The organism is Nocardia pseudovaccinii NBRC 100343 (assembly GCF_001613225.1).
Lineage (GTDB): Bacteria > Actinomycetota > Actinomycetes > Mycobacteriales > Mycobacteriaceae > Nocardia > Nocardia pseudovaccinii.
The window spans coordinates 1-43,624 of record NZ_BDBY01000376.1; the positions used below are offsets into that span (position 1 = coordinate 1).

Annotated in this window: 40 protein-coding genes, 1 tRNA gene and 1 other RNA gene; 23 read left to right on the forward strand and 19 right to left on the reverse strand. The window is 65.3% G+C overall.

Going from position 1 to position 43,624, the window contains the following annotated elements; genetic code table 11:
• A partial coding sequence (locus NP3_RS40735; protein ID WP_218025034.1) for a hypothetical protein occupies positions 1-445 on the forward strand: 445 nt, incomplete at its 5' end.
• A gap of 26 nt (positions 446-471) precedes the next feature.
• A complete protein-coding gene (locus NP3_RS48620) occupies positions 472-1,662 on the forward strand; it encodes a hypothetical protein (RefSeq protein WP_218025035.1) in 1,191 nt (396 codons plus the stop codon).
• Between the two features lie 263 nt (positions 1,663-1,925).
• Here NP3_RS48620 and NP3_RS40750 read toward each other — a convergent pair whose 3' ends face one another.
• The 3 genes from NP3_RS40750 to NP3_RS40760 are packed head-to-tail and all read right to left on the reverse strand — an operon-like array spanning position 1,926 to position 2,673.
• Positions 1,926-2,099 carry a hypothetical protein gene (locus NP3_RS40750; protein WP_157124885.1) on the reverse strand — a complete coding sequence of 58 codons (174 nt, stop codon included), beginning with the start codon at positions 2,097-2,099 and terminating at the stop codon, positions 1,926-1,928.
• 44 nt (positions 2,100-2,143) lie between these two features.
• Complete coding sequence (locus tag NP3_RS40755) at positions 2,144-2,344, reverse strand: ribbon-helix-helix domain-containing protein (protein WP_063047045.1); 201 nt, start codon at positions 2,342-2,344, stop codon at positions 2,144-2,146.
• 41 nt (positions 2,345-2,385) lie between these two features.
• Positions 2,386-2,673 (reverse strand): DUF6191 domain-containing protein, encoded by a 288-nt coding sequence (locus tag NP3_RS40760; RefSeq protein ID WP_063047046.1) that lies wholly within the window; start codon positions 2,671-2,673, stop codon positions 2,386-2,388.
• A gap of 144 nt (positions 2,674-2,817) precedes the next feature.
• On the opposite strand from NP3_RS40760, the gene NP3_RS40765 reads away from it, so the two are divergent.
• Positions 2,818-3,033: a hypothetical protein gene (locus NP3_RS40765; RefSeq protein ID WP_063047047.1), complete on the forward strand. Its 216-nt coding sequence runs from the start codon at positions 2,818-2,820 to the stop codon at positions 3,031-3,033.
• 163 nt (positions 3,034-3,196) lie between these two features.
• The gene (locus NP3_RS40770; protein ID WP_063047073.1) at positions 3,197-3,397 is read left to right on the forward strand and encodes a hypothetical protein; all 201 of its coding nucleotides are present in this window, start codon (positions 3,197-3,199) and stop codon (positions 3,395-3,397) included.
• On the opposite strand, the gene NP3_RS40775 is transcribed toward NP3_RS40770, so the two are convergent.
• The gene (locus tag NP3_RS40775) at positions 3,394-4,284 is read right to left on the reverse strand and encodes an EamA family transporter (protein ID WP_245721315.1); all 891 of its coding nucleotides are present in this window, start codon (positions 4,282-4,284) and stop codon (positions 3,394-3,396) included. The two genes, NP3_RS40770 and NP3_RS40775, sit on opposite strands and share 4 nt — an antisense overlap.
• A gap of 178 nt (positions 4,285-4,462) precedes the next feature.
• Here NP3_RS40775 and NP3_RS40780 point away from each other — a divergent pair, with 178 nt between their 5' ends.
• Complete coding sequence (locus tag NP3_RS40780) at positions 4,463-4,714, forward strand: hypothetical protein (protein ID WP_245721321.1); 252 nt, start codon at positions 4,463-4,465, stop codon at positions 4,712-4,714.
• 179 nt (positions 4,715-4,893) lie between these two features.
• Here NP3_RS40780 and NP3_RS40785 read toward each other — a convergent pair whose 3' ends face one another.
• Positions 4,894-7,191 carry an MMPL family transporter gene (locus tag NP3_RS40785; RefSeq protein ID WP_063047049.1) on the reverse strand — a complete coding sequence of 766 codons (2,298 nt, stop codon included), beginning with the start codon at positions 7,189-7,191 and terminating at the stop codon, positions 4,894-4,896.
• Between the two features lie 243 nt (positions 7,192-7,434).
• On the opposite strand from NP3_RS40785, the gene NP3_RS40790 reads away from it, so the two are divergent.
• The 5 genes from NP3_RS40790 (at position 7,435) to tgt (ending at position 13,747) form a co-directional block, all read left to right on the forward strand.
• A complete protein-coding gene (locus tag NP3_RS40790) occupies positions 7,435-8,028 on the forward strand; it encodes a TetR/AcrR family transcriptional regulator (protein WP_063047050.1) in 594 nt (197 codons plus the stop codon).
• A 38-nt stretch (positions 8,029-8,066) separates the two neighbouring features.
• The gene (locus NP3_RS40795) at positions 8,067-8,561 is read left to right on the forward strand and encodes an RrF2 family transcriptional regulator (protein ID WP_063047051.1); all 495 of its coding nucleotides are present in this window, start codon (positions 8,067-8,069) and stop codon (positions 8,559-8,561) included.
• A gap of 104 nt (positions 8,562-8,665) precedes the next feature.
• Entirely contained in the window at positions 8,666-10,474 is a 1,809-nt protein-coding gene (locus NP3_RS40800) for an ABC transporter ATP-binding protein (protein WP_084509597.1), read from the forward strand.
• Positions 10,471-12,384: an ABC transporter ATP-binding protein gene (locus tag NP3_RS40805; protein WP_063047052.1), complete on the forward strand. Its 1,914-nt coding sequence runs from the start codon at positions 10,471-10,473 to the stop codon at positions 12,382-12,384. Before NP3_RS40800 ends, NP3_RS40805 begins: the two co-directional genes overlap by 4 nt.
• 109 nt (positions 12,385-12,493) lie before the next feature.
• Complete coding sequence (gene tgt / locus NP3_RS40810) at positions 12,494-13,747, forward strand: tRNA guanosine(34) transglycosylase Tgt (RefSeq protein WP_063047053.1); 1,254 nt, start codon at positions 12,494-12,496, stop codon at positions 13,745-13,747.
• A gap of 29 nt (positions 13,748-13,776) precedes the next feature.
• Here tgt and NP3_RS40815 read toward each other — a convergent pair whose 3' ends face one another.
• Positions 13,777-14,559: a queuosine precursor transporter gene (locus NP3_RS40815; protein WP_245721316.1), complete on the reverse strand. Its 783-nt coding sequence runs from the start codon at positions 14,557-14,559 to the stop codon at positions 13,777-13,779.
• 29 nt (positions 14,560-14,588) lie between these two features.
• Between NP3_RS40815 and NP3_RS40820 the strand changes: the two genes are divergently transcribed.
• A complete protein-coding gene (locus tag NP3_RS40820; RefSeq protein WP_063047054.1) occupies positions 14,589-15,101 on the forward strand; it encodes a DUF4190 domain-containing protein in 513 nt (170 codons plus the stop codon).
• Between the two features lie 65 nt (positions 15,102-15,166).
• On the opposite strand, the gene NP3_RS40825 is transcribed toward NP3_RS40820, so the two are convergent.
• The 3 genes from NP3_RS40825 to NP3_RS40835 are packed head-to-tail and all read right to left on the reverse strand — an operon-like array spanning position 15,167 to position 17,355.
• The gene (locus NP3_RS40825) at positions 15,167-15,868 is read right to left on the reverse strand and encodes an RDD family protein (RefSeq protein WP_063047055.1); all 702 of its coding nucleotides are present in this window, start codon (positions 15,866-15,868) and stop codon (positions 15,167-15,169) included.
• Between the two features lie 45 nt (positions 15,869-15,913).
• Positions 15,914-16,846 carry a tRNA glutamyl-Q(34) synthetase GluQRS gene (gene gluQRS, locus NP3_RS40830; RefSeq protein ID WP_157124886.1) on the reverse strand — a complete coding sequence of 311 codons (933 nt, stop codon included), beginning with the start codon at positions 16,844-16,846 and terminating at the stop codon, positions 15,914-15,916.
• A 20-nt stretch (positions 16,847-16,866) separates the two neighbouring features.
• Entirely contained in the window at positions 16,867-17,355 is a 489-nt protein-coding gene (locus tag NP3_RS40835; RefSeq protein ID WP_063047076.1) for a DUF309 domain-containing protein, read from the reverse strand.
• A gap of 420 nt (positions 17,356-17,775) precedes the next feature.
• Here NP3_RS40835 and NP3_RS40840 point away from each other — a divergent pair, with 420 nt between their 5' ends.
• Entirely contained in the window at positions 17,776-17,985 is a 210-nt protein-coding gene (locus NP3_RS40840; protein WP_063047056.1) for a DUF397 domain-containing protein, read from the forward strand.
• Positions 17,986-18,067: 82 nt separating this feature from the next.
• On the opposite strand, the gene qcrB is transcribed toward NP3_RS40840, so the two are convergent.
• Positions 18,068-19,693, reverse strand: coding sequence for a cytochrome bc1 complex cytochrome b subunit (gene qcrB, locus NP3_RS40845; RefSeq protein ID WP_063047057.1), 1,626 nt, complete (start codon positions 19,691-19,693; stop codon positions 18,068-18,070).
• Positions 19,694-19,860: 167 nt separating this feature from the next.
• On the opposite strand from qcrB, the gene NP3_RS40850 reads away from it, so the two are divergent.
• Together NP3_RS40850 and NP3_RS40855 are read left to right on the forward strand one after the other, a co-directional pair.
• Positions 19,861-21,543 carry a WS/DGAT domain-containing protein gene (locus tag NP3_RS40850; protein ID WP_157124887.1) on the forward strand — a complete coding sequence of 561 codons (1,683 nt, stop codon included), beginning with the start codon at positions 19,861-19,863 and terminating at the stop codon, positions 21,541-21,543.
• 121 nt (positions 21,544-21,664) lie between these two features.
• Entirely contained in the window at positions 21,665-22,396 is a 732-nt protein-coding gene (locus NP3_RS40855; RefSeq protein WP_063047059.1) for a hypothetical protein, read from the forward strand.
• A gap of 144 nt (positions 22,397-22,540) precedes the next feature.
• Here NP3_RS40855 and NP3_RS40860 read toward each other — a convergent pair whose 3' ends face one another.
• The 4 genes from NP3_RS40860 to NP3_RS40875 form a co-directional block, all read right to left on the reverse strand.
• Complete coding sequence (locus NP3_RS40860; RefSeq protein WP_063047060.1) at positions 22,541-23,545, reverse strand: RNA polymerase subunit sigma-70; 1,005 nt, start codon at positions 23,543-23,545, stop codon at positions 22,541-22,543.
• Between the two features lie 143 nt (positions 23,546-23,688).
• Positions 23,689-24,687, reverse strand: coding sequence for an NADPH:quinone oxidoreductase family protein (locus NP3_RS40865; RefSeq protein ID WP_245721317.1), 999 nt, complete (start codon positions 24,685-24,687; stop codon positions 23,689-23,691).
• 394 nt (positions 24,688-25,081) lie between these two features.
• Complete coding sequence (locus NP3_RS40870; protein WP_245721318.1) at positions 25,082-25,915, reverse strand: hypothetical protein; 834 nt, start codon at positions 25,913-25,915, stop codon at positions 25,082-25,084.
• Positions 25,916-26,316: 401 nt separating this feature from the next.
• Positions 26,317-26,404 (reverse strand) — tRNA-Ser (locus tag NP3_RS40875).
• Between the two features lie 141 nt (positions 26,405-26,545).
• Here NP3_RS40875 and ffs point away from each other — a divergent pair.
• Positions 26,546-26,640: signal recognition particle sRNA small type (gene ffs / locus NP3_RS40880), an RNA gene on the forward strand.
• A gap of 143 nt (positions 26,641-26,783) precedes the next feature.
• Complete coding sequence (locus NP3_RS40885; protein ID WP_063047062.1) at positions 26,784-28,073, forward strand: aspartate aminotransferase type Ic; 1,290 nt, start codon at positions 26,784-26,786, stop codon at positions 28,071-28,073.
• Positions 28,074-28,133: 60 nt separating this feature from the next.
• Here the strand turns inward: NP3_RS40885 and NP3_RS40890 are convergent, their stop codons facing one another.
• On the reverse strand, positions 28,134-28,940 hold the full coding sequence (locus NP3_RS40890; protein ID WP_063047063.1) for a methyltransferase domain-containing protein: 807 nt from the start codon (positions 28,938-28,940) through the stop codon (positions 28,134-28,136).
• A 196-nt stretch (positions 28,941-29,136) separates the two neighbouring features.
• On the opposite strand from NP3_RS40890, the gene NP3_RS40895 reads away from it, so the two are divergent.
• From NP3_RS40895 to NP3_RS40910, 4 genes are all read left to right on the forward strand, one after another.
• On the forward strand, positions 29,137-29,730 hold the full coding sequence (locus tag NP3_RS40895; RefSeq protein ID WP_063047079.1) for an HhH-GPD-type base excision DNA repair protein: 594 nt from the start codon (positions 29,137-29,139) through the stop codon (positions 29,728-29,730).
• A 113-nt stretch (positions 29,731-29,843) separates the two neighbouring features.
• Complete coding sequence (locus tag NP3_RS40900) at positions 29,844-30,557, forward strand: DUF8020 domain-containing protein (protein ID WP_063047064.1); 714 nt, start codon at positions 29,844-29,846, stop codon at positions 30,555-30,557.
• A gap of 166 nt (positions 30,558-30,723) precedes the next feature.
• Positions 30,724-32,157, forward strand: a complete 1,434-nt coding sequence (locus NP3_RS40905) for an MFS transporter (RefSeq protein ID WP_063047065.1) — start codon at positions 30,724-30,726, stop codon at positions 32,155-32,157.
• 403 nt (positions 32,158-32,560) lie between these two features.
• Positions 32,561-33,826 (forward strand): ROK family transcriptional regulator, encoded by a 1,266-nt coding sequence (locus NP3_RS40910; RefSeq protein WP_063047066.1) that lies wholly within the window; start codon positions 32,561-32,563, stop codon positions 33,824-33,826.
• A 24-nt stretch (positions 33,827-33,850) separates the two neighbouring features.
• Here the strand turns inward: NP3_RS40910 and NP3_RS40915 are convergent, their stop codons facing one another.
• Both NP3_RS40915 and NP3_RS40920 read right to left on the reverse strand, forming a co-directional pair.
• Positions 33,851-34,078 (reverse strand): hypothetical protein, encoded by a 228-nt coding sequence (locus NP3_RS40915; RefSeq protein WP_063047067.1) that lies wholly within the window; start codon positions 34,076-34,078, stop codon positions 33,851-33,853.
• A gap of 134 nt (positions 34,079-34,212) precedes the next feature.
• The gene (locus NP3_RS40920) at positions 34,213-35,823 is read right to left on the reverse strand and encodes a DUF2207 family protein (RefSeq protein WP_063047068.1); all 1,611 of its coding nucleotides are present in this window, start codon (positions 35,821-35,823) and stop codon (positions 34,213-34,215) included.
• A gap of 75 nt (positions 35,824-35,898) precedes the next feature.
• On the opposite strand from NP3_RS40920, the gene NP3_RS40925 reads away from it, so the two are divergent.
• Positions 35,899-37,044 (forward strand): neutral zinc metallopeptidase, encoded by a 1,146-nt coding sequence (locus NP3_RS40925; protein ID WP_245721319.1) that lies wholly within the window; start codon positions 35,899-35,901, stop codon positions 37,042-37,044.
• Between the two features lie 4 nt (positions 37,045-37,048).
• Complete coding sequence (locus NP3_RS40930) at positions 37,049-38,221, forward strand: neutral zinc metallopeptidase (protein ID WP_063047070.1); 1,173 nt, start codon at positions 37,049-37,051, stop codon at positions 38,219-38,221.
• 76 nt (positions 38,222-38,297) lie between these two features.
• Here the strand turns inward: NP3_RS40930 and NP3_RS40935 are convergent, their stop codons facing one another.
• Together NP3_RS40935 and NP3_RS40940 are read right to left on the reverse strand one after the other, a co-directional pair.
• Positions 38,298-39,593, reverse strand: a complete 1,296-nt coding sequence (locus tag NP3_RS40935; RefSeq protein WP_063047071.1) for an ammonium transporter — start codon at positions 39,591-39,593, stop codon at positions 38,298-38,300.
• Positions 39,594-39,675: 82 nt separating this feature from the next.
• On the reverse strand, positions 39,676-40,500 hold the full coding sequence (locus NP3_RS40940; RefSeq protein ID WP_063047072.1) for a hypothetical protein: 825 nt from the start codon (positions 40,498-40,500) through the stop codon (positions 39,676-39,678).
• A 473-nt stretch (positions 40,501-40,973) separates the two neighbouring features.
• Between NP3_RS40940 and NP3_RS50070 the strand changes: the two genes are divergently transcribed.
• Positions 40,974-43,624 (forward strand): DNA polymerase III subunit gamma and tau (locus NP3_RS50070; RefSeq protein ID WP_245721320.1); only part of this gene is annotated, 2,651 nt, incomplete at its 3' end.

The window sequence follows — 43,624 nt, forward strand, 5'->3', positions numbered from 1 at the left end:
ATTCTTGGACTGGGTTGCCCCGGAGCGGATGGAATCGGAGATACGAGCTTTCCTCGCCGAAACAATGCCAGGCATCGCCACTTATGCGGATACGTGGTGGAAGCCGCCGATGACGAAAGAGATCCTGGAAGCCGTTAAAGAATTCTTCCGCGACCGTGAAGGATTCTTAGCGCCCGAAAATTGGGAAGCCGCGGACCGATTTATTCGGTTCTACGGTGAGTGCTTTGTCCGGCGTGCAGGGATGACATGGACCAACCGCCCTGAGTGGAGCGGTGCTCCGCTGTATGCCGATTTCAGTCCAGCCGTAGACGACGGAAACGGCAGGGAAGTGCGAAGCATGGTATCAATGTCGGATTATCTATTCCTCGAGGATGACGGTCCGAGCATGGCGGACTACGTGATCGCATCGGCTGCCCGCGATATGCGGAAGGCCCGAAACGGCTAGAACTAGTATTCATTGCATGAATGGGGGTGGGTACAGCCGTGCCCGGCGAATACGACGACTACCGGCGACGAGAACGGTTGACCAACTATGAACGGGGTCTGTATTTCGAACTCGGTCGGGCGTATATACGCGGCGAAACCCCTGAGCGTGGATGGGTGCGGCAATTCAAGATAGAAACCGGTAAAGGTTCGCGTGTCCTGGATTCGGCGAAGACCGAAGGCCGAGGAGTCCGAAGTATGGAACGTAAATCGGGACGGGTCAATGAGAAGGATGCGCGCGAGCAGCTAGCCAGAGAGCGTGCCGGACTTGCTTCCGGTCAACTTGTATATAGCACGTGGGAAACGGTCGAAGGTGAAAAGCTTCCGGATAAGGTGCGCGAGGATATGCAAGCGCTGGCCCGTGATTTTCCGGGCCGGTTCGATCATCAGGTGATATCCAGGGCAGACGCGCTGCGAGCTATCCAGCTCGGCCAGTCCTTGGTGTCCAAACAACTCGAATTGGTCAGGGCGTACGAGCTGACTCGTGCTGACCGCGCGCGTAAACGCTTGGAGAAGATCCGAGAGATTGTCCGGGCGCGGGAGCCGAAAGAGCGCGAGGAACCGGCTCGCGAGAAAGACGGACCGCAGCGGGAGAAAGCGCCGCAGAGTAAAGCGCTTGAACGGGAACCCGTCGAGCCGCGCGTCCGTGAAAGCGACCAGGACACGACCAAGCCGTCCGCCGTCGCGAGAGAACACACCGACTCCACGCCGAAGGCGCGAGAAGTCCGCGAGCGGGAGGATGCGCAGGCGCGGGAGACGGTCGATAGCTTCGGTTCGTTCCTCAGTGATGGGCAGAAAGAGCAAGTGCTAGCCGCGTGGAGGCAAGCGCGAGACAACGAACGCGATGCCGTAGTCCCGGAGATGAAACCCGTACGCGGCCAAGAACCCCCGGCCCTGCCACCTGTACCGCGGCGGACGCCGGAACAGGAACGCGAAGAAGCCTTAGCGCGAGCTGGGCAAGAACGCGCGAACGCCCGAGCGGCAGCGAGAGAGGCGGGACTGTCACCGGAGATCATCGGCATTCTCGGACTCAACAGCGAGAACCCGCATCAGATGATCGACGCCGACGTAGCGCGGACACGCGCCGAAGCGGAACGGGACCGGTCGATCCACCAGCAACGCGAACGTGAGCGCGCGGAACGCGAACGTCAACGCGGGCTCGGCCGGGAACAGAACTGAGACGTACCGGAGCGGCATAAGGCCCCAAAGTCGTTGTGTGGACCACTCTCGGGCATACCGATCTATATCCGCACCGGATGTTGCTTCGCCGCGTCTGCCAGCCGATAGCGGGCCGATGCGGTACGAGGTCGAGCAGGTGCTCAACTCGACTCGGTGGACAAGGCGCGAATCGTCGCTACCGCTACCTGATTCAGCGCCGTGCGCACGAATCCTCACGCGGGCCCAGCGCACCTTTCCGGCCGGGTCCCGGGAACCGATCGTCTCTAGTTCGCGTCCGGGAAAGCCTGGCGCACACCGATGGTGATCGCTTCGGCATCGGCCGACCTGCGGCGTTGGACGCGCTTCAGCGCCTCCACGACGCTCGCGGTCCGATTGTCGCTGTGCGCATCGATGAACGTGACCACCTCTGGACGTCGGACGGCAATTTGGATCCTCATACCACCCATACCTCGATGGTAATCCGCATGGCTCCTGAAGTTGCTCACCGGAGTTCGTTCAATAGCGAGTGATGCTCACTGATCGCGCAACCGATTTCGGTCCGCACCATTTCACGATGCCGCCGGTACGCCAGGTATTCGGCGACTGCGTCGTTGATGACGGCGTTCATGCTCCGCCCTTCGCGCTCGGCCTGTGCGCGAACCATGGCTTCGATTTCATCGGTCAGCCGAAAGTGCATGGTCACAACTACGAGGGTGACATGTTGGCGGCGAGGAGTCGCCCGGGTTACCGCTGCGAATCCTGGCGCCGCAAGACAACGGTTTGCCGGTCCAGGTCGACCCCGACCGGAGGCGGCGCACCTTGCGCTTGCTCGTCGCGCAGCATCGACACCGAGTCCCGGTGGTCCAGTTCCATCCGCTTCGTCCCGTAGAACATGGCGGTGAACTCGTCGGTGAAGGTGCCGGATACGGGGTTACGGCGTTTGCGGCGTTTTCGCGTCAGGGCTTCGTAGAGGGCGACGGCCATCAGCAGTAGGACCCAGCCAGGGATGGACCAGCCCAGGAAATCCGCCATGTGGCAGCAACGTATCCGCCGACTGTGGAGTTCCTGGGTAAGTCGGCGGCGGGCGGGTATACGGCGATTAGGTAAGCGCGGGGAGGGTGCGCAGCGATGATGCGGTGCAGTACGAGCCGCGCGGGATTGATTCGCGAGAGTTAGATGAGAGAGCCCTATTTTCGATTCGGCAGTCTGCTGGTGCTGATCTGGCTGGTGATCGGCGTCGTTGCCGCCGGGCAGCGGCACTATTTCGACAGCGGTCCGGTCAATTGCGCCGGCTTCGGCACGATCGCGGTGACGGTGATCGCCGGTCCGCTCAACTATATGGGCGTGAACCCGAAGATCTCCGACTGCAATGTGCCCCAACCAAGCCAGTAACGCGTGAGGGCTGAGTTCCGAGGGTTCGGCCACCCTCAGGGCTCAGGGCGTGCTCTGCCGGGCGGCGACATGCCGTGCGGTCGGGCGCGCCCGCCCGCGCCCGGCAAGATGCGACAATTCGCTGAAACCCGTGCGCGCGGTTTGCGGGAGAGATATGGGCGAGATGAAACTTGGCAGCGTGCTGATCGTGCTCTGGTTGGTCGTCGGCGTTGTCGCCTCGGGGCAACGGCACTATTTCGACAGCGGTCCGATCAACTGTGCGGGCTTCGGCACGATCGCCCTGACCGTCCTCGCGGGCCCGCTCAACTACATGGGCGTGAACCCGAAGATCGCCGATTGCAATGTCCCGCAACCGAGTCCCTAGATCGGCACCGGCTCCAGATTCCGTTGTGGCTCAGGAGCTTTCGTCGAACCACTGCCGGAAGCACCCGCCGAGGCGATGATGACGAGGCCGATACCGGCGCACTGAACGAGCGCGAGATCTTCGCCGAGCAAAAGCAGTCCCGCCGCGGCCGCGACCGCTGGTTCCAGACTCATCAGCACACCGAAGGTGGCGGCCGAAATCCGTCGCAGCGCTTCGAGTTCGATGGCGTGCGGCACCAGCGACGACAGCACCGCGACAACGGCGAGCGCCGCGAGCACCAGGGGATCGAACAGCGCCGGGCTCGCGTTGGCGAAGGCGACGGGTAGCACAAGTAGACCGCCGAACGCCATCGCGAGCGCCAAACCGTCGTGTCCTGAGGTATGCCTCCCGACCACCTCACTGCACGCGATGTAGGCGCCCCACCCCGCACCCGCGGCAATCGCGAACAGCACGCCGGTCCACGACACCGAACCACCGGTTTTCATCATCAGCAGCACACCCAGCCCGGCCACCAGCGTCCACATCAGATCGCGCGGGCGCCGCGAGGCGATGACCGCGACGGTGAGCGGTCCGAGGAAATCCAGGGTGACCGCCATACCGAGGGGTATGCGTTCGATGGCGGCATAGAAACACAGATTCATCCCGGCGACGGCGACACCGAGGCCGATGATGCCGGGTAGTGCCGCGCGGTCGACGCGCAGCGAGGGCCGCCACAGCAGCAGTGCGATGGCGCCCGCGAAGACCAGACGCACGCTTGCCGCCGTGCTGGCGCCGATGATCTCGAACAGATACTTGGCCAAGCCCGCACCCAGCTGGATACTGACCATAGCGGCGAGGATGAGGATGGGCGCGGGCACCGCGCGAGCCGCACGTGGCTGAACCTTCACGGCCAGAAAGCTAGGTGTCCTAAGTAAATGACAATGGACTGGTCGGTTTCTCGAAAACGGTGCTTACCTTGCCGATCGATGCCCGATCTGTGGTGATCGGCACAAGCGCTCATCCGGCCGGAGAGTGATCGTCTCGCGTGCGGGTATCCGAGTTGGTACGCGAGTGCGAAAGGAAGCGATGACCATGCGCGAGCGTGTGACCCATTCGAGACCAGCGCCTTCCGCTGGTGCGCGACTGTTTGCGATGCTTCTGATGATCTGGCTGGCCGTCGGCGTTGTCGCCGCAGTTCAGCGCCACAACTTCGACAGCGCCCCGATCAACTGTGCTGGTTTCGGCACCATTGCCGTGACGGCGCTGGCCGGTCCGCTCAACTACATGGGTGTGAACCCGAGGGTCGAGGAGTGTGACCTCCCGCAGCCCAGTCAGTAAGGCCTGGTCTCCCAACGGAATTCGAGTTGTCATCGGAGAATTCCAGTGGGAGCGTTCCCAATTCGAAACTCAGCCGCCTCAGACCGGCTGTCGTACCTCGTCGGGCGCGCTCAGCTCGGTGGTGAACGCACTCGGCCCCGCACCCGAAGTCGGGTGCGGGGCCGAGCCGGGGGTTCCGATCAGCTCACGCCGACGGGCACCCGCACTGTTTCCGCGGACCGCTGCTGCAGCTCACGCAGCTTCGCGCCTTCCACGTCGATATTCGGCAGGATCCGATCCAGCCACTTCGGAATCCACCAGGACCATTTGCCCATCAGCACCAGCAGCGATGGGATCACGACCATCCGGACGATGAACGCGTCGATCAACACGCCCGCCGCCAAGGCGAAGCCCATCGACTTCGCCGTGATGTCGGTTTCCAGCAGGAAGGAGCCGAACACCGAGATCATGATGATCGCGGCCGCGGTGACGACTCGGGCACCGTGGTGATAACCGGCGATCATCGCTTCCTTCGGCGACTTTCCGTCGACGAATTCCTCGCGCATCCGAGTCACCAGGAACACCTGGTAGTCCATGGCCAGGCCGAACACCAGACCGATCAGCATGATCGGCAGGAAGCTGACCAGCGGATGCGGATCCTCGATCAGCCCGAGCTTGCCCTGCTGGAAGATCAGCACGGTCGCACCGAAGGTGGCCCCCATGGAGAGCAGGAAGCCGAGCGCCGCGGTCAGCGGCACCAGGATCGAGCGGAATACCAGGATCAGCAGCAGGAATGCGGCACCGGCCACGATCGCCAGATACGGCACGATCTTGCTCAGCAGCACATGGTCGACATCGGCGAAGATCGCCGTGGTGCCGGTGATGCCGTATTCGATGCCGTACTCGGACTGCATCTGCGCTTCGGCATCGCGGGCGTCGCTGACCAGATCCTTGGTGGCCTGGTTGTTCGGACCCGACTTCGGCACGCCGTCGAGCAGTGCGCCCGCCTTGTCCTCACCGCTCCACTTGGGCTCGGTCACGTAATCCATGCCCGGGTACGACGCGAGCTTGGACCGCAGCGCGTTCACCGCGGCCGCGCGCCGGTCGGCGGGCACATTGGTGAGGTCCACCGCGACATTCAGCACGCCGTTGCTGCCCTCACCGAAGCCCTCGGTGCGCAGTTCGTAGGCCTTGCGGATGGTGGAGGTCTTCGGCTGGCTGTCATCGCCGGGCAGGCCGAGGTTCAGACCGGCGGCGGGTGCCGCGAGCAGACCGAGCACGACCACGCTGAGCAGCAGCGTCACCGCGGGCGCCCGACCGATCAAACGGCCGACGCGCATGCCGTTGGTGACCGACTTGTCGTCCTCCGGATCGTGCTGGGCCACGATCGGCAGCTTCGGCTTGAACAGGAACCGGCCGAACGCGCCGAGCAGCGCGGGCATCAGCGTGATGGCGGTGAGCACCGCGAACGCCGCGGCGATCGCACCACCCAGACCCATGAACGTCATGAACTGGACGCCGACGATGCTGAGCCCGCCGAGCGCGATGATGACGGTCAGACCGGCGAACACCACCGCCGAACCCGCCGTGCCGAGTGCGGTACCGGCCGCCTCCTCCGGCGAATCCTGCACTGCCAGTTCATGTTTGTAGCGCGACACGATGAACAGCGCGTAGTCGATCGACAGCGCGATGCCGATCATGGACGCGAGGAAGGTGGTGAAGCTGGGTACCTCGATGATCGAGGTGCCGAGGAAGATCAGCGAGGTGGCCGCGCCGAGGCCGACGATCGCGGTGATGATCGGCACGAAGGCGGCGACGATGGCGCCGAAGGCGATGATCATGACGACCAGCGCGATGCCCATGCCGATCTGCTCGGATTTACCGCTCGGTCCCTCGTTCTTCTGCGCGATCGAGCCGCTCATCTCCACCTGCAGCCCGGCATTGCGGGCATCGCTGGCGACGTTGTAGGCGGCTTCGCGCTGCTCGTCGGTGACGTCGGTGAACTTCTTGATGGTGAACGGGACGCTGAAGAACGCGACCGAGTCGGGCGCCGTCTTGCTGAGCACGTTCAGCGGTGCGCCACTGCACTTGGACGGATCCGGGTCGGTGATGCAGCCCGACTTCTCGGCGGCCTCGACCGGATCCATTACCGGCTTGCTGTGGTCGACGATGTCGAGCGTGCCGAGTTTGGCGATGAAGGCCTCGAGCGCCGCCCGGTTCGCCGGATCGGTCAGCTTCTGCCCATCGGGCGCGGCGATGACGTAGGTGCCGGTGACGGCGTCGAATTTGAAGGCGTCGGAGGCGCCGGGAAAGTGCTTGTCGAGAATGTCGTTGGCACGGGCGGACGGCAGCGCCGGCATGCTGAAGTCATTGGTCATCGGCTCCTTGAGCTGCGCGCCGAGGCCGCCGAGTAGCAGGAACAGGACAATCCAGACCGGAAGCACTATCCATTTCCTGCGGAAAGCGAACTTCCCCCATCTATACAGATAAACGGACACGAAAGGGTTCTCCTAGCTGACCTTTTCGAGCGACCTGCAAGCAGTCACTACGGATGGCTGGTTACGTGCTGATTCGTGGCGCGTAGACAAGCACTCGCGGGGATTGCCCTGCCGGCCCCCGCCTCCAATTGACGCTTTCTGCCTACCGTGCGGTAGGTAGACTACCCAGGAGCTAAGCGGAGGTACAACCTCAATTCTGGTGGCAACGTTAGCTCAGCGCATAAGTGGTGAGAGGATCATCCCATGATTGTTCGTGACGCGGGCGACGCTGTTGTCGCAGGTGGCGGCACAAAAATGGCCATCCGCGACGCTGCGGTAAAGCTGTTCGGGGCCAAGGGTTTCGAACAGACGAGCCTGCGCGAGGTCGCGGATGCGGTAGGAATCACAAAGGCTTCGCTCTACTATCACTACGCCTCGAAGTTAGATCTGTTACTGGCGATCGTCGATCCGATCGTGGATCACATGCGCTCGGTGATCGAGGATATCGATGCCGTCCCGCACGACGAGGAGGGCGTGCGCGCCGTGTTGCGCGCCTATCTGCGCGGCATGATCCGCCATCGCGACGCGGGTGCGCTGTGCGTGCGCGACACCGTCGCGATCATCAATGTCATGGCCGACCGGTATCCGGACATGCTGGATTCCACTCGGGTGCTGCGCGAATGGCTCGCCGGACCCGGCGCCGACGATGTCGCCAAGCTACGCGCCAGTGCGGCACTGGAAGTGCTCGGGGTCGCGCTGCTGTCCACCGAACTCGTGCCGGGGGTGGAGGATTCCGTGGTGGAACGCACACTTCTGGACGCGGCCACCTGTGTACTGACCGGCTGCCACACCGCGTAGATTCGTTCGAACACCGAAGAGGCCAGGGAGTAGCCGCCGTGCACATCACCGCGAGGGTCGATTACGCGGTGCGGACCCTATTGGAGATCGCCCGCGCACCGCAGATCCACCGTGCGTCGGATCGGGTCGCCGTGCAGGTCGCCCCGGTGGTGAAGGCCGAGGCGATTTCGACCGCGCAGCATATCCCGCCCAAGGTGCTCGAGACCGTACTCGCCGAATTGCGCAGAGCTGATCTGGTGACCAGTAGGCGCGGCCCGGACGGCGGCTATTGGCTGGCCCGCCCGGCCGCGCAGATCTCCATCGCCGATGTCATCCGTGCGATCGAGGGCCCACTGGCCTCGGTGCGCGGCGAGCGTCCGGAGGACGTGCGGTACCCGGGTGCGGCCGAACCGTTGCAGCGGGTGTGGATCGCGCTGCGAGTGAATATTCGTGCGGTGCTGGAGAATGTCTCCATCGATGACATCGCGCAGGACCGGCTGCCGGGATTCGTCGGCACACTCACCGAGGATCCCGGTGCCTGGGCGCGACGATAATTCGAATCGGAGCACACCGGCCGAAACCCTCGCGCGCGAACATCGCTGCTGGTCAGGAATGTTCGCGACGGACCGCGCGGATTGCCGGTAGCCTCCTTTTCATCATGCTGATCAGACTGCTTCGCACTCATCTGGCCCCATACCGGGCCCAATTGGCGGGCGTCGTCGGCCTACAACTCATCTCGGTCATCGCGATGCTGTACCTGCCGACCCTGAACGCCGACCTGATCGATAACGGTGTCACCAAGGGCGATATCGGCTACATCTGGACCACCGGTCTGTGGATGCTCGCCGTCACCGGCGTGCAGATCATCGCCTCGGCCTGCTCGGTCTATCTCGGCGCGCAGGCCGCGATGGGCGCGGGCCGGGATCTGCGCGGCGCGGTGCTGCACCGGGTCGGCACCTTCTCCGCGCGCGAGGTCGGCCTGTTCGGCGCGCCCTCGCTCATCACCCGCAATACCAACGATATTCAGCAGGTTCAGCTGCTGATCGTGATGTCGGCCACCATCCTGGTGATGGCGCCGATCATGTGTGTCGGCGGCATATTCATGGCGCTGCGCGAAGACCTCGGTCTGTCCTGGCTGCTGCTCATCGCGGTGCCCGCGCTTGCCATTTCGATGGGTGTCATCGTGGCGAAGATGGTGCCCGGCTTCCGCGATATGCAGCACCGGATCGATGAGGTCAACCGGGTGCTGCGCGAGCAGATCACGGGTATCCGGGTGGTGCGCGCGTTCGTGCGCGAACGGCAGGAGACCTGGCGCTTCGGCGTGGCCAACACCGAACTCACCGAATCCTCGCTGCGGGTTGGGCGGCTGATGGCACTGATGTTCCCGCTGGTGATGCTGATCAGCAATATCACTGCCGTCGGGGTGATCTGGTTCGGCGGACACCTCATCAACGACGGCAAAATGCAGATCGGCTCGCTCACCGCGATGCTGTCCTACATCATGCAGATTCTGATGGCCGTCATGATGGCCTCGTTCCTGGCCATGATGGCGCCGCGCGCGGCCGTCTCGGCCGACCGGATCGGTGAGGTACTCGAGACCGAAACCTCGGTGCTGCCGCCGCGGCTGCCGCAGCCGTTCAAGGGCGATCCGGCGCAGGTAGATCTGCAATTCGCCGAATTCGCCTTTCCCGGTGCGGAGAAACCGGTGCTGTCCGCGATCCGGTTCCAGGTCGAGCCGGGTACGACCACGGCGATCGTCGGTTCCACCGGCGCGGGCAAGACGACACTGCTCAATCTGATTCCCCGGCTCATCGATGTGACCGATGGCGCGGTCTACGTCGGCGGCACCGATGTGCGTCACATCGCCCTCGAAGTGCTGCGTGAACAGATCGGTCTGGTGCCGCAGAAGGCATATCTGTTCTCCGGCACCATCGCGAGCAATCTGCGCTACGGCAAACCGGACGCCACCGACGAGGAACTGTGGCGATGTCTGGAGATCGCCCAGGCCGCCGACTTCGTGCGCGATATGCCGCAGGGTCTGGAAACACCTGTCGCGCAGGGCGGCACGACCGTTTCGGGTGGACAGCGTCAGCGCTTGGCCATCGCGCGGGCGCTGGTCAAGAAGCCGCGGGTCTACCTGTTCGACGATTCGTTCTCCGCACTGGATGTCGCCACCGATGCCCGACTGCGCGAGGCATTGCGGCCGGAGACCAGGGATGCCTCGGTAATCATTGTGGCGCAACGGGTTACCACCATCCGCGATGCCGATCAGATCGTGGTGCTCGAGGACGGCGTGATGGCCGGGATCGGCACTCATGAGCAGCTGATGCGCGATTGCGCGGAATACCAGGAGATCGTCGCCTCGCAGCTCGGCGCCGATGAGGCCGTCGTGCTCGCCAAGCGCAACGTATCGCCGCCCGATGCGAGCGGTGACGGGTATCGGACCCGGCGGGAGGAGATCCGATGAGACCCGGAGCAGTGAATCCCGGTGCGCCGGATGCGAAAGCGAAATCGTTCGGTCCGTCGCTGCAGCGGTTGTTGCGCAGGCTGGCGCCCGAGCGCGCGTATGTCGGCGTGATCGTCGGGCTCGCGATCATCTCGGTGGTGCTGAATACGCTCGGCCCCTACATCCTCGGCAAGGCCACCAACGTGGTATTCGATGGTGTCGTCGGCCGCCGATTGCAGAGCGGCATCACCAAAGAAGAGGCGATCCAGCGCCTACGGGCCGCGGGCGACAACACCTTCGCCGACATGCTCGGCGCGATGAATGTCACTCCCGGTGTCGGTGTGGATTTCGGTGCGGTCGGTCGGGTGCTGATGCTGGTACTGCTGCTCTATATCGGCGCCGCGGTCTTCAGCTGGCTGCAGTCCTTCCTGCTCAATATCGTCATCAACCGCACCGTGAAGCGGCTGCGCAGCGATGTCGAGGACAAGATCCATCGACTTCCATTGCGCTACTTCGATTCCACACCGCGCGGTGACCTGCTCAGCCGCGTCACCAATGACGTCGACAATGTGTCGCAGACCCTGCAGCAGACCATGAGCCAGCTGATCCTTTCGCTGTTCTCGGTGATCGGCATCCTGATCATGATGTTCTGGATTTCGCCGCTGCTCGCGTTGATCGCCCTGCTCACCGTGCCCGCCGCGATCGTGGTCACCACGCAGATCGCCAAACGCTCCAAACCGCATTTCGTGAACCAGTGGAAGTACACCGGCATGGTGAACGCCCAGGTCGAGGAGGCCTTCACCGGGCACGAGGTGGTCACCGCATTCGGCCGCAACCGCGAGGTCGGGCAGGAATTCGACAAGCGCAACAACGATCTCTACGAGTCGAGTTTCAAGGCGCAGTTCATCTCCGGGCTGATCATGCCCGCGATCATGTTCCTCGGGAATGTGAATTTCGTGCTGGTGGCGCTGGTCGGCGGGCTGCGAGTGGCGACCGGCAATCTGTCGCTCGGTGAGGTGCAGGCCTTCATCCAGTACTCCCGGCAGTTCAGCCAGCCGCTGACCCAGATCGGCGCGATGGCCAACCTGCTGCAATCCGGTGTCGCATCGGCCGAGCGGATCTTCGAGATCCTCGATGCCGAGGAGCAATCGGCGGATCCGGTCATGGAGAACACCCGTCCGGTCGATCGCGGCCGGGTGGAGTTCGAGGCGGTGTCGTTCCGCTACGAACCGGAGACGCCGGTCATCGAGCGGCTGTCGCTGGTCGCCGAACCGGGACATGTGGTCGCCATCGTCGGTCCGACCGGCGCGGGCAAGACCACCCTGGTGAATCTGCTGCTGCGGTTCTACGAACTCGACGCGGGCACCATCACCATCGACGGCGTCGATATCACCGAGATCACCCGCGATCACCTGCGGTCCAGGATCGGCATGGTGCTACAGGACACCTGGCTGTTCAAGGGCACCATCCGGGAGAACATCGCCTACGGCAATCCGAATGCGAGCGATGCGGATATTCTCGAGGCCGCTCGCGCCGCCTATGTCGACCGCTTCGTACACGCGCTGCCGCACGGTTACGACACGGTCATCGATGCGGAGGGTTCGGGCGTCAGCGCTGGTGAGAAGCAGCTGATCACCATTGCCCGCGCCTTCCTGGCCAAGCCGTCCATCCTGGTCCTGGACGAGGCGACGAGTTCGGTCGACACCCGAACCGAGGCGCTGGTCCAGCACGCGACCGCCGCCCTGCGCCGGGACCGCACCAGCTTCGTCATCGCCCACCGCCTGTCCACCATCCGTGACGCCGACCTGATCGTCGTCATGGAGGCGGGTCGCATTGTCGAACACGGCAACCACGAGCGCCTTCTCGAAGAACGCGGCGCCTATTACCGCCTCTACAACGCTCAGTTCGCCGCGGCCGCCGCCGAGGCCTGAGCCGCGGTATCGCATAGCGGGCAGCTATCGCGCATAACGTGTGCGTTGTACGCGATGCCTATTGGCTGAGCGACAGCATGATGCGGGGCACTGCGGCGTGCCTGAGAGGATGTACAGCGTGGCTGATCCTGGAGCTTTCTCGTTCACCGTCGGTACCCGCATCCCGGGGCGACACGGTCGAACGGGCGTGATCAGCACACCGCACGGTGATATCGCGACGCCCGCATTCATTCCGGTCGGCACCAAGGCGACGGTGAAGGCGGTGCTGCCCGAGACCATGCAGGAACTCGGCGCGCAGGCGCTGCTGGCGAATGCCTACCACCTGTACCTGCAGCCGGGCCCGGACATCGTGGACGAGGCGGGTGGGCTGAGCAAATTCATGAACTGGCCCGGCCCGACCTTCACCGACAGCGGCGGCTTCCAGGTGATGTCGCTGGGTGTCGGCTTCAAGAAGGTGCTGGCCATGGAGGCGGTCGACGTCCGAAGCGATGACGTGATCGCCAAAGGCAAAGAGCGTTTGGCCACCGTCGACGATGACGGCGTCACCTTCCGCTCGCACCTGGACGGCTCGAAACACCGGTTCACCCCAGAGGTTTCGATGGGTATCCAGCATCAACTCGGCGCGGATATCATGTTCGCCTTCGACGAGCTGACCACTCTGCTGAATACCCGTGCCTACCAGGAGAAGTCGCTGCAGCGCACGCACGAATGGGCGCAGCGTTGCATCGACGAGCACGAACGCCTGACCGCCGCGCGCACCCATCGCCCGTATCAGGCGCTGTTTGCGGTGATCCAGGGCGCGCAGTACGAAGACCTGCGGCGCAAGGCCTGTCGGGAACTGGAATCGCTGCGCGGTAGTGCCGGAACGGGTTTCGACGGTTACGGCATCGGCGGCGCACTGGAGAAACACAATCTCGGCGCCATCGTCGGCTGGTGCTGCGATGAACTGCCCGAGGACAAGCCGCGGCACATGCTCGGCATCAGCGAACCGGAGGACATCTTCGTCGCGGTGGAGAACGGAGCGGACACCTTCGACTGTGTGAACCCGTCCCGGGTCGCGCGCAATGCGGCGATCTATGTCGCCGAGGGCAGATTCAATATCAATACCGCCAGATTCCGCCGCGACTTCACCCCGATCGACGACACCTGCGACTGCTACACCTGCGCGAACTACACTCGCGCCTATATCCACCACCTGTTCAAGGCCAAGGAGATGCTGGCCTCGACGCTGTGCACGATTCACAACGAGCGTTACACGATTCGGCTCGTCGACCGGATTCGCGAGAGCATCGAGAGCGGCTGCTTCGACGAGTACAAGGCCGAAACGCTAGGTCGCTGGAAAGGTCGGATCCGGACCCCGTGACTCCGAGGTCCGGACGCGGACAATAACTTTCAGCTCAGGAGCGCGGGAGTTTCGCGGGGTGCGTAGCTCGGCTCGTGCTTCTTCAAGAAGGCGATCACCCGGTAGGTGATCGGCAGCACGATGACCTCGGCGAGCGTCTTCCAGACGAAGCCGACGATCACGTAGTTCACGAACTGTCCCCAGCTGTCGATGCCGATGGCGGTGGCCGCGATCGAGCAGAAGATCAGCGTGTCACCGAATTCGCCGACGACCGTGGAGCCGATCAGCCGCGCCCACAGGTGCTTCTCCTTGGTCTTCTCCTTGATAAATACCAGCGAGGCCGAATTCAGCATCTCGCCGACGAAGTATCCGGCCAGGCCCGCGGCGACCAGCTGCGGGGTGGTGCCGATGACGGATCGGAAGGCTTCCTGATTGTCGTAGAAGGTGGCGGCGGGCAGCTCGATGGCGATCTTGAAGCAGATGACCGCGAGCAGCAGGATGGCGAAGCCGTAGTAGATGGCCCGGCGGGCGGCCTTGAAGCCGTACACCTCGCTCAGGACGTCGCCGATGATGTAGGCCAGGGGGAACAGGAACCACGCACCGTCGGTGGAGATCGGCAGGATCTCGATGGGGCCCAGCTTCACCGAATGATCGGTGAAGAATTGGACGCCTTTGGTTGCGCAGATATTCGAGATGATCAGCGTCGCGGTGAACAGGGCGACGACGGGGGTGTAGTAGCCCCGCGCGGCGACGGCGAATGCCGCGTGGGCCGCCGCGGGGCCCCCAGATTCTGGGTGTTCTTCGACTGTTTGGGACTCACTCACGCGCTTCATCCAACCAGGTTGTGGAATAGGCTGTACCAATGACGAATCCCGGCGATTCCGACGAATGGTGGAAACAGTACGGCGGCGAAGGCGTGTCGCCGGAGGCTGGCTCCCAGGGGTCGGTTCCGCAGTACCCCTCGGCACCGCAGTACCCTTCCGCGCCGCAGTACCCGCAGCAACCGGCTCCGACGCCGCCACCTCAGCCGCAGTCGCAGTACCCGAGCTACCCGCAGCAGCCGGTCGCCGGCCCGCAGCAGCCGTACCCGCAGACCCCGGCCTATCCGGGCGCGTATCAGCCGTACGGCTATCCGCAGCATGCCCAGGGCACTAATGGACTCGCGATCGGTTCGCTGGTCGCCTCCGTGGTCGGGCTGTGCACCTGCATCGGTTCGATCGTCGGGATCGTGCTCGGTGTCATCGCGCTCAACCAGATCAAGGAGCGCGGACAGGAGGGCCGCGGCCTGGCGCTGGCCGGTATCTGGGTGGGTGCGGGCGGCATCGTGCTCGCAATCGTCTATGTGATTCTCAACGTCGCGCTCTCGACGACATAAGACTCGAAACATCAGGGGCGCTCCCGAAATCGGGAGCGCCCCTGAGCTGTATCCGGGGTCTGCGATCAGGCCTTGACGACCTGGGTGCCGCCCGCGAACTTGTCGTGCCAGCCCTGCTTGTTCGGGTCCTGCGAGGTGGTGATGATCATGTAGATGACCAGGCCGAGCTCGGCCAGGCCACCGATGCACGGAATGATGCCCAGGGCGACATAGAGGTTGCGCTTCAGCGAAACCTCGGGGGTGATCTTCGCCGCGCCGCCGGGGGCGACGACCTTGAGGCCCAGGATCTTCTTGCCGAGGGTGGTGCCCTGCGAGGTCTCCATGCCGACGAAGTACGCGAGCCCTGCGATCGCGCCGACCAGACCGGTCACGATCTGCCCGCCGAGTCCGGAGCCCACGATGAGCGTGATGATGATGGAGATCGGGATGCCGACGATCAGGTGATCGATGACGCGGGCGCCGATGCGGACGCCGATATCACCGGGCTGTCCGCCGTATCCGTATCCCGGCTGCTCGCCATAGGGCTGCTGGGGGTAGGGCTGCTGCTGGCCGTAGGGATCCTGCGGCTGCTGACCGTATTGCGGCTGTTGTCCGTACTGGGGCTGCTGTCCGTACTGCGGCGGCTGCTGGCCGTACTGGGGCTGTTGTCCGTACTGCGGCGGCTGCTGGCCGTACTGGGGCTGTCCACCCTGCGGGTACTGCTGGCCGCCTGGGTATTGTTGCCCGCCTTGCGGATATTGGTTGGGGTCGTACCCACCGCTTGTCATATGTGTGTCCTCGTCAGTGATCAGTAGATCGGTCGATTGCGTACGTTACGGACATCGCGCGGGTTGCAACAACCCATTCTCGTCGAGTATCCACGGTTCCTGGGTCAGAGCGGCCGGGTCGAACTCGTCGAGTAGCTCGGCGGGCGAAATCGGGGGATAGCCCAGGGAACTGGCCAGTGCGGCCGCGACCCGATCGGGTGTATTGCCGAGGGCGAGCTGATCGGCGAGTGTCACCGCGCCGTCGCGTTTGGCCAGTCGCTTGCCCGCGGCATTCAGCACCAGCGGAACATGTGCGTAGTGCGGAACCGGAAGGTCGAGCAGCGTCGCGAGATAGGCCTGGCGTGGGGTCGACGGCAGCAGATCGTCACCGCGGACCACCTGATCGATGCCCTGTTCCGCATCGTCGACGACAACGGCCAGGTTGTACGCCGGAATTCCGTCGCCGCGGCGCAGTACGACATCGTCGACGGGTCCGCGGTAACGCCCGTGCAATTCATCGGTGATCTCGAATTCGGTTGCGCTCGCACGCAACCGCAGCGCGGCCGGGCGTCCGTCGGTGCGATGCGCGGCCCGCTCGGCTTCGGTCAGATCACGGCAGGTGCCCGGATAGTGGCCGAGCGGTCCGTGCGGTGCGGTCGCGGCCTGCTGGATTTCCCTTCGGGTGCAATAGCACTCGTAGGTGAGCCCGGCCGCCGTGAGCCGATCGATGGCCGCTCGATAGTGCGGCAGCCGGTCGCTCTGCCGGACTACGGGGCCGTCCCAATCCAGTCCGATCGCGGCGAGATCCGCCAGTTGGCGCTGTTCGGCGCCCGGCCGGACGCGATCCAGATCGTCGATCCGGAGCACGAAGCGGCGTCCGGTCGATCGTGCGAACAACCAGGCCAGCACCGCGGTGCGCAGATTTCCGATGTGCAGATCGCCCGAGGGGCTCGGGGCGTATCTGCCTGCTGGATTTCTGACTACTGGCACGTTTGCCATGCTAGGGGCTCCGGTGCGGGTCAACGGATCAGCAGACGCGGCTTGAGTCGGTCTTCGGTAATCGAGGTTCCGCTGTCGAGGGCGGCCAGCAGGTCCTCGGCGTGCGCGATGAGACCCGGGCGGTCGATTCCGTATGGCACAGCAGTGTTTCGGTCGGCCGCATAGGCGCGCAGCCGGGTCACCGCACGGGTCAGCAGAGTGCGCGCGCCCTTCGGATTCGCGCGCTGGATGTGGGTCAGACCGACCGCATATTGCGCCAGACCCTGCCACAGCATCCTTTCGGCGAACGGCCCGTTCTTCCACGCGGCCTCCAATACCTCGTGTGCGTTGAATGCCAGGCCGTCATCCAGCAGTTGCTGGGCGTAGGAAAGGGTTTGCTGGGGCGGCAGATTCAGGTCGTCCGGAATTCGCGGCACGCCGACGCTGCCGACCGGCAGCGGCCGCCCGAACCGGTCGCGTGGGCGGGGATTACGTGCGCGACCTGCCTCGTCGCGCGGGCGTTCGACCATGCTGCCCATCATCCACGGCTGGAGTCGAAGGCGTCCACCCGAGTTGGTTCGATCATGATTAATTGACGGATCACGGAGCAATCACATCCCAAAAAGTTTGCTGCCCAGCAAACATATGAATGGATGTCATCTTCCGGCAATGTCTCCGCAACTCGTCATCTTCGCAAGATTGGCAAATGCGAGCATTGAATGGGCAAGAGATCGGCAAATTCTCGAGGAACCTGCTACCCTTTAGCGCGCGGGGTCGACCCGCGAGGTGAATTAACCTCAAAGTGCAAGTGCGATCACGACGCACCGTGAAAGTCGCGCGCTTTGGCAAGGCGCACCGCGGGATTCGGCGTTCCGCGCCGGATGCCGGTGCTAGTTAGAACGATGTCAGAAGAATAATCTCGTTCTCGACGCAGCAAAGGAGCTAGTGGCGTGGAAGTTGACTTGACGGGCGCTGTGTGGCGTAAGAGCACATACAGCGGCCCCGACGGGAACTGCGTGGAAGTCGCATTTCTCGTCGACGGCAACGTGGCGGTCCGCGACACCAAAGACAACGGCTACGGTCCGTTGTTGGCGTTTACGCCCGGCGAGTGGAACGCGTTCCTAAACGGAATGTCAAAGGGGGAGTTCGGACGGTCCTGAACAACAGGTGCGTTCGAACCAACAGCACGGGCCCCGGGTCGGCACGGACTCGGGGCCTTCGCAGGTGCTCAGCGGTCTTTTCTCAGTGGTGCTGGCCGTCGGTCTCCTCCTGAGCTGCGCGTAGCACGGCGAGCTGCTTGCGCTCTTCCTCATGCTCGGCCGCCATATGCGCGCGGGACTCCTGCCACGGATCGGGTCGGAAGAATCCGCCGGTACCCGGCTTGCCCGCTGAGCCGAGCTTGTTCATCTTCTTCGGCACCGGCGCGCCCTGATAGGTCAACGGAATCGGGTGACCGTGCTCGTCGACCGGACCGAGCGGCTGGTGGATCTCGATGTACTCGCCGTGTGGCAGCCGCCTGATAATGCCGGTCTCGATGCCGTGCTCCAGCACCGCGCGGTCGCTGCGCTGCAGGCCCAGGCAGATGCGGTAAGCGGCGAAGTAGGCCACCGCGGGCAGGGTCAGAATGCCGATCCGGCCGACCCAGGTGGTCGCGTTCAGTGAGACATCGAATTTGTAGGCGATGATGTCGTTCACGCAGGACAGCGTCAGTACCACGTAGAAGGTGATTGCCATCGCACCGATCGCGGTGCGAACCGGCACGTCACGCGGGCGCTGCAGCAGGTTGTGGTGCGCGGTGTCCTTGGTCAGGCGCCGTTCGATCCACGGATAGGCGATCAGCACGGTGAAGACCAAGCCCATGATCATCGCACCCCAGAACGGTGCGGGCACGGTATAGCGGCCCGGATACAGCTCCCAGGGCGGGATCAGGCGCATCATGCCGTCTGTCCACATCATGTAGAAGTCCGGCTGGGTGCCCGCCGATACCTTGGCCGGGCTGTAGGGCCCGAAGGCCCAGATCGGGTTGATCTGCAGCAGGCCGCCCATAAGTGCGACGACACCGAGGGTGAACGCGAAGAACGCGCCCTGATCCAGCGAGAACACCGGCACGATGCGCGTGCCGATCACATTGCGTTCGGTGCGGCCGGGACCCGGGAACTGGGTGTGCTTCTGATACCAGACCAGCGCGATATGCGCGGCGATCAGCGCGAGCATGATGCCGGGGAACAGCAGCACGTGCGCGATGAACAGGCGCGGAAGGATGATCTCGCCCGGATAGTCGCCGCCGAACATCAACCAGTGCATCCAGGTGCCGATGAGCGGAATGCCGAGCGTGATGGACGAGAACGCCGCCCGCAGGCCGGTGCCCGAGAGCAGGTCGTCGGGCAGCGAGTAGCCGAAGTACCCCTCGAACATGGCCAGGATCAGCAGCAGCGAGCCGAGTACCCAGTTCGCTTCGCGCGGCTTGCGGAACGCGCCGGTGAAGAAGATCCGAAACAGGTGCACGATGATCGAGGCCGCGAAAAGCAGTGCGGCCCAATGGTGGACCTGGCGCACGAACAAACCGCCGCGGACCTCGAAGGAGAGGTTCAGCGCCGTCTCGTAGGCGCGGGTCATGGACACCCCGCGCAGCGGCTGGTAGGCGCCGTTGTAGGTGACCTCGGCCATCGATGGGTCGAAGTACAGCGTCAGATAGGTACCGGACAGCACCAGGATGATGAAGCTGTAGAGCGCGATCTCGCCGAGTAAGAACGACCAGTGGGTCGGGAAAACCTTGTTGATCGACCGTTTGATGAATCTCGCGGCCTGATATCGCTCGTCGAAGGAGTTGGCTTGTTCGCCTGCCTTACGACCTATGTCAATAGCCATGGCCGACACCCCGCTCTGGTGAGTGGTGGTATGTGTTCTACTACAGACGGTAGCAGGGGATCAGCCGGGAATCGATAGGTTTCCCTGAACCGCAATGTGGAACAAGATCATTCAGTTTCCCGGTGCCTGCCGATACCTCCCGCTGACCGGTGTCATATCGTCGAGTCGTGAGTACGGTGGCCGCCCAGGACGCGACGATGTACTGGCTGTCGGGTCGTACCCGAAATGACCTCTTCATGCTGTATTGCTTCGACGATTCCGGGCGTTCCGGTGCGCAACTGCGCGAGTTCGTCGCGCACCGCAGTGCGGAGATCGCCGACCTGTCGGTGCGGCTGCGCGAGCTGCCCGGAGATCTGGACTATCCGGCATGGGTTCGGTGTGAATTCCGTGCCGAGCAATTTGTGGAACATATCCTTCCGGCACCGGATTGGCCGAATGTGTGTGAGGTGCTCGGCAAACTGCTCGGTACCGGCGTGGACGCCGCGGTGCGACCGTGGCGGTTGCATGTGTTTCGCGGGGTCGTCGGTGCGCCGGGGGGTGCTGGACCGGCAATGGTAGCTGTATTGCAGATGTCGCATGCGTTGGCGGACGGGCGACGGGGTGCGGAGATCGCCAGGGGGTTGTTTTCCGAGGTTGGTGCGGGTCATGGGGCTGAGGCAGCTGCGCGGGACGGGCAGTTCGTGGCGGCCGAGCGGGTCGCCGCCGCCGAGCCGGTCGTCAGTGCGGCCCCGGTTGCCGATGCTGCCCCGGTTGCTGTGGTGTCGGAATCAGTTGCTCGGGTCGAGCAGTGCGTTTCGGCTGAGCAAGCCGCCGGAGCTGCGCCGATTGCCGACACCGCGCCAGTTGCCGATGGCGCCTTTTGTGCCGCGCCGGTTGCTGTATTGCGAGATTCGGTTGCTCGGATGCTGGGTCGGCATGCTGCCGACCTCGGCCGACGCCTCGGTGCGGCAGTGGCCGAAGCGGCGCCGGTGGATCCCATGTATGTGTACTCGGTGCCCGCCCTGCTTCGGATGCCGATTCAGTTCGCGCGCACAGCGATTCGTGGCTATCAGGCCTTCCGGGCGCAACAGGAATTGGCCGAATTGACCACTGCGGGAAGGCTTCCGGGGCCGGGGCCCGCGTTCTCACCGAGTCTGCTGAACCGGAGCGATGCGACAGATGGGCACGCCCATCAGGCACGGATGATCGTCTGCGATGCCGAACGGCTGCGCATCCCGGGCTGCACCGTGACCGTGGTCGCGCTGACCGCCGTGTCGATCGCACTTGATCGCTATCTAACCGCGCGAGGTGAGCGAGCGGACCGCCTGGGCGCGCAAGTGCCGATGGCCTTGTCCGGCAATTGGATAGCGGCTCGCAACAACTATCGAAGCCTCGGTGTCGACCTTTTCATCGACGAACCGGACCTACTGGCTCGCGCGAACAAGATCGCCGCAGCCCTCGCCGATCGCCGAACCCGCGCCCAGCATCCACTGCTCACCGCGCAGGACCGCGTCACCGCCGTCATCCCCGCCCCGCTAATGCGCCGCGATATCGAGCGCTACCCGCTCGACACCGTCCCCGACTCCATCGCCGGACATACCGTGGTGTCCAGCGTCCACCGCGGCCCCGCCGACCTGACCTTCTGCGGCGCACCCGTCCGATTCACCGGTGGTTTCCCCGCGATCGGCTCGGTCATGCACCTGACTCACGGTGTACACGGCCTCGGCGACACCGTCACCGTCTCGATCCACGCCGACACCGCCGCGCTACCGGACATCGATAATTACGTCGACCTGCTACGCGATGCGCTGAACGAGGTATTCGACTGTGCCATGGCCGAATTGGGCGAGCCCGAAACCTCAACCGGGTGATTCACCGCAGCCCGACGCCGTACTTCTACTCATGTCCGAGCGACATCGGCATGTTCGAATGCATTGAACGCCTGCACATCCGGGCGGAGATAGCTGCGGCGGCAATCGAGCGGGGGCAGCCATGACCACATCACCAACCGACTCCACCTCGGTCGGCCAGTGGATCGCACGCCTCATCGCGATCGTGCTCCTGATCCCACTGCGCCTCGTGTGGGAGGGCGTCAAGCTGCTCGGCCGCATCACCGCCGCTGCCCTGACCTACATCTGGAACCACCTACTCGACCCGATCTGCCACCTCGCCTGGCACTGGTTGCTCCGCCCCGCTTGGGCTTTCGTCAAGGACTTCCTCTGGGGTTGGCTCCTGCACTACGTCCTCTGGGGTCTGGTCCTCACCCCACTGGCCACCTTCGCCCTCGACTACTTCCTGCGCCCCCTCCGCCGCGCAGTCGAGGTCTTCCTCTGGCGCCGAATCTTGCGCCCAGCCTTGACCTGGCTCACGAAAAACATCCTGCTCCCGATCGCCGCCATCACCCTGCGGGTCCTGTACCTGGGGTGCAAATACCTGATCGCCTGGCCCGCCTACCAACTCTGGCGCTGGATCCTGCACCCCCTGTGGCGGCTACTCCGCACCGCCCTGATCTGCGGCTGGCTCGGCGCAACCGCCATCGTCGGCGTTCTCGTAGTAACCCCCTGCCGCGCCATTTACCGCATAATCCTGCGCCCCATCCTCATTAGCCTGGCCACCGCCTGGCGCATCACCGTCGTTCGCCCCACCCGCTGGACCTACCTGAATGTCGTTCAGCCGATGAACAAATGGGCCACCCAGATCATGACCACGGTGTTCGGCAACTGAGCCTGTCGGCCGGTGGCTCGGCTGCCTGGACAACCCCGGGCGGAATGTCCGAGCCGCTGTTCGAGCTGGTCCGGCCATCGCAAGGACCCCGAGGGCAGGCCCAACAGTCAATGTTCCGAATCGAATGCCGTTCAGAGTGAGCTTCTACCGCCCGTTCGAAGCGAGCACGTCCGGGAAGCCGAACATCGCGACCAGCGCTGGATCGTGGAGTGCGATCACGCGGGAGACACCGGTAGTAGTCGGCGCCAGCACCACGATGCCGCTTGCCCGGACCGTGCTGTCCGTGTCTCGGAAGTACACGACGGCGGCGGGCTGGCCGTTGGCTGTAGTAGCGATCATCCGCCAGTCGCCGGGTGTGCCGAGCACGTACGTGTCGAGCATGTGTATGCATTTCACCCGGCCTGCGTACCATTCGCGGAATGGCGTCGCCTCCAGCGTGGCGTCCGTGCGCAGCACTTGTTCCAGCAGACCGGCATCGGAACGCTCGAAGGCTGTGATGTAGCCGTCGAGCAGTGCACGCGCCCGCTGGTCGGTCGGTTCGAGCAGTTCCTCGGGCTCTGGATCCAGTTCGTCCAGCCGGGCGCGGGCGCGCTGCAGACCGCTCTTCACCGCCGCCGTAGTGGTGCCGAGGATCTCCGCGGTTTCGGCCGCCGAGAATGCCAGCACCTCGCGCAGGATGAGGATCGCGCGCTGGCGGGCGGGCAGGTGCTGCAGGCTCGCGATGAGTGCCAGCCGTAGCGACTCGCGCGCGATCACCGCCGCGGCCGGATCGTCGGTGGCCGGGGCGATCCACCCGTCCGGCAACGGTTCCAGCCACGAGACCTCGCCCGGCGCAACGTGACTCGGCGGTCGAGCGGGTCCGTCGTAAGCCCCTGTCAGTCCCGAGGGCAGCACCCGGATCCGACGCGGTTGCAATGCCGTCAGGCAGACATTGGTGGCGATCTTGTAGAGCCAGGACCGAATCGACGCGCGGCCCTCGAAGCCCGCGTAGGAACGCCATGCTCGAAGATATGTTTCCTGTACCAGGTCCTCCGCGTCCTGGGACGAGCCGACCATGCGGTAGCAGTGCGCCAGCAGCTCTCGGCGGAACCGCTCGGTTTCGGCGGCGAACCGGTCCTGGTTCGCCGCCTCCGGCACGCGCGCCGTCATGTCGCGAGTGTAGGCCGCGGCCGGTCGGCCGGATGCGCGATGGAATCCACAGGCTGCTCCTTGTCCGGACCGGTCCCGCCGGTCGTCGCTGATTACGACCGGGATGCTGTTGCGAAGGAATCGAAACGCAGCTCAGGCGTGGGTCACGGCAGCAGTGCCAGTTTGCCGGTGGTGGTCCGGGTTTCGAGTTCCGCGAGGGCTTTCGGACCGTCGGACAAGTCATAGGCGGTTGGGCGAGCGGGGGTGAGGACTCCGGTGGTGATCAGCGCGGACAGCTCACCCATGAGCTCGCCGAATATCTGCGGTGCGGCCTGGCTCAGCACGCCGATGTTGAGGCCGATGATGTGAACCTGGTGCTTGTACACCAACTCCCAGTTGGTGAGCGCGGCTTCACCGCCTGCCACGCCGTAGACGACGATGCGGCCGGTGATCCGCTTGGCCGCGGCCAAGCTGGCGTAGAAGGTGGCGCCGCCCGCGGACTCGAGCACCAGATCGGCGCCGATGCCTCCGGTCAGTTGCAATACCTCGGCGGCGAGGTCCTCGGTGCGGGAGTCCAGGACGCGGTCGGCGCCGAGTGCCCGCACAGTCTCGTGCTTGCCCGGCGAGGCAGTGGCGATGACCGTCGCACCGTAGTACTTGGCCATGGTCACCGCGGCCTGGCCGGTCGCGCCCGCCGCGGCGTGGATCAGCACGGTCTCCCCGGCGGTGATGCGGCCCAGCGGTCTGAGCGCGGCCAGCGCGGTGGGCCAGTTCACGACCAGGCCGAGCGCCTGCTCGGCCGTCCAGCCGTCCGGCACCGGCACCGCCGCAGCCGCGGGCAGGACCATGTACTCGGCGAAAGCCCCGTAGCCGACGCCGATAACCCGGGCCCCTGGTTGCGGGCGGGTCGTTGCCGCACCCACCGCCACGACCTCGCCCGCCGCCTCGAAACCCGCCAGATACGGTGGTTGCGGACCGCCGAGGAACGTGCCGTGGGCCCTCGAGATGTCGGCGAAGTTGACACCGGCGGCAGCGACCCGGATCAGGACCTCGCCCGGACCGGGCACCGGTACCGGTGCGTCGATGATCGAACGCATATCCTGCGGCCCCTTCAGCGAGGTCTGCTGCAGGGCGCGCATAGTGGTGGGAATACTCACAGCCATCAGCTCTCTTTCTCGGCGTGCGTCGCGGTCGGCCGCTTCGGCGGTCCGCACCGTCGACCATGTAGACCTCGGTCGCCACAGAAAGGAATCGGCAGCCGCGCATCGTCCGAACATCGACGAACCGGTGATCCCGCGCGAACGCCATGCGGCACAGCGACCTCGGCAGCAGTCGACGAGAACGAGGTGTGCTGCCGCCAACCGCGCTGACCGCGTCGACACCCGGATCGGGTGGCGCCTGAATAGCGGTCGACAAGCGGTCCGAAAACAGCAGCAGGTCAGACCCCCTTTGTCTTGTCGCAAATCGACAGGCCAAGGGGGCCGCGTGCTGTAGCCGATATGTCTGCCGGTCCATTTCCGGCGGTATCGCGAACTGTTCGAGAAAGTGGAACCTCTGTCAATCGGTCGTAGGTTCGTCTGTGGCGGCCTGATCTGGGCCGAGCGCTCGTGGGGGTGCGGTAAGGGCCTGCGTCGCACCGAGAACTGCGCCGATACCCGCGCCGATGGCGGCGAGCGGTGCCGCCATGAGGGCCGCGCCGTATGCGGCGCCGATGGGCCCCGCGGCGAGACCGATCGGTGCGAAAGGCACGCCGATCAGCAGACCGAGTGCACCGCCGACACCTGCGCCGATCAGTGCGAACGGGCTCGCCACCGCTGCGCCTGCGGCAGCACCGAGCGCCGCGGAGCCGACGGTCTGACCCGCAACGCGATCGGAGCGAGTGCGCTCCATACCCACCGAGTCGAAGAACGTTGCGAGATCGGCCTCGGTCATCGCCGCGGCGTCGTTGAGTTGGATAGCGGGCTCCCGCGGCAGCCAATCCGGTGCCTCGACCTGTACGTTTCCGAACCGCAACATGCCCGGCGGCGGCGCGATCGGCGGCACCGGTGCGACCGGGACCGGACCGTGCAGCGACTCGACCGGCGATAGATACTCGTTTTTCGGTGCCGGTCGCGCCCACTGCAGCGAACTGCGCGTGTCGTCCGGGATTCGCGTTCCCCGGTACGGGCGCACATTCGGCACTTGGGCGGCGGGCCAGTCCGGGGACTGCTTCGTCTGCTCTGCCTGCATGGTGGGTGCCGCCTCGGCCGAATCCGTGTCGTCGGCCACGAAGGCAACGTGATCGCCGTGTTCGGGCTGGCTCGCCGGAACGTGTCGGTCGAACTCGGCGTTCGCGGTTCCGTTGCTCCCCACCATGGTGAGAAGAACGGGAACCGCTCCCGCCACAACCATCGACCCCATCTTCTGTTGACGCGGACTGACTTTTCTGTGCTTGCCTGTGCCCATCTATTACCTTTCACAGTGCAGAGAACTTGTTGATTCGCATTCGGAATCACAGGGCGTCTTGGATGGCCGAGAATGCGGTGACAGGTTCGAATCAGGGCCGCCACCAGGACTTTCCGGGCATTTCAGCACGCTGGATCATGGTGTCCATATCCGCCACCCATGCCGCGACAATGAACATGACTCGGTCGCACTTTCCGAGCAGTCGGAGCTGGATCCCGAGAGAGCGGCTACGAAATTCGCGTTGAACAGGCTTTATGGTCAACATCGCCGAGCGTTCGCGAGCGTAGCGAGGACAATACGAAAACGCCCCTGACCAGCCAATTAGGGCTTGTCAGGGGCGTTCGCCCTGGCGGAGGATAGGGGATTTGAACCCCTGAGGGCGTTAACCCAACCCGCGTTCCAGGCGAGCGCCATAGGCCACTAGGCGAATCCTCCGTGCAGCAGCATACCGGGTGCCCCCGGCCGGTCACCAAATTGGGGCTGGTCGGGGCGGGGAACTCCCAGTTCGGCCCCGTTTCGACCCGTCGCGGTCCACCCCGGTGGTGATCATTGCCGGATCCGCCCGCTACACTTGCATACGGATCCCGCGCGGCGCGCATCCTGTGAACTCCCCCAGGGCCGGAAGGCAGCAAGGGTCAACGGGCTCTGCCGGGTGCGCGGGGTCCCCTATATTCACTCCAATTCGGAGCAACCGCCGGGTAACGTGAACACGGTCCGCCGGACGTCGAACGCGCCCGGCTGGATCAGAGGGTCCGACCGCGGTAATCGGCTCGGACGTCAATCGCCCCTTCGCTGCTTCGAAAGGCTGCTCAGGATGCCCCGGCAAACGCAGATCGGTTTGATGAGCCCCCCGGAGCTCGTGTCCGAACACGAGACCCAGACCGCGAATTACGCGACGCTCCAGACCGAGAAGCTCACGCTGGATCTGACCAGGGGTAAACCTTCGCCGGAACAACTCGACCTCTCCGCGGAACTGCTCACGCTGCCCGGTCCCGGCGATTTCAAGGACGGCACCGGCACCGATTGCCGCAACTACGGTGGGCTGCACGGTCTCCCGGAACTGCGCGCGATCTTCGGTGAGCTGCTCGGCATTCCGGTCGAGAACCTGATCGCGGGCAATAACGCCAGCCTCGAGCTGATGCACGATGTGATCAGCTACGCATTGCTGTACGGCACACCGGATTCCGAGCGCCGCTGGGTGACCGATTCCACGCTGAAGTTCCTGTGTCCGAGCCCCGGCTATGACCGGCACTTCGCGATCACCGAGGCGCTCGGCTTCGAGATGATTCCGATTCCGATCGGTCACGACGGACCGGATGTGCACGCCATCGCCGGACTGGTGGCCGATGATCCGCAGATCAAGGGTCTGTGGGCGGTGCCGAACTACTCCAACCCGACCGGCGTCGTCTTCTCCGAAGAGGTTGTCCAGGAGTTGGTTTCGATGCCCACCGCGGCGCCGGACTTCCGCCTGTTCTGGGACAACGCCTACGCGGTGCATCCGCTGACCGATACCGCCGCACCCGTCCTCGACGTGCTCGGTATGGCGGCCGCGGCCGGAAACCCGAACCGCCCCGTTGTTTTCGCCTCCACCTCGAAGATCACCTTCGCCGGTGCGGGGGTGAGCTTCCTCGGTGCGTCCACGCCGAACCTGAACTGGTACCTCGAGCACGCGGCGAAGAAGAGCATCGGCCCGGACAAGATCAACCAACTGCGTCACCTGCGGTTCTTCAAGGACGCCGACGGCGTGCGCGCGCATATGCAGAAGCATCGCGCCATCCTCGAACCGAAATTCGCACTGGTACTGAAGATTCTGGAGGATCGGCTCGGCGCGTCCAAGGTGGCGTCCTGGACCGAACCGAAGGGCGGCTACTTCATCAGCCTCGATGTCCTGGAGGGCACCGCGGCCAGGGTGATCGCGCTGGCCAAGGATGCGGGCATCGCGCTCACCGCGGCCGGTTCGGCCTTCCCGTACCGGAATGACCCGGAGGACAAGAACATCCGCATCGCCCCCAGCTTCCCGCAGCTGCCGGAACTGGAGAAGGCGATGGACGGTCTGGCCACCTGTGTACTGCTCGCGGCCACCGAGAAATTGCTCGGCAAATAGCTCGACACACAACGGGCGCATACCGAATCGGTATGCGCCCGTTCTGTTTTCGCTCGAATGTCAGTGCGGCTTATGCGCCAGTACAGCGAACATGGTCACCGATAGGTGGACGTCACCGGATTCGGCGCCCCGTTCCAGATCCGCGATGAGCTGGTTGCGCTGTGCCTCGGTGATGGAACCTCGCGCGACCGCCATGGCGGAGATGCGGTTGACCAGCGCGCCCGCGCCGACCGTCCGGTCCTGTACCAGGGCGTGCGAGCCGACCTCATCGATAACCAGGCCTGCCTTGGTCAGCAAGCCGGGTAGCCTGCGGCCGGAGAACGGGTTGGTGGTCGCGGCGATCAGGGTGTCGACGACCTCGCGAACCACATGACGGTCGCCCGGATGCACGATTGCCGTACCCCAGTCGCTGTCCATCACAACGACACGGCCCCCGGGCTCGAGCACCCGAGCGATCTCGTTGGCGGCACGACTCGGCGCGGTCAGGTGTTGGAACACCCGCTCGCAGAGCGCGGCGTCGAAGGTTTTCGCGCCGAACGGCAGGCCGTAGGCGTCGCCGGAATGGAACTTGGCCGTCGAACCGGCCTTTTCGGCCCGGCGTTCGGCGGAGGCCAGCAGCTGCGGATCGGGTTCGACACCGATCGCGGTGCCGGTCGGGCCGACCGCATCCGCGAAGGCGATGACCTCCGTGCCGGTGCCTGATCCGACATCGACCGCACTCTCGCCGGGCTGTAGCGCCAATGCTTCATGTGCCCACGTGCGCAGTCGGCGGATGCCCGGCAGCGCCGCCTGCAGATCCCGCACGTCGACCAACTGATCCTGGCCCGCGCTATCGAAGCGATCCGGGCGTAACCCCTGCATATTCATGGGCCCGATTCCGTCTCTAGGTATTGCCGTCGTCTGAGGCATGGCGCTGAGCCTACTTCGGCACCGACCGCATCGCACGGCAAGATTGTGAGGTGGGTCACGATTCGGGTATGCCACCGATCCGGGTGGGCCGGACCACGCAACGGTTCCGAGTGAGATGATCGGAGAAGTCCGGTACCAGCGAAAGGAAAGTCCCGTGCCCAAAGCGAAGTCCGCGACTGTCAAGCTGTGTCTCGCCCAGGAGCCGGAGGCGGACAAACTCCTTTCCGAGGATTCCTTCGCGTTGCTGACGGGCATGCTGCTCGATCAGCAGTTCCCGCTCGAACACGCCTTCCGCGGGCCGAAGAAGATCGCCGACCGCATGGACGGCTTCGATATCCAGCGGATCGCCGACGCCGATACCGAGGCGTTCGAAGAACTGTGCGCGACCCCGCCCGCCATTCATCGCTACGGCCGGTCCATGGCCCGCCGCACCCAGGAACTCGCGCGCTATGTTGTCGAGCATTACGACGGCAAGACCGAACGTATCTGGACACAGGGCGATCCGGACGGCAAAGAGGTGCTGCGCCGTTTGAAGGACTTGCCGGGCTACGGCGATCAGAAGGCCAGGATCTTCCTCGCGCTGCTCGGCAAGCAGCTCGGTGTGCAGCCGAAGGGCTGGGAGCCAGCGGCAGGCGCCTACTCCGAAGCTGGCTCCCGGCGCTCGGCCGCCGATATCGTCGACAGCGAATCCCTTTTGGAAGTAAGGGCTTTCAAGAAGCAGATGAAGTCCGCGGCCAAGAAGTCCTGAAGTCGCTCGAGGTTTGCCTATTCGAATCTGCCTGTATTTTTCCCTCGTGCCCGATTGAGTTCTCGCCGATGCTTTTCCCTCGGTAGCAACACCTAGATGAGGGAACGCAGTACATGAAGATGAGGAAACTCGCCGTCGTCGCGGCGCTGGTGACCATGGCGACCGGTGTGGCCGCGGGCACCTCGGGCGCCGCCCCGGCCGCGACCGAAAGCGACGACAGCGCAATAAATTTCACCGCGGAAGCGGTAAACGATTCATCGATTATCAAGACCGACGCGGGTTCGCTGGCGGTCGAGGGCGATGTCTTCGAGATCAAGGCCGCCGATGGCACCGTGCTCGCGGGCACCCCGCTTCGGTTCCGGATCGACGACTTCGAATTCCCTATTGCCGCACAGATTTCCGATCGCACCGCGACATTGACCCCGCAAATCGATCGCGAACACGCGGCCTACAAGCCGGTCGCGCTGCCCTACGAGGACCAGGCCCCCTGGAAGACCCCATACGACCGTGAGGTCGCGGCCTGGACCCGCTTCACGAGCACCGTCTCGGCGGCGGCCACCATCGGTACGCTGGTCGGCGGTCTCGTCGGTGGTGCGGCGGGCTGCGTGCTCGGCGGTATCGCCGGTGCCACGGTCGCCTCGGCGACCATCGTCGGCCTGTTCGGTCCGTTCATTCCGGCCGCCGCCGTCGGCTGCCTCGGCGGCATCATCGCCGTTGGTGCCCTCGGCACCCTGGCCGGTCAGATCCTGGTGACCGCGCCGGTCGCGATCGGCGCGGCGATCCAGTACTTCACCACCATCAACCAGCCGTTCGTCCCGGCGAAATAGGCCGCACGGCGTCCGTGGCCCCACCGTCGCCACGGACGTAGGCCCCGCTCAGTACTGAGCGGGGCCTTCTTGTGTCGATCGGCAAGATCATGACCAGGTCTTTTATGCACGCGCATTACTTGCGTTGACATTTAATGCGTGTGCATCTAAATTACCGAACGTGACTATGACAGCTACCGCATCCGAGGCCCGGACCGCCGCATCTACCGAGCACACCCCGGGCCGTTGGGGCCCGACGTTGTGGGCCGTGCTGTTCGTCGCCGGTCTGGCGATGTTCCTCGACGCACTCGACGTCTCGATGGTCGGCGTCGCGCTCCCGTCCATCGGATCCGAACTAGGGCTCAACACCGAGAGCCTGCAGTGGATCGTCAACGGCTACATCCTCGGCTACGGCGGCCTGCTGCTGCTCGGTGGCCGCGCCGCCGACCTGCTCGGCCGACGACAGGTATTCCTCACGGCCCTTGTGGTTTTCGGACTCGCCTCACTCGCGGGCGGTCTGGTCGACGACGGTGCGCTGCTGATCGCCAGCCGCATCATCAAGGGCGTCGCCGCCGCATTCACCGCACCCGCCGCACTTTCGATCATCACCACCACCTTCAAGGAAGGTCACGATCGCAACCGCGCACTGTCGATCTTCACGGTCTTCGGCGCCACCGGTTACGCCTCCGGCCTGATCGTCTCGGGTCTGCTCACCGGCATCGACTGGCGACTGACCTTCTACGTCCCGGTGCTCGTCGTCGCGGCCGTGGTGGTTACCGCCTACTTCGTGGTGCCGCGCAATGTCGAGAAGGAACGGGGTCGCATCGATTTCGCCGGTGCCGCACTGCTGACCGGTGGCATGCTGGCCGCCGTCTACACCATCGTCACCGCACCCGAAAAGGGTCTCACCGCAACGGTTGTCGCGACCGCGGTAATCGCCGTCGCTCTGCTCAGCGCGTTCTTCGTGGTGGAGAACAGGGTGGCCCACCCGCTGGTGCGGCTGAGCATCTTCAAGGTGAAGTCGATCGTGCGCGCGAATCTGGCCGCACTGGCCATCTTCGGCTCCTACATCAGCTTCCAGACGATCGTATCGCTGTACCTGCAGAACACCCTGGGTTGGGAGCCGCTGAAGATGGCGCTGGCCCTGGCTCCGACGGGCATTATCGTGGCGATCCTGTCGCCGGTCGCGGGCAAGCTGATCGACCGCTACGGCACCACGCCGATGATCATCGCCTCGATGACCTCGTTCGTGATCGGGTACGTCTGGTTCATCTCCTTCGGCGGTAGCGCCGACCCGACCTACGTCGTGGACTACCTGCCCGCCTTCCTGCTGCTCGGTCTCGGCTTCGCGCTCGGCTTCTCCTCGGTCATGGTGCAGGCCACCGAGGGCATCGCAGACCACGAGCAGGGGCTGGCCTCGGGACTGGTGCAGACCTCCGGCCAGATCGGTGGCGCGGTCGTACTCGCCGTGGTCACCGGGCTGATCAGCGGTGGCGCCGCCACCGGCATCGCGCAGTACCGGCCGGGTCTGTACCTGGTCACCGTGGTCGCGCTGGTCGGGCTGGTCGCCTCGGCCACCGCACTGCTGGCCCGTCGTCAGTTGGTCGCGGAAGCGGCGTAACCGAACAGCCCGGGATCGGGCGAGCCAGTCACCCCATGGGGGTCGCCGAAGCGGCGGCCCCCATTCGGCTTTTTCGGGCAAATCGTGCTCTGGGCCACATTTTGCTCGGAACCCGGTGCGCGCCAAGGATTTCGGAACGAACCACGCATCCGGGGAGTTCCCGCTCCGCCGATAGGGCTTGGTGCGCGGCGATTTCGGTGTTAACTTTGACCCCATGTCTTCGAGCCGTCCGACCGCACTGCGGGTCACGTACGTGACCGCCGCACTGGGTCTGCGACTGCCGTTGACTCGCGAACTGTGTTGTTCCTGCTGCAGCTGAGCCGCTCTTTCGGCTCGTGCGCTGCCCCGCCGCCGCACGTGTAGGCACGTCCCGTGGTACGGGACTTCAGCAAGGAATCTTCATATGTCCCTCACCCTTGATCGATCCGGCTCCAGGGTCGTAACCGGTCGTGTCCGTGTCCAGCGTCCCGTCATCGCGCCGGAACTCCGCATCGCCGACAATCCGGCCGCAGCCGTGCTGCGCGCCGCGACCGGCGGTCCGGTTTCCCGTGACAATGCCGCGCGCACAACGGGTTTGAGCATCGCGACGGTCAACCGCCAAGTATCGGCGCTATTGGCCGCCGGACTGCTGCGCGAGCGACCCGATCTGACCGCATCGGGTGCGGTCGGCCGTCCGCGGGTGCCGTTCGAAATCGACCACGAGGCCTATCTGACCCTCGGCATCCACATCGGCGCCGCGGTCACCAAGATCGTCGCAGCCGATCTGCGCGGGCGCATCCTCGGCGGGCTGGCGATCGCGACGCCGCAGACCGGTCAGGACTTCGCGACCACGACCGTCGCGCGCAGCGCCAAGGCCTTCCTGCAGCGCTGGCATCGGCGCAAACCACTCTGGGCCGGTGTGGCGATCGGTGGACGGGTCGATGCCGCGACCGGTGTCGTCGATCACCCCAAGCTGGCTTGGCAAGGGGCGCAGGTCGGTTCGGTGCTCGGCGAGGTGCTCGAGCTGCCGGTCTCGGTTGCCCCGCACGTCGAGGCGATGGCCGCGTCGGAACTGCTGTTGCCGACCGGCGAGCCGCGTGGGACCACCGGCCCCGGCAGCAGCCTGTACTTCTATGTTCGCGAAACCGCCGGTATCGCAGTGACTTTGGACGGCCGGGTGCATACCCCAAGCAGCGGCCCCGGTTCGATCGCGCACTTCCCGACCGGCTCCGATGTCGAATGCACCTGCGGACGGCGCGGCTGCCTCGAGGTGACCGTCGGTGATCGGTCGCTGCACGCCAGAGCCGTCGGTCGCGGAATCATTCCCGCGCACAAGGGCACCGGCGGCACCACCATCGCCGACCTGTACCGCGCCGCCGAGGCGGGCGCGGCGGATGCACAGGAGCTGCTCGCCGAGCGCGCCACCATCCTCGGACACACCGTCGCGATGGTCCGCGACATGCTCAATCCGGACCGCGTGATCCTAGGCGGCCAAGCGTTCACCGGCTACCGCCCCGCGGTCGCCCACGTTGCCCGCGCCTTCACCCAGTCCTCCCAACTTCCAGCGACCGACATCCGCATCAGCGGATTCGGCGGCAAGGTGCAGGAATTCGCGGCGGTGGTCACCTCACTCAGCGCCATCTACGCCGACCCCCTCGCCGCCATCCGCCGCACAGCACTGAACGACTGACAGTTCGCCTGCAGGTCTTCTCGCCTACTTCAGGAAGTAGGCGAGAAGACCGGTCAGCAACGGCGCCAACGTCGTGACCACCGCTCGGAATTGTGCTGTCGCCGTATTGGCGAGGCCCATCAGCTCAGTGAGTCGATTGTGTCCCGCTGTCCACTCGTCATCGGGCAGTTGCACCAGCGCAATGCCGATCGGATACCAAAACCTTTGCGCGAATGTCTTGTTCAGATCGATGGTCGCCAGCTCCGACTCCATCGCACTCTCCCGTCCGCACACGCAAACGAGCGGCCGGGAGCAATGCAATCACAACGAGGCCCGCGCGGCTGGTCTTCCGCGATCGGTGGACGGCTGCCGACGAAATCGCTCGGCTCGCTGGATGCTCCGAGGACTTACGTGAAGAGAGCCTCGAGGGCGGTGATGAAGTACGGGAAGTGGCCTGCGAAGCGTTGCAGGTTGCGGTCGCGTTCGAAGGTGCCGAACCAGTAGAGGCCGGGCTGGGAGTCGGCGGCGAGGTTCAGGTCGCGGAAGGCGCGGATCCAGTTGTCGGCGCGGCCACCGATCACCATGAACGGCAGTGCGCGGGAGAAGACCAACTCCTGGTCGGCGGGTGGGATCTGCTCGCGGGTGGTCGCGTCGAGGCCGCGCTGTAGTGCGCGGATCCGGCCGACGAGTTCGCGGCCCTGGGCCGTGCGCACCGGTAGGAATCGCGGCAGCAGTACCGTCGCGACGCCTGCGAGCAGGATCGCGACGCCGACCAGTGCGCTGCCCGAGGTGAGCGCCAAGGCGATGGTCGCGGCGATACCGGCGACGATCAATGCCCCACCCAACAGGATCGGCAATCCGATGCGGGCCCGATCGATGAAAGCGCCGCGTTCGACCGCATCGTCGAGCATTGCGCTGCGCACCGTTTGGGACTGCAGGCGTCCCGGCGCACGCAACTCACCGACGGTCACCGAATCGGTGCCGTCCGGCAGCAGTGCGCGGTAAACCGCCTTCTCGTAACCACGCAGCTGGTCATCGGGTGCGTTCACCCGGTCGATGCGCCAGTCGCTATCGCTGACGGGCGTGATCCAGATGTACCGGCGTACGGCGAGGTCGATCACCGTCGCGGCGATATCGCTCGGATCGGCATGTTCGTCGAGCAAGACGCCCGCCTCGCCGGGCAGGATACCGTCCGGAGAGGTGAACTGGACCTGCGTACCGTCGCGCAGCAGCGGATCGATCGTCTCCGAACCGGCTGTGGCGGCGGCGTTTTCCCGCCTGGTCTTGACCACATAGCCCGCCATCGCGGCCAGTGCGAGCAGCAGCACACCGAATGCGACGAGCACCGGAGTCGTGAAGGAGAAGGCGCCTGCCTCGCTGTTGTCGCGAATATCGGCGTTGGCGGGTACCGTGCCGGGCGGCAGCTGCAGGGTCAGGTCGATATTGTCGCCCTTGCGCAGGTCGGTCTGGCGCCAGTAGAGCACCCCGTCCGCCTCGATCTGCAGATCGGAGCATTGCCGAAGATTGCCGGGCGGGCCCAATTTGCAGTCCACCACGCCCATTTCGTAGCTCGGGCTGATCAGGGATGCGTCGATCGATGCGACATCGGCATTGATGGTGCCGAGCCAGCGGAAGACCTGGGTGCCGGGTGCGTCGCTGACCGTGTTGTGGATCGCGTAGGTGAACGTCGATTCGCCCGGCTTGGCATCGATGGTGAACAGGTCGTTCGCGACCGTCGCGGTGCCGGGGCCTTTGGTATCGACATCGGTGACTTTGAAGACGCGTTCGACATCGTTGCCGACCTTGAGGCGCAGCGGCAGAGTCATTTTGAAGCCGCTGTCGGCGGGGACGGTCACCTTCTCGGTGACCTCGAGCACGCCCTCACGGCTCAGTTTCAGATCCGCGACAATATCGACGCCATCGGTTGCGGGCTCCGTGTGGGCAACCGGTGCGGCGGCCAGCATTCCCGCAGCGGCGAGAAGCAGCGCGCTCGCGACGCCCCCCCGTAAAGTCAGCATGGCTGCCTACTCTAGACAAGTTGCTAAGCTGCGTCAGCGGCTGTAGGCGATCATGAGATGAGGGGGTACGGGGGCGTGACCCAACCACCGTACGGCTACGGGCCGGTTCCGCCTGGTGGACAACCGGTTCCGCCGCGTCCCGGTTCGCCATATGGGCAGCCCGGATATCGTCCCGCGCCGGGGCAGCCCGGATATGGCCAGCAGCCGGGTTATCCACCCGGTTACGGCCAACCCGGTTACGGTCCGCCGCCGGGGTATGGCCAGCAGCCCGGTTATCCGGCGCCCGGATACGGACAGCGCGCGCCGATGCCGCCGACGCCCTATGGCCCACCCGGACGTCCACCGCAGAAGCGCAAGGGTGGCGGCGGATGGATCGCGCTGCTGCTGATCATCGTCTTCGTGGTCGCGGGTGGCCTGGTGCGCGGCGCGTTTTCGCATGGCAGGCTCAGTAGCACCGCGTCGGGCCCCGGTCCGAGCATGACCTATACGCCGGATTCGAACGGCGGGGTATCGGAAACCGGAACCAACCCCCTGCTGACCGATCCGAACACCACCTTAATCCCCGCGAAGTGCTCGTACGCACCGTGGAGCACGCAGGTGGACACCGCGCGCAAGTTCTTCGAGACCGCCGCGAGCTGCCTCGAGTCGGCATGGAAACCCGTACTGGCACAGAAGAATCTGCCGTTCCAGTCGCCGACACTGAATGTCAGCGCGAGCACGGACGGCATCACCACGCCGTGCACCGGTTCCACGAGTAATTTCGCCGCGTTCTATTGCCCGGCGAACAAGACGATCTACATGCCGCTCAGTCAGCTGCAGACCGATCTGTTCAAGGACAACTGGATCGTCTACCTCTCGGTCTTCGCCCACGAATACGGCCACCACGTGCAGGCGATGGCCGGAATCCTGCGCAAGGCCAACAGCGATCGCGTCGACGCGGGCGTGCGCAGTGAGAAGGGTTTGGAGCTCTCGCGCCGAATCGAGTTGCAGGCCAACTGCTTCGACGGCATGTATCTCGGCTCCTCGGCCAATGGCGGTTCGCTGACCACGGGGCAGATCACCCTCGCCCGCCGCGACGCCCACGGCCGCGGTGACCAGCGCGGCGATATGCGCGATCACGGGACCGCGGACAACGGTGGCACGTGGTTCGAGATCGGCGTGGACAAAGACCGTGCGGCACAGTGCAATACGTTCACCGCGTCGGCCAGTTCGGTGTCGTGACCAGATGACGCAGCCGCCCTACGGCTACGGTTCGCCGCCCGGATATCAATCCGCACCCGGATATCAGCGACCGCCGGGATATGGTCCGCCACAGGGTTATCCACCCGGTTACCGTCCGCCTTACGCGGCGCCGTACGGTCCGCCGATGCCGTATCAGCGGCCGGGTTATCCGCCGCGTCCGTACCCGCCGCGACGCCGGAGTTCGGGTGCTGGGCTGAGTGCGCTGCTCGGCGTACTGACGGCCATCGTCTTGGTCGTGGGACTGTTTGTCGTCTCGGCGATTTCGGCCGACAACGAGAAGAAGCGCAACCGCCCGTCGGCCTACACTCCGCCGACGCCGAGCTACACCTACACTCCGCCGACTTCGTCGACCTCCTCGCCGAGCCCGACATCGAGCGCCGCGGCGGCGACCACCAGTCGCGCCGCCGCGCCGACGACGACGAAACCCGCTGGGCCGCAACCTGTCGCGAAGCTCGGAGATAATCCGCTGTTCAGTGACACCGACACCGGGCTGATCAATGTCGAGTGCGGTTACCCGTCCTGGGCTGCGACGGCTGCCGCGGCCCAACGGTTCTTCGAGGCCGCCGCGGCTTGTCTGGACAAGAAGTGGCGGCCCGCCCTGCAGCGGTCGAATCTGCCCTTCTCCAGCCCGAATGTTCGGGCGCCCGCCCGAGCGGAGGACGAGCCATCGCCGTGTACCTCATCCGGTGGCAGCTATGCGGCGTTCTACTGTTCGGCGAACCATACGATCTACATGCCGCTCGATCACATCCAGGTCGAGCAGTACGGCAATGATGCGGTGATCTACCTGGCGGTTTTCGCGCACGAGTACGGCCATCACGTGCAGGCGATCTCCGGGATGACACAGCAGATGAATACCGAACGCAGCGCGGCGGGCACCCGCAGCGCTCGAGGGCTGGAGTTGTCACGCCGCTTGGAGTTGCAAGCGCAGTGCTTCTCCGGAATGTACGTCGGCACATCGGTCTACGATGGCGCCTTTACCGATGCGCAGGGAGCTCGCGCCACGCAGGACACGTATGGGCGCGGCGACAAGAAGGGTGACGCGCGCGATCACGGCACCGGGCAGAACGCTGGGGACTGGTTCGCGCAGGGCTACAAGACCGACCGGACACCCCAGTGCAATACCTGGCTGGCATCCTCGGACGACGTCGCGTAACCGGGTCGGTGGCCGCAACAGCCACGTCGTGACTTCGCGCTCTGCCGAGGTGCCGTGGCGGCGTTGGTGTTTCGTATCAGTGATCGCCACCCTGCGTCTGCCCGAAGTGCCCCTCGCCCAAGCGCCGCGGCGCATGTCCGTGCACGCCTTCGGCATACGCGGTCTCCGCATGCAGTGCGAAGTCGATGCCCGCGGACTCGTCTTCCTTGCTGACCCGGAATCCGAGGAAGCGGTCGATGGCCTTGCCGAGCACGAAGGAGACGGCGAACGCATACGCCGCGACCACCAGCACGCCGACCAACTGCTTGCCGAACTGCGCGAGCCCGCCGCCGTAGAACAGACCCTCGACCGCACCGGTCATCACCTGGTTGGCCAACAATCCGATCAGCAGCGTGCCGACGATGCCGCCGACGAAGTGCACGCCGACCACATCGAGCGAATCGTCGTAGCCCGCCTTGAATTTCCAGCCGACCGCGAACGAACACACCACACCCGCGGCCAAACCGACGATGAGCGATCCGAGCGTATTCACCGAACCGCACGAAGGTGTGATCGCGACCAGACCGGCCACCACACCCGAGGCCGCACCGAAGGTGGTCGGCCGCCCGTCACGGATCTGCTCGACGGCGAGCCAGCCGAGCATGCCCAGACAGCCCGCGACCAGGGTGTTCAGGAATACCGCTGCCGCAATACCATTCGCCGACAGGGCCGACCCGGCATTGAAACCGAACCAGCCGAACCAGAGCAGACCCGCCCCGAGCAGTACGAACGGCAGGTTGTGCGGACGCATCGCATCGGTCTTGAAGCCGATGCGCGGGCCGAGCACGAGGGCCAGCGCCAGCGCCGAGGCGCCGGAGGCGATCTCTACGACCATGCCGCCCGAGTAGTCGAGCGCGCCGAAGGAGGCCAGCCAGCCGTCCGGCCCCCACACCCAGTGCGCGATCGGCACATAGACCGCCAGCGCCCACAGCGGCACGAACACCATCCAGCCCGCGAATTTCGCGCGGTCCGCGATCGCACCGCTGACCAGTGCCGCGGTCAGGATGGCGAAGGTCAGCTGGAAGGTGGCGAACAGCAGTTCCGGAACGGTGCCGTGAACGGAATTCGGATCGATGCCCGCCATCCCGAAGTAGCCGAGATCACCGATCAGACCGCCGCCCGCGTCCTCGCCGAAGGCCAGGCTGTAACCGGCCAGCAGCCACACCACGGTCACCAGCGGGATCGCGATGAAGTTCATCATCAGCATGTTGAGTACGCCGGTCGAGCGCACCATCCCGCCGTAGAAAATCGCCAGCGCGGGCGTCATCAGCAGCACCAGGGCCGTGCTGACGAGCAGCCAGGCGGTGGCCGCGGGATCGATGGTTGAGGACACGGGGTAACTCCTTCCACGCGTGCATGCGTTGCGAAGAAGTTACCGAATGCTCACATCGTCGCTGGGTGTCGGCCCAGACAGTTCAGCGCCGCGCCTTCTTGGCCAAGGCGCGCAGACCGCGTCGCCCGGGCACCGGAAGGTCCTCGCTCTCGGCCATCCATTCGGCAGTGGTGAGCCACCGGCGCTGGATGCGCGCGTCGGCGGTGTCGTGGAAGAGCCGACGGCCGCGATCGTCGCGCAGGTCGTGGGCGAGCGTGGACCAGCGCGGCGCGCGGTCGTTTTCGGCCAGATAGTCGCGCAGGTAGGTCGCCACGATCGTGCCGATCGTATTGACCGGTCGCAGCGAGACCCGATTGCCGTACTTACCGGAGTAGAAACGTCTTGCGGCGCAAAGCGATCCGGCATTGGCGTTGGAGGCGATCCAGCCGGCGCGCTGGGCGCGCTCGATCAACCAGAGGTGTTTCACCGCGGTCGGGGCGATATCGCCGATCCGGTCCCGGATCAGTGTCATCACCGGTTCGGACTGCAGTACGTCACGCCGGGTGGGCCCGGCGCCGTGCGCGAGCCAATGGTCCTCGGCCAGCCGGGCAAGTATCCGGCCGAAGTCATCGATGCTGCGCTGGGCCCGGCGGCCGAGGCGTTCGATGCGTTCGGCCTCCCGGCGCATCTCGTTCTGCGCCGTGAGGGTGCGGATCGCCGCCATGGTCGGCACCTGGCCGCGTTCCAGTAGTTCGAGGATGGCGGCGGCGGTCGACGGATCGGCGGCTGCGGCCACCGGTAGCGAATCGCGCTTGATCGCGAAGTCCTGCGGGCTGATCGCCCGGCTGAGCAGGTCGACGGCGGCATGGTCGTCGGCGAAATCGGTGCTCGAAAGCCAGGCGGCGGCGATGTCGTCACACGACGGCACGGTGGAAATTTCCTCCGGTGGAAGTGGTGTGAGTTCGGCGAAAAGCGCCGGAATTGTGGATTGTGGATTTCAGGTTGTGCCCCGGTCGGGATGAGGGACCGGCCGGGGCCACCAACCTGATGAAGGTTTGGCTACCGAAGTTGCCGCTAACCACGGTAGCCAGGCGATTGCGTGTATGTCATGCTCGTTGATTGATTCGTTATCTCCGCAAATACCTCTCGAACCGGGGCGTGAGTTCAACTAATCGCCGCGAAGTGCACTGGACGGGCGCCAAAGTTCGCTGTTCGTCCGTTCTCGATCTTCGATTGCTCCGACTTTGCCGCCTTCGGCGCTGATCAGTGGGGGCTAACAAAGATCCGAGCATCCTGTGATCTGCATCACATTAATGTCGCGAAACGCCCGGCATCGCGCCGCGCCCGGCCTGTCGGTCCAGGGGAATGTGCATTGTCGGTGGGCGCCGGTAACCTCTGGCCGTGGCTCTGTACCGGAAGTACCGACCGGCAACGTTCGCTGAAGTGGTGGGTCAGGAGCACGTCACCGACCCGCTGAGTACCGCGCTCGACACCGGTCGCATCAGTCATGCCTATCTGTTCTCCGGTCCCCGGGGCTGTGGCAAGACCTCCTCGGCGCGCATCCTCGCGCGTTCGCTGAACTGTGTGCAGGGCCCGACCTCGACACCGTGCGGCGTCTGCCCGTCCTGTGTGGCGCTCGGGCCGGGCGGTCCGGGGAATCTCGATGTGATCGAACTGGACGCCGCGAGTCACGGCGGTGTCGACGACACCCGCGAACTGCGTGATCGGGCCTTCTACGCGCCCGCGGAGTCGCGGTATCGGGTGTTCATCGTCGACGAGGCGCATATGGTCACCACGGCCGGGTTCAATGCGCTGCTCAAGATCGTCGAGGAGCCGCCCGCCCATCTGATCTTCATCTTCGCCACCACCGAGCCGGACAAGGTGCTGCCCACCATCCGGTCCCGCACGCATCACTACCCGTTCCGGCTGCTGCCGCCCGCCACCATGCGCGGACTGCTCGGCAAGATCTGCGAGCAGGAGCAGGTGCCGGTCGAGGAGGCGGTGTACCCGTTGGTGATTCGCGCGGGCGGTGGGTCGCCGCGCGACAGCCTGAGCGTGCTCGATCAGTTGCTCGCGGGCGCCGGTCCCGAGGGCGTCACCTATTCGCGGGCGGTTTCGCTGCTCGGCGTCACCGATGTCGCGCTGATCGACGATGCGATCGACGCGCTCGCCGCCGGTGACGGCGCCGCCCTCTTCGGCACTATCGATCGCGTCATGGAGGCCGGTCACGATCCGCGCCGCTTCGCCGTCGACCTGCTGGAACGTCTGCGCGACCTGATCCTGCTGCAGGCTGTCCCCGATGCCGCCGACCGCGGCCTGGTCTCCGGCCCCGGCGATGTCCTGGACCGCATGCGCGAACAGGCCGAACGCACCGGCCCGGCCACCCTGGCCCGGCACGCCGAACTCCTGCACGAGGGCCTCGGCGAAATGCGCGGCGCCACCGCCCCGCGCCTGCTGCTCGAAATCGTCTGTGCCCGCATGCTCCTCCCATCGGTCTCCGACGCCGAATCCGCGACCCTGCAACGCCTGGAGCGCCTAGAGCGCGGCACAGCCACCGGAGCAATGGCGCCGGCCACCGCCGCGGCCCCGTCCGCTCCGGCGCAGCCCGACGCCCCAGCCCAATCGGCACCGCCGCGTTCGTCCAACGAACCTCCCCGCCGCCGAGGCGCGGAACTCCTTGCCGCCGCCCGCCGCGAAAAGGACGCCACCCGCACGGGCGCCAGCCCAGCGAGCGCTCCCGCGCAGGCTGGTGGCCCGGCGCAGAGCCTGCCCGCAGAGCGGGCAGCGGCTGTCGAACAGCACTCGACCGCCGGGCATGGTGCCGGTCCGGCGGGTTCGGCCGATGGGCCGGATCCTGCGGTCGGACCGAGCGCTGCGGCAACACAGACCCCATCGGCGGCAGCGCCTTCGGCCGCCCGCCAGCATTCTGCAGAGCAGGGTGCGGCCGCAGGGCAAGCCGATGCGGGAGCCGGATTCGCTTTCGTGCCGGACGATTCGACGGCCGAGCGCGGCGAGACGCAGGCGGGTGCCGATCGCACGGCTGTCGACCGGGGTTCGAGCACTGAACAGATCGGTACGGCAGAGTCGGCCGGAGTAGATGCCTCGGCCGGGACGAGCGGCGTACCCGTCGATGCGGCGTCCACGGGACAAGCACGCGATGCCGCACGTAGTGAGGCGTTCGCCTCTTCAGGCGTCGAATCTGCGGATCGAGCCGCCGCACCCGGTCGAGGTGTGGCCGACCCGGCGGGCGACTCGGGTTCGCAGGCTGCCGCCGGATTGCTGGAATCCGAAGGGACGCAGGAGGTCTCCGAGACAACTGCGCCGCGAGAGCGCGACTCCGCCGGGGTCACGGGGGCTGGCGAGGGTCGAGCACCGTCCGATTCAGAAGTTGCGCAGTCGATTTCGGCTCGGCAATCCGACCAGTCTGCCGCAGATCAGGCGGCGTCCAAGGCCGGTGCGGCGCAAGCGAGCCAGCAGACCGGTGGCGCAGGCGCGAGTGCCGCAGCGCACCACGACGCTGCGGTGAAACGGTCGGAGCGAGATGTAGCGGATCGGACCGCAGCTGGTGCGGCGCAAGTGAGTGAGTCGACGCCCGGGGCCGACTCGGGGTCTGCGGGCGCCGCTCGCGCTCTCGCGCGACCGGGTGGTGCGGCCCCGCAGGGCGGCGCGCAATCTGCTGATCACCAGGGAAGCGCGCAGGAGAACAGTGCGCAGGCTTTCGCGGGCCAAGTCGGTGCGGAGGCCGGTGGGCAGGAAGATGGGGATTTGTTGCGGGCGGTGGAGGGGGCCTGGGGGGAGATTCGGGCGAAGGTTCGGGAGTTCGGGCCTACCGTGCAGGCGTTGTTGTCGGGGGCGTCGGTGGCGCGGATCGAGGGGGAGGTGATCGTATTCGCGCATCAGCATGCGCCGTTGGCGCAGCGGTTGTCGGATCCGCGGAATGTGGAGGCGGTGCGGTCGGCGGTGCGGGCCGTGCTCGGCAGCGATCATCCGATTCGCTGGGAAGCGGGTGGGGCCGCGCCTCGGCCCGCGGCTGCCGCGCCGAAGGCGAGCCG

Excerpts from the sequence above, each read along its gene's own strand:
- NP3_RS40750 (WP_157124885.1), bottom strand. The coding sequence starts at position 2,099 with ATGAGGATCCAAATTGCCGTCCGACGTCCAGAGGTGGTCACGTTCATC.
- NP3_RS40760 (WP_063047046.1), bottom strand. The coding sequence starts at position 2,673 with ATGGCGGATTTCCTGGGCTGGTCCATCCCTGGCTGGGTCCTACTGCTG.
- NP3_RS40765 (WP_063047047.1), top strand. The coding sequence starts at position 2,818 with ATGAGAGAGCCCTATTTTCGATTCGGCAGTCTGCTGGTGCTGATCTGG.
- NP3_RS40770 (WP_063047073.1), top strand. The coding sequence starts at position 3,197 with ATGAAACTTGGCAGCGTGCTGATCGTGCTCTGGTTGGTCGTCGGCGTT.
- NP3_RS40780 (WP_245721321.1), top strand. The coding sequence starts at position 4,463 with ATGACCATGCGCGAGCGTGTGACCCATTCGAGACCAGCGCCTTCCGCT.
- NP3_RS40790 (WP_063047050.1), top strand. The coding sequence starts at position 7,435 with ATGATTGTTCGTGACGCGGGCGACGCTGTTGTCGCAGGTGGCGGCACA.
- NP3_RS40800 (WP_084509597.1), top strand. The coding sequence starts at position 8,666 with ATGCTGATCAGACTGCTTCGCACTCATCTGGCCCCATACCGGGCCCAA.
- NP3_RS40805 (WP_063047052.1), top strand. The coding sequence starts at position 10,471 with ATGAGACCCGGAGCAGTGAATCCCGGTGCGCCGGATGCGAAAGCGAAA.
- tgt (WP_063047053.1), top strand. The coding sequence starts at position 12,494 with ATGTACAGCGTGGCTGATCCTGGAGCTTTCTCGTTCACCGTCGGTACC.
- NP3_RS40815 (WP_245721316.1), bottom strand. The coding sequence starts at position 14,559 with ATGAAGCGCGTGAGTGAGTCCCAAACAGTCGAAGAACACCCAGAATCT.
- NP3_RS40820 (WP_063047054.1), top strand. The coding sequence starts at position 14,589 with ATGACGAATCCCGGCGATTCCGACGAATGGTGGAAACAGTACGGCGGC.
- NP3_RS40825 (WP_063047055.1), bottom strand. The coding sequence starts at position 15,868 with ATGACAAGCGGTGGGTACGACCCCAACCAATATCCGCAAGGCGGGCAA.
- gluQRS (WP_157124886.1), bottom strand. The coding sequence starts at position 16,846 with ATGGCAAACGTGCCAGTAGTCAGAAATCCAGCAGGCAGATACGCCCCG.
- NP3_RS40835 (WP_063047076.1), bottom strand. The coding sequence starts at position 17,355 with ATGGTCGAACGCCCGCGCGACGAGGCAGGTCGCGCACGTAATCCCCGC.
- qcrB (WP_063047057.1), bottom strand. The coding sequence starts at position 19,693 with ATGGCTATTGACATAGGTCGTAAGGCAGGCGAACAAGCCAACTCCTTC.
- NP3_RS40855 (WP_063047059.1), top strand. The coding sequence starts at position 21,665 with ATGACCACATCACCAACCGACTCCACCTCGGTCGGCCAGTGGATCGCA.
- NP3_RS40860 (WP_063047060.1), bottom strand. The coding sequence starts at position 23,545 with ATGACGGCGCGCGTGCCGGAGGCGGCGAACCAGGACCGGTTCGCCGCC.
- NP3_RS40865 (WP_245721317.1), bottom strand. The coding sequence starts at position 24,687 with ATGGCTGTGAGTATTCCCACCACTATGCGCGCCCTGCAGCAGACCTCG.
- NP3_RS40870 (WP_245721318.1), bottom strand. The coding sequence starts at position 25,915 with ATGGTTGTGGCGGGAGCGGTTCCCGTTCTTCTCACCATGGTGGGGAGC.
- NP3_RS40885 (WP_063047062.1), top strand. The coding sequence starts at position 26,784 with ATGCCCCGGCAAACGCAGATCGGTTTGATGAGCCCCCCGGAGCTCGTG.
- NP3_RS40890 (WP_063047063.1), bottom strand. The coding sequence starts at position 28,940 with ATGAATATGCAGGGGTTACGCCCGGATCGCTTCGATAGCGCGGGCCAG.
- NP3_RS40900 (WP_063047064.1), top strand. The coding sequence starts at position 29,844 with ATGAAGATGAGGAAACTCGCCGTCGTCGCGGCGCTGGTGACCATGGCG.
- NP3_RS40905 (WP_063047065.1), top strand. The coding sequence starts at position 30,724 with ATGACAGCTACCGCATCCGAGGCCCGGACCGCCGCATCTACCGAGCAC.
- NP3_RS40910 (WP_063047066.1), top strand. The coding sequence starts at position 32,561 with ATGTCCCTCACCCTTGATCGATCCGGCTCCAGGGTCGTAACCGGTCGT.
- NP3_RS40915 (WP_063047067.1), bottom strand. The coding sequence starts at position 34,078 with ATGGAGTCGGAGCTGGCGACCATCGATCTGAACAAGACATTCGCGCAA.
- NP3_RS40920 (WP_063047068.1), bottom strand. The coding sequence starts at position 35,823 with ATGCTGACTTTACGGGGGGGCGTCGCGAGCGCGCTGCTTCTCGCCGCT.
- NP3_RS40930 (WP_063047070.1), top strand. The coding sequence starts at position 37,049 with ATGACGCAGCCGCCCTACGGCTACGGTTCGCCGCCCGGATATCAATCC.